The sequence below is a fragment of the Shinella sp. BE166 genome (assembly GCF_051201095.1).
In the GTDB taxonomy this organism is placed as follows: Bacteria; Pseudomonadota; Alphaproteobacteria; order Rhizobiales; family Rhizobiaceae; genus Shinella; species Shinella lacus.
Genome location: NZ_JBPEHL010000003.1, coordinates 512,798 through 567,607, shown reverse-complemented (window position 1 = coordinate 567,607; position 54,810 = coordinate 512,798). Strand labels below are relative to the sequence as shown.

Sequence of the window (54,810 nt, the reverse complement as noted above, 5' to 3'; positions counted from 1 at the left end):
CGTATCGGCGGTTTTGCAGCCTCTCCGGCCGTCGCGCCCTTTCCCCGGGGCGTTTCCAGCCGATTGATGCATTCCGGTCCCTGCCGGTCAACGGGATTTTTCCCGCGATTGACAGGCGTCAGACGTGTTGCCCTCCGTTGATGTGGATTTCCGCGCCGTTGATGTAGGAGGAGGGCTCGGTGCACAGGAAATAGATGGTCTCCGCGACTTCGCGCGGTTCGCCCAATCGCCCCATCGGCACTTCCGCCGCCACCAGCGCGTCCGTTCCGGGCGACAGGATCGAGGTTTCGATTTCACCCGGCGCGATGGCATTGGCCCGCACGCCGCGTTTGCCGAATTCATGCGCCATCTCGCGCGTGAGCGAGCCGAGGGCCGCCTTCGATGCCGCATAGGCGACCCCTGCGAAGGGATGCACGCGCGTTCCGGCGATCGAGGTGACGTTGACGATCGAGCCCTTCGCTGCTTCGAGCTCCGGCATCAGCGCGCGGGCGATCAGCGCCGTCGAGACGACATTGACATTCAGCACATGCGTCCAGACATCCGCGTCCGTGCCCATCACGCCGAGGCGGCTCTTTTCAGGGCCTTTCGGCGAAATGCCGGCATTGTTGACGAGCGCGTGCAGCCGGCCGTTCGGCAGGCGCTCGCGCACGGTCGCGGCGAGGCGATCGATCTGGCTGAGATCGGCAAGGTCGGCCTGGATATGGCTTTCGCGGGCTGACGGCCAGGCGCAGTCTTCGGAGAACGGCTGACGAGAGACGGTGAGGATGCGCCAGCCCTTCGACTGGAACAGCTTGACCGTCGCGTGGCCGATACCGCGGCTCGCCCCGGTCAGCAGCATGGTGCGGCGTTCTTCGGTCATGCGCCCAGTCTCCTTTGATGCTTGATGCATCGTAATTGGCGGTTTTCGAAATGCAAGCCTTCTTTTTACAGCGTCTTCAAGCCCGGCGAACCTTGCGCTCCGTGCCGCGCTCGATGCGTTCGAGGATCGGTTTGCCGCCGAGCAGGATGTCGTCGACGATCGCCATGGAAGCGGCGGCCGGATCATGCCGTTTCAGTGCCTCGACGACCGGATAGTGATGGTCGATCATTGCACGTCCGCCATCTATATAGGCATCGGAAATGTTCGGCCCCATCTGCAACCAGAGCCGCCGCAGGATGGTGTTCAGCACCGGAAGCCCGGCGATCTGCGGCAGCATGAAGTGAAAAGCCTGGTTGAGCTGCGTGCCTCGCAGACGGTCGCCGGCCGCGATTGCCTGCTCGTTTTCAAGCAAAATGCCTTCCAAGGCCCTGATATCCGCGCTGGTCGCCACTTGCGCGGCCGTCTCTGCCGCAAGCCCCTCCAACCGCACGCGAATCGCCCGGATTTCCCGGTAGCGGCTTTCGCTCATCTCGGGAATGCGGATGTCGCGCGGCGAGCGGAAGGTGATCGCCTCGTCATTGGCAAGGCGGAGGATGGCGTCGCGGATCGGGGTCACGCTGGTGCCGAACTGTTCCGCCAGCTCGCGGATCTTCAGCCGGTCGCCGGGCTGGAACCGTCCCTGCATGAGGGCATCGCACAGCGCGCCATAAACGACGCTGTTGAGGTTCTCATGGTCCAGTGTGGTGAATTCAGGCATGGAACTGGTCCGCAAAATCGACTAATAAGATACTTGATGCATCTTTTTCGGCGTGTTTCAAGGTGAACGTCGAGGAAATGCGGAAAACCGCGCCAACGGAGCCACTATGACGAAACCAGCGCCCGCCGCCAAGAAGGCCGATTCCATGTCGGCGACGTGGAGCCCGACATCGCTCGCAGATGCCGAGGCCGCGGTGCTGCGGGTCTATGGCACGAGCGGCGCAATCAAGCGGCTTTCCAGCGAGCGGGACGAGACCTTTCTCTTCACCCGCGCGGACGGAACGGATTTCATCCTGAAGATCGCCAATCCCGCCGAGGACCCGGCGGCGCTGGAATTCCAGGACGGCGCGCTGCTGCATCTCGCCCGTGCCGCACCCGCCGTGCCGGTGCCGCGGCTGGTGCTGACGACGGATGGCACACCGAGCCACACGCTTTCCACCGCCGACGGCCCGCGCATCATGCGCCTGCTCACCTTTCTCGGCGGCGAATTGCAGTACCGCACGCCGGCAACCGAGGCGCAGAGCCGCAATGTCGGCCGCGCGCTCGCCGAGCTGGGACGGGGCCTGGAGGACTATGACGGCCGCCCGCCGGCGGGAAAGCTGATGTGGGACATCTCCCACACGCTCGATCTCGCCGCCCTCGTCGATCACGTCGCGCCGGAACGCCGGGCGCAGGCGGAAGCCGTGCTTGTCGAATTCGAGCGCGCGCTTCCCACCATTGCCGGGCTCCGGCGCCGCCAGATCATCCACAACGACTTCAACCCGCACAATATCCTGCTCGATCCGGCAGCCCCCACCACGGTCGTCGGCATCATCGATTTCGGCGACATGGTGCACGCGCCGCTCATCAACGACCTCGGGGTCGCGCTCTCCTATCATCTCGCGACGGAAAACTGGGCGGCACGGATCGGGGCGTTCCTCGAAGGCTTCCTGTCCGCCCGCGCGCTGGAGCCGGCAGAGGTCGAGCTTCTGCCGCTCCTCACCCGGTCGCGGCTGGCGATGTCGATCATCATCGCCGAATGGCGCTCCGCACGGTTTCCGGAAAACCGCGACTACATCATGCGCAACCACGCCACCGCCTGGCGCGGTTTGCAAAACATATCCGATCTGACGCCGGCCGGGCTGAAGCAGCTCGTGCCCAATCTTTCCGAGGGCTGAATCATGTCGATGGTAAATGCATTTTCGCGAGACGATTTCGAACGGCTGGACGAGACCGAGCGGGCATTGATCGCCCGCCGGGAAAAGGTACTCGGCCCCGCCTACCGCCTGTTCTATGAGAAGCCGCTGCATCTGGTGCGCGGCGAAGGCGTCTTCCTTTACGACGCTGCGGGCGAAAAATACCTCGACGCCTATAACAACGTCGCCTCGCTCGGCCATTGCCATCCGCGCGTGGTGGAGGCGATCACGAAGCAGACCGCCGTGCTCAACACGCATACGCGCTACCTGCACGAAGGCATCATCGACTATGCCGAGACGCTGACCGCGACGTTCCCGGAAGCCCTCAGCCAGGCCATGTTCACCTGCACCGGCAGCGAGGCGAACGACCTTGCCGTGCGCATCGCCCGCCACGTCACCGGCGGCACCGGCATCATTGCGACGGAACTCGCCTATCACGGCCTGACGAGCGCGGTCGCCGAATTCTCGCCCTCGCTCGGCGAATCCGTGACGCTCGGCCCGCATGTGCGCACCGTGCCCGCGCCAGACAGCTATCGCCATTCGCCGGACGAGGTGATGGAAAAGTTCGGCCGCGATGTTGCGGCGGCCATCGCCGACCTGAAGCGCCACGGCATCAAGCCGGCCATGCTGATCACCGACACGATCTTTTCGAGCGACGGCATCTTCGCCGGTCCGAAAGGCTTCCTGAAGCCGGCGGTGGACGCGATCCATGCGGCCGGCGGCCTCTTCGTGGCGGATGAGGTGCAGCCCGGCTTCGGCCGCACCGGGGAAGCCATGTGGGGCTTTGAGCGCCACAGCGTCGCCCCCGACATGGTGACGATCGGCAAGCCGATGGGCAACGGCTATCCGATGGCCGGAATCGTGCTGCGCCCGGAAGTGATCGCCGATTTCGGCCCCCGCGCGCGCTATTTCAACACGTTCGGCGGCAACCCGATCGCCGCTGCCGCCGGCAAGGCGGTGCTCGATACGATCCGCATCGAAGGCCTGCAACAGAATGCGCTGGATGTCGGCCAGTATTTGATGGATGGGCTCAGAAACCTCTCCCATCCGGCGATCGGCGATGTGCGCGGCTCCGGCCTGTTCATCGGCGTCGAGATCGTCGCCGACCCGGCGGCGAAGAGCCCGGACGCGGCGCTGACGACCCGCATCGTCAACGGCCTGCGCGAGCGCCGCATCCTGATCAGCGCCTCCGGCCCCAACGCCAATGTGCTGAAAATCCGCCCGCCGCTGGTCTTCTCCCGCGAGAATGCTGACCTGCTGGTGGATGCGCTGGGCGACGTGCTGAAGACGCTGTGAACGCAAAAAAGCCGAGGCTGCGTTGGCAGCCTCGGCTTTCGATTGATGTCAAAAGGCTCAGACGAGCGCGGTGACCTGGATTTCGACCAGCAGTTCCGGGGCCGCGAGGCGGGCTTCCACGGTGGCGCGGACCGGCAGGTTGTCCTTGTCGACCCACTGGTCCCAGACTTCGTTCATCTGGCTGAAATGGGCGATGTCGCGCAGCCAGATATTGGCGCTGATCAGCTTGGCCTTGGACGAGCCGGCCTCGGCCAGCAGGCCGTCGATCGTCGCAAGAATGTCGCGGGTCTGGGCAACCGTGTCGGTGCCGTCGCCGGTGACGCCGGCGGTGGTGACGATGCCGTTGACGACGACGGCCTGGCAGAAGCGCGCGCCGGGCTTGATACGCTTGATCATGAAAGGTCTCCCATTGGTGTGATCAGAGAATGGTCTTGCCGAAAGCCGACAGGATGAAATTGGCGCATTCCGCACCGATCGGCGATGGCAGCGCGGCATCAATGCCGGAAATGCTGAGCGAGCGCAACTTGCCGCTGAGCGCTGCCATCTCCATTGCCGAATGGGTCTCGCGCACCGTGATGCCGCCAATGCCGCCGCTCCAGCCGGACATGTCGGTGGCCGTCGGCGAGTAACACAGATGGAAGCCGCGTGTGCCGGCGCACGCCAGGGCGATCGCCTCGCGCATCGCCTGGCGCAGCCCCACCGCATCGATTTCCGCCATGGTGAAGACGCGCATGCGGGATGCCTTCAGCGCCGCGACCTCTTCCGGTGCGGCATTGCGCAGGCCGATCAGCACGATGTTTTCCGGTGCGACATGCGGCGGCAGGCGGCTGAGCATGCGGCGGAGCACGGCGTTTTCAGCCGGCGCGTTGGCGCCTTCGTCCGGCATCATCGCGGCATCGGAATCGATCCAGATCATGCCCAGCGCATCGTGCCGGCGGCCTGCCGCCTCCACGAAACGAATGACATCGCGCCGGCGGGCGCAGACGGAGAGTGCCAGTGCATTTTTCGCCGATGCCCTTTTCAAAGCCCAGTTGTTCGATGCGTTCCGCGACATTCTGCACGACGACCAGCGCGCCGCCGATCGCGTCCGTCTCGATCGCGAAGGCCCTCGCTTCGCCCGCCTCCTGCACATCCCGCATCGGAACCTTCTCCACATATTCGGACGTCATCACCGTCAGCAGCGCGCCGTAATTCATGCGGAAACTGACATTCTCGCCGACAGCCAAGGGCGGGTCGGCCTCGGTGAGGTCGAGCACCAGATGGTCGCTGGAGGCGCCGAGCACGCGCACGCCCGGCCGCGTCGGGAGCAGCCCTTCGGCAATCACGTCCTCGCGGCCGATATTGGCGATGCCGCGCAGCCGGTCGCCCTCGTCGATGAAGACGGGCACATTGCCGAAGGCGTCGATGCCGGAGAGGCCGATCGGCATGGCGGGTTTCGTCTTGACCTCCAGCAGTTCGCCGGTGAGTTCGAAGGCATCGCGGTCGAGCGCGTCCCAGGGATCGGTCAGGAACGTATCGCGCCCGCCCTGCAGGATGGCCTCGCCGATGCGCAGGTTGTTCACGCCGTTCGGCATGCCGCCGGCGAGCAGCAGGGGGAGCGGCGTGATGCCGGCTTGACGGCAGAGGTCCACGACGGTCCGGGCATTCTTTTCGATGCGGGCGAGGTCGATCGAGATTTACGGGTCGGACATCGCGTCAGTTCCTTTAGAGCACGCCCGCCGTATCGATCTCCGGCTTGCGGCCAGATACCAGATCGGCGACCAGCCTTCCCGAACCGCAGGCCATGGTCCAGCCGACATGGCCGTGGCCCGTATCGAGGACGAGGTTTTCGTAGCGCGCGCGCCATGCACCGGCACGGAGCCCGAGATCATCGGCCGGAGGCCCGACCAGAACACGGCCTTTTTCTCATCGATCGCGCCGGGGAAGAGATCGTGCGCCGTGCGGAGGTGGTGAGGGCCGTGGGCGACGCCCAGGCGGTGGAATCGCCTGGCGAGACCAGGCCGGCATTGCTCTGGCTCGTGCCGCGCGCCACGTCCTCGTGCCGTTCCAGCACGGTCACATCATAGCCGTCCTTCGACAAATACCAGGCCGCGGCCGTGCCGACGACACCGCCCCCCAGAACGACCACTCTCACGTCTTCCCCTTAGCCTTAACTACAAACTGCGCCCTGCTTGAACGTCGGCGCGAAGCCGCCCGGATCCCGTCGTTGAAGCGGATGATGCGCACCTCCTCCTCGAATTTTTCACAGGACTGCCGCCACACGAACCGGGCCAAACCAGTTACGCCGAGGCATCGAGCGGTCGGTAGAGCGCCGTATAGAGCGTGCCGTAGCCGCGCCAGTAGGAGGTCTGGTAGACCGGCGGGCGCAGGAAACCGGCAAGCACGCGCTGCGTATCGGCGGCACCGGCCAACTACTTCTCCACCGCCGCGTCGCGCTCAACCGGCGAGCGCTATCGCCGTCCGTTTCCTATCCATAGGCGCCGGGCGGCCAAGGTAATATCCCTGCGCCTCCACACAGCCCTCGATGCGCAGGAATGCCAGCTGCTCTCCGGTCTCAACACCCTCTGCCAGAACGGGAATGCCGAGGCTCCGGCCCAACGCAAGCACGGAGCGGACGATCGCCCGCGCTTCCGAGCTGTGCTCCGCATCCCGCGTGAAGCAGCCGTCGATCTTGATCTTGTCGAAGGGAAAGCTGCGCAGCGTATCGAAGGAGGAATAGCCGACACCGAAATCGTCGATCGACAGGCTGACGCCGAGCGCTTTGATCTGGCGCAGGACATGCAGCGCCTTCGCCTTGTCGGCGATGAAGGTCGACTCGGTGATTTCGAGATCCAGTCGCTCTGGCGGAAGCCCTGTTTCCATGAGGACGTTCTGCAGCAGGCCCGGTATATCGGCATTGATGAATTGAACCGGCGAAAGATTTACGGCGATCCTGTGCGGCAGCTCCCACGTCGTTGCCTCCGCGCAAGCCGTGCGCAGCACCCATTCGCCGATCGCGATAATATGGCCGGTTTCCTCGGCGATCGGAATGAAGACCGCGGGCGAAATATAGCCTTCACGTGGATGGTGCCAGCGCAACAGCGCTTCGTAGCCGACGGCCTCGCCGGTAGCGACGCATTTCTGCACCTGATAGTGCAGCGCGAACTGCCCGAGGTCCAACGCCCGGCCGAGATCCTGCACGAGGGCATAGCGTTCCAGGATCGCACGCTCCATCTCTGCTTCGTAAAAGGAGATGCGATGCGTAAGGTCGGTCTTGGACTGGTACATCGCCACATCCGCATGACAGATCAGCCCTTCGCGATCGGCCGCGTCGTCTGGATAGATCGCGACCCCGATGCTTGCGGCACTCGCCAGATCCGTGCTGCCTATGCGCAGCGGAGCGGTTAGTGCCGCGTCGAGACGGGCGAGGAAAACCTCGAGCTGAGATCGCTCTTCGAAACGCTTCACAGCCATGAATTCATCACCACCGATCCTTGCGATGAATTCCCCCTCCTCCAGCAACGCGGCCAGCCGCCGGCCGATCGTGCCGAGGACGTCATCCCCTGCCTTGTGGCCATGCACGTCGTTGATCTCCTTGAAGCGGTCGAGATCGATGCCGATGACTGCGACTTTCAGGCCTGTCCGGGTTGCCGCCGCCAACTCGCTGTCGAGATGGTCGAGGGCGCTGGGGCGGTTCGGCAGGCCAGTCAGCGTATCGTGCAGAGCGAGTTGCCTGAGGCGCTTCAGCGTCTCTTGCGAAGTCTGCTCGTCGATGAGGTAGCTGATGGCGCCGGAACCCGCCACGAGCATGCCGACGCCCACGACGGCGAAAGCCGCAAGCGCCGAGGATGCCGCCGAATTTTCGGCGGCTGCGGCCGGCGTCACCGTGATTGCTGCCATTCCGGTAAAATGTAGGCTGACGACGGTGAGCACAAAAAGCCCGACGGGCAGCAGGCCGGCATTCTTCACGAGGGGTTTTACCGCCTGTCGAAACGTCAACGCCCCGAGCAAAACTGCGAAAATCAGCGAGAGCAGGATGTAACCGGCTTCCCATTCGATCGTGCCCTCGATGCGGAAGGCGAACATGCCGCTGTAATGCATTGCAGAGACTGCAAGGCCGACGATGGCGCCGCCCAGTTCCGGACATGCGCGCAGCGACGGGGAGAGTGCCAGCCACAGGCCGTAGGTCGACCCGGCCACTGCGACGAAGAGTGAGACCATCGTCCACGCCGGATCGAAGGTTATGGGCGCGCCTGCGTCATAGGCGACAACGGCGATGAAATGCATGCACCAGATCGAAGAGCCCGCCGCCTGCGAGGCCAACAGCACCCAGCCCGCGCGCTGCCTCCCCTCTCGCGCCTGTGCCTGCCGAAAGAGGCGGAACGTCACCCAGCTTCCGGCGATACCGACGAGGAGGGCAAGCAGGACGAGCCATAAATTGTGCTCGACCACCAGGCACGAAATGACACGCATTCAAATACCCCGGAGACGGGCGGCGCGAACGCATAACGCGTGTATTCGCATTAAATTCCGCACGCCTAGCGAGAACCAAGAATGTGCAAAACTCTCTAAAATTCGGCTAGCGGTTATGGTTAATACGAAGATGCACTTTTTGAGTGCAATCCCGAATTGGGTCAGGTCCAAGCGTAGCGCACGATATGGAAGAACACGGGGGCTGCGAAGACGAGGCTGTCGGCGCGGTCGAGCATGCCGCCGTGGCCCTCGATCATGTGGCCCCAGTCCTTCACGCCGCGGTCGCGCTTGATGGCCGAGGCGACGAGGCCGCCGAAGAAGCCCATGATACAGGCGAGACCAGCAAGGGCGCCCGCTTCGAGCGGCGAAAAGGGTGTCAGCCAGTAGAGGCCGGCGCCCAGCGCTGAGGCGCTCAAAATGCCGCCGATCAGGCCCTCCCAGGTTTTTGATGGCGAGACGTTGGGCGCGATCTTGTGGCGGCCGAAGAGTTTGCCGAAGATGTATTGCAGCACGTCGCTGCCCTGGACGGTGGCGATCAGGAAGGCGATCAGGAGGAGGCCGCGGCCCTCGTTGCCAGGAATGGGCAGCGTCACCAGCGCCGGCACATGGCTGATGCAATAGACCGACAACATGATGCCCCATTGCTGCTCGCTGACCCGTTCGAGGAAGAGGGACGTGTCGCCGCGAATGGCAGTCAGCGCGGGCATGGCGAGGAAGCAGTAGACCGGCACGAAGATCGAATAGAGCCCGTACCAGTCGATCCAGATCAGGTAATATTGCGTCGGGATGACGATCAGGAACATGCCGAGCAGCGTCCAGCGGTCGGCGTGGCGCGTGTTGGTGAGGGTGACGTATTCGCGAAGGGCTGCGAAAGAGACGAAGGCGAAGAGCATGATGACGCCGCCGGTGCTGAACAGGAAGGCGACGCTGATGCCCGCGACCATGATCCACCAGGCCTTGATGCGGGCGTTGAGATTGTCGAGCGTCGCCGGCAGCGGTTTTTCGCTGCGGTAGGAAAGTACGCCGGCGACGAGGCTTGCCGTTACGAGCACGGCGACGAGGCCCAGGAAGAGGCGGGTGGTGTCGTCGCTCATCGGTGAACATCCTTTTGCGGCGCGAGCAGGAGAAGGGACTGGCGGGCGCGGTCGAGAAAGACCTTGCGGTCCTCGCCTTCTTCCAAGGTGAGCGGCGCGCCAAAGACGACGCGGCAGAGGAGCGGCACCGGCAGCACGGCGCCCTTGGGCAGCACGCGGGACATGTTCTCGATCCAGCAGGGAACGAGCTCGACATCCGGCCGGGCGAGCGCGAGATTGTAGAGGCCGGAGCGGAAGCGCAGCAGCGGCTCCTCCGTCATGTTGCGTGTGCCCTCGGGGAAGAAGATCAGCGATTCGCCGGCCGCAAGCGCGTCGAACATCACCTGCATCGGATCGGCCGTGCGCTCCACCCAGTTGCGCTCGACGAGGACGGTGCGCAGCAGTTTTTTCGCGATGACACGGCGGATGGCGCCGGCATTCCAATAGTCCGCTCCGGCGACGGCGGCGGTGCGGGCACGCTCGCCCGGCGGCAGGCAGGTGGAGACCAGGATGAAATCGCCATGGCTTGCATGATTGGCGAAATAGATGCGCTGCCGGCCGGTCGGCGCCGATCCGGCCCAGATCGGCCGCACGCCGGTGACGATGCGGGCGAGGCCGGCAAGGGCCGCGCCGGACACGACTTGCAGCACGGAGGCGCCGCCGCCGCTCAGCATAGGCAGGCTCCATCCGTCGCGTCGATGAGCAGGATGGCGTAAAGCGCCACGGCGATGAGCAGCGATATGCGTTGCAGCCAGAGGAGCCGCCGGCAGCCTGCAAGGCGCGTGGCCAACGGTGCCGGTGTGCCGTCGCGGGCGCGAAGTCCCGTGCGCGCAAGCACGTCGTCAATGGCGGCGAGGCCCGTGTCCTCCCCGTCATGCGAGCCGGCGAGCCGGAACAGCGCGGCATCGAACAGAAGATGCACCGACAGCGCGAGGGGCAGAAGGCAGAAGGCGAGCAGCAGCCACCAGGCGAGCGGCGAGGCAAAGCCATGGGCACCGGCCGTCGGCGGAGCGATGGCGAGGATCAGCAGGGCCACCGCCCCGCCAATGAAGCCATTGCGCCGAAGGCGGCGGGTCGCATCGGCCGTCACCGCGGTCCATTCGGTCATCGTGTCGCCTCTTCGATGACGACATAGGTTTCGAGCGTGATATGCACCGGACGCCCCGCGGCCTTGATCTGGGCGACGGCCGCGGCGCCACCGGTCGCGAGGCCCGACCGGATCAGCCAGCAGGCCGCGACGACGACGCTGCGCTGGAAGCCGAGCGCGCAGCAGATGAGAACGGGGCCGTGCCGCCGGGCTTCCTCCACCGCAACGGCCGCGGATGCGCACGGCGGGGACGGGAAGCAGGTCGAGCGTCGGGAAGGCATGCCAGGCGAGGCCGGGGGCCACGACGCCCGGCAGTTCCGCCGCCATGTCGATGACGGCGGCATAGGTTGCGAGTTCCTCACGGTTCGGAACCCGGCCGAGGAAGACGCCGTCGGCGATCTCCACCGCCGCTGGCAGACGCCGCGTCCACCAGCGGACATTTGCGCGCGCGCCGAGCCGGTAGGGCAAGAGCAGCCAGCGGCTTGCAAGGCTGATGCGGCCATCCGCTGGCTTCTGGAAGACACCGACACCGGCGCCGGCATAACCGGCCGCGACGATGGCGAGTGCGAGCGACGGCCAGAGCAGCAGCAGGCCTGCCCCGGAATCGAGTGTCGCGAGTACGGTCAAAACGAGGAAGGCCGCAGCGCCGGCGGCATAGTAGGTCGCGAGCCGCCACGCCTTCGCATCCTCTGTTCGGTGGAAACCGGCGAGTGGCGAGGGTTTTTCTGCGGGGAAGAGCCAGAGTGCGAAGAGGCCGAGCAGCGCGCCGGTCGGGATGTCGATGGCGTGGTGTTGCCAGGTTGTCAGCACGGAAGCGCCGATCAGCAGGCTCCAGACATGCCACAGCGCGAGCGCCTTGCCGCGTAGCCGCCCGCGCCAGTGATCCCAGATGATGACGAGCAGCGCGATATGCAGCGACGGCGCCTGGTTGAACGGCTTGTCGAAGCCACCGAGCACATCGAACATGAAGCCGGGCAACCCATCCGTCTCCGGCCGCACGAAGATCGCCTGCAAGGGGAAGGCGATGAAGCAGAGGACGGCGATAACCTGCGCCGTCAGATAGCGCCGCGCCAGCCGGCCGACTTCCGCTGGCGTGTCGTTGACGAAGAGCGAGAGCGCGTAGAAGGCGTTGATCGACCAGTAGGGCAGGATCGTCCAGGCAATGAAGGGAATGTGTTTTTCCCAGCCGAAGGCGAGGTTTGGCACGTCGGTCCTGAGTGAGGCCAGCCAGTTCGCCGTGCCGTAGGTCAGGTAGAAGAACGGTGCCAGAAAGACGAGCCACAGGGTCGCAGCGCGGAAAACCGCGCGGCGGTCGACGGCTGGAACGGATGCGACGCCCTCCCCCATGCTCGCCTCAGACGCGCTCGGCCAGCGACACGGTGAAGATGCCCCATTTGTCGATGCGTTGCTCGATCTTGCGGAAGCCGGCGGCAGCGACAAGCTGGTCCATCTCCTGCTGGGTGCGCCGGCGCATGATCCAGGCCTCGCCGCCGCGATGCGAGGTGAGCGCCCGGGCGATCATTTCGAGCTGCGGGTGCCAGGGCTGGCCGGTATAGACGAGCAGCGATCCGGGCTCCAGCGCCCGCGCGAGGCCCGCAAGCGAGGCCTCGATCAGGGCATTATCCGGAAAAAGTTCATAGAGGCCGGAGACGATGGCGAGCGTCGGGCGCGGGTCGATGGCCGCCAGCCCCTCCCCGTCGAAGGCGTCCGCCCGGTGGAAGGCAGCGACGTCCTGCAGGCCGCGCTCGGCGATCAGCGCCGTGCCCTTCTCCACATTGATCGGCGAATAGTCCTGCAGGCGGATGTTTTCTGGCTTGGCCTCGGATGCCGCCACCGCATCGAGCACGTAACGCCCGTGGCCGGCGGCGATGTCGAGCACGCGCAGTGGCTTGCCCTCCGCCTTGTGGCGCGATAGCGCGGTGCCGATCAGCTCTTGCAGGTGCACCTTGCGCTGGCGGATGCCGCGCCAGCCGATCGCGTCGAGGAATTGCCGGTCGATCAGCCGGCCGCCCGGGCCGAGCCCGCGCGCCTCGTCCTCATAGACGTAGTCCAGCGTGGAGCCGGAATCGAAGCCGGTCTTCACGCCCGTCTCGATGCCCTTGGAAAAGAGGCCGCCAAAGCGGATCGAGGCGCGCGTCATCGCCCAATAGAGCCCGCGCGCGGAAAACAACGAAAGCGGCGTCGCCAGCCGGTCGGCCTCGTCGCGGGTATAGCCGGAAAGGTGCGCTTGCCGGATATCCGCCACCACCGGCGGCTCGGCAAAACGGGCGGTGAGGAAGGCGCGCACTTTCTCCAGCGCCTTGGCGCGGTCCTTTTCCCCGAGCGTGTCGTGGTAGAAGCCGGGCAGGACGTGGCGTTCCTTGATCGTGCTGCCAAGGTTTTCGAAGAACCGGTGCTGCGGCGCGTGGCGCACGACGAAGTCGCTGCCGGAGATGAGAAGCTGCGTCGGCACCGTGATGGCACGCGCATCGGCGACCACGCGGTCGGCGGCCTCGTACAGTTCCAGCAGGATATTGGAGGCGATGGGGCGGGTGATCAGCGGGTCGCTCTCGAAGGAGGCGATGCGCGCGGGATCATGCGTCAGGAAGCGCGCCTTGACGTAGGAATTGACGAAGAACGTGCCCTTGAGCTTCTGCCAGAGCGCGATGCCCTCCTTGGCGAAGGGAACGTAGAGCTTCACATCGAAGGCCGGCGAGGCGAGCACCAGCGCGCGGATATGCGGCGCATAATCATGCACCCAGGTCGAAGCCAGCACGGCGCCGACGCTCTGCGCCACAACGGCGATCTGATGCGTCGCGAAACCGCCGGTCTCGCTGATATGGCGCACGAAGCAGTCGAGATCGCGCACCGAATGGGCAAAGGACGGGGAATAGCCACGTTCGCCGGGCGACCGGCCGTGGCCGCGGGCATCCCAGGCGTAGAAGGCGAAATCGTCGAGCCCGAGTTCCTCCACGAGATGCGCCACCCGGCCGCCATGCTCGTGGCCGCGGTGCAAAAGCACGATCGCGCCCTTCGCGGTGCCGGAACGGGCGGGCCAGGCGCGGTAGAAAAGTTCCACGCCATCATGGCTCGCAAACGCCTTCTCGATCATTCTGTCCCTCTCCCATGCAATGCTCACCCCACCTATACGGATGAGACGCCATGTTTGCAGTTGATTTCATGGCGTTGCGTCTGCATTTGTTGAGCGCAATCGAGCGGATTCGAGCTTTCATGTCGATCTATAAACTGAAATCGTCCTTCCAGAATATGCTTCGCCCGCTTGTCGGCCGGCTGGCGGCCATGGGCGTCACCGCCAACCAGGTGACCCTGATCGCCGCGGTCGTCTCGGTGGCGATCGGCGCACTCCTCGTCGTGAACCCCGCGCCCGCGCTCTTCGCGCTCGTGCCGGTCTGGATGTTCCTGCGCATGGCCTTCAATGCGGTGGACGGCATGCTGGCGCGCGAACACGGTCAAAAGAGCCCGCTCGGCGGTTATCTCAACGAGATTACCGATGTGGTTTCCGATGCCGTGCTCTACATCCCCTTCGCGCTGGTGGCGCCATTTTCCCTGCCATGGTTCATGGCCATCGTCTTTCTCGCGACGCTGACGGAATTTGCCGGCGTGCTCGGCGTCGCCCATGGCAACGGGCGCAGCTACGAGGGGCCGATGGGCAAGAGCGACCGGGCGCTGCTTTTTGGCGCGCTCGGGGCGCTCGTCGCGGGCTTCGGCACGCTGCCGCCCTGGACCTGGCATATCCAGCCGATGGCCTGCGTGCTGCTCGTCTGGACGGTCGTCAATCGCGTGCGGGCGGGCCTTACCGAGGCTTAGCGTCCGAACCGGCGCGGCGTCGGCCGGCCGGTCACCTGGTCCCAATGTTCGTCGGCGCGCCGCTCGAAGGTCGCCGCATCGCGGGCGTCGCTCTGGTAGAAGCTGCCGCGCGACACATCCGGCGCATAGGTTTGCTCGCTCCAGCCACGCCCGTCATCATGCGGAAAGGCGTAGCCGACATGGCCGAGGGCGGCCGCGCCCTTGTAATGCGCATCGCGCAGATGCATCGGCACGGACGACGGCGCTTCCTTCGCCACATGGGCGAGCGCCAACGAGATGCCGCGGCAGGCGGAGTTCGATTTTGGTGCCCGCGCGACGTGCAGTGCAGCATGGGCAAGAATAATCTGCGCCTCGGGATAACCGATCTTCTCCACCGCATGCAGCGCCGCGACAGCGGTCTGGAGCGCCGTGTTGTCGGCAAGGCCAACATCCTCCGAAGCGTGGATCATGATGCGGCGCGCGATGTAACGCGGGTCCTCGCCGCCATGGATCAGCCGGGCGAGCCAGTAGAGCGTCGCATCGGGATCGGAGCCGCGCATCGATTTCACGAAGGCCGAGACGACGTCGTAATGCGCGTCGCCCGACCGGTCGTGATTGACGGGCGCTGCCGCATAGGCCTCCTCGATCATCGCCTCGGTAATGACGACCGGCTTGCCCGGCGCGTGCCCGACCGCGAGGCTTTCCAGCACCGTCAGCGCCCGGCGCGCATCACCGCCGGAGCGCCCGGCTATACGGCGCAGCATGGCGGGCTCCAGCACAACCTCGATGCCGCGCTCCGCCAGATGGCTGAGGCCGCGGCGCACCACCTCCTCCATCTCCTCGATGGCGAGCGGTTCCAGCTTAAGGATGATCGAACGCGAGATGAGCGCGGGCGTCAGCGTGTGATAGGGATTGCCGGTCGTCGCCCCGATGAAATCGGCGACACCCTCCTCGCAGAGCGCCAGGAGATGATCCTGCTGCGTCGCGCTGAAGCGGTGCACCTCGTCGGCAAACAGCAGCGTCGGGCGCATGCGCGCCTCGTCGGCGATCTTGCGGATGTCGGCGACGTTGTTGTGCGCGGCATGCAGCGGGCGGAAACTCTTGCCCAGCATATTGCCGATGGCGCGCGCGATCGACGTCTTGCCGAGGCCGGGCGGGCCGTAGAGGATAATGCTGCCGAGCCGGCCGGCCGCGATGCGCCGCCGCAGCATCGATCCCTCGCCGATGATCTTCTCCTGCCCGATCACGTCGTCCAGCGTTGCCGGGCGCAGTTCGGCGGCAAGCGGCATGGAGCCGGTGCGCGGTGCGGCGTCGAAAAGATCGGTCATGGGATCCCCCGTCGAAAGGTTGTCCGTCAACCGGGCGCAAAAAAGCCCGCTCCGGCCGGATGACGTTCGTCTATCGGCCGGAGCGGGCAGGGTCAAATGCCACCTTCAATGCAGCCCGAAGAGGTGGAGCAATTCCTCGCGGTGGCGCACGAATTCCGGCGAACTGCGGTCGCGCGGGCGCGGCAAGTCGATCTCGATCAGCCGCGGCTCGGCGTTCTTCTCGCGTGGGAGAATGAGAATGCGGTCGGCAAGGTAGATCGCCTCCTCCAGGTCGTGGGTGACGAGGATGGTCGTCACGTCCTCGTCCCGCCAGATGCGGGTCAGTTCCTGCTGCATGCTGATCTTCGTCATGGCGTCGAGCGCGCCGAGCGGCTCGTCGAGCAGCAGGATTTCCGGCTGGACGGCAAGTGCGCGGGCAATGCCGACGCGCTGCGCCATGCCGCCGGAAAGCTGGCGCGGATAGGCGTTCTCGAAGGATTGCAGCCCGACAAGCTGGACATAGCGCTGCGCGCGGCTTCTCGCCTCCTGCCGGCTCACGCCGCGGGTATCGAGGCCGAAGGCGACGTTTTCGAGCACGGTCAGCCAGGGCAGCAGGCGTGGCTCCTGGAAGATGACGGCCCGTTCCGACCCGACGCCCTTGACGGCCCGACCGTCGATCAGCACCTCGCCGCTATCGGCATCGTCCAGCCCGGCGAGGATGCGCAGCAGCGTCGTCTTGCCGGAGCCGCTGGCGCCGACGATGGCGAGGCTTTCGCCCGAGCGGACCTGCAGGTTGACGTCGGCGAGCACCGGCAGCGGCCGGCCGTCGAGGGTGAAGGACTTGGAGAGGTGACGGATCGTCACCTCTCCGCGGAGCGTTGCGGGTGCGAGGCTCATGGTCGCGCCTCAGTTCGTGGCTGTGTCGGGCGAATAGAGCACGTCCTTGGCTGCGAGCTGGCCCTCCTTCAGCTTGCCCTCGCGCACCAGCACGTCGATCCAGAACTGCACGTCGCGCTCGACCGGAAGACCGCCGGCACGCACGCCGTAACCGCGGAAATATTGTGCGATGTCCGGGTTTTCACCGCGTTCCTTCAAGGCTTTTGCAAAGACCTGGCGGGTTTCTTCCGGGTGTTCGCGGGCATAGTCGAGCGCGCGGGCGGACTGTTCCACGAAGGTCTTTGCCGCTTCCGGATGCGCCTTGACGAAATCGCGGCTCAGCACGACGAAGCCGCCGGCGATCTCGCCGAGCACATCCGTATCGTCGAAGATCGCGCGCAGGCCGCCGGTCTTCCGGGCTGCGCCCTCGAACGTCGTCTGCCAGTAGCCGAAGGCGGAGATGTCGACCTGGCCGGAGCGCAGGACCTGTTCCAGCTGCGGACCTGGCACGACGACCTGGTTGGCGCCGTCCGTCGGCAGCCCGACGGAATGCAGCGCCTCGCGGATCGTGTAGTCGAGATGGGCGCCGAGCGTGTTGACCGCAATGCTCTTGCCGGCAATATCCTTGATATCCTTGATCGGGCTGTCTTCCAGCACGTAGAAGATCGACTGCACCTCGTCGTTGATGCCGTTCGACGGGTAGGCCGCGACGAAGTCGTTGCCGCTGATGATCGCGTTGAGCACGGCGGAGGTCGCCGCGCTGCCGATCTCCACGTCGCCGGAGGCGAGCGCGATCAGCGAAGCGGGGCCACCTGCCGCATAACCGACGTTCTCGATGGTGATGCCGGTTCCCTCGAAGTAGCCGAGTTCGGCGGCGAGTTCATGGGCGGTCAGCCCGCCCTGGCTGGCGAGGTAGCGCAGGTTGACGTCTTCCGCCGAAGCGGCGCCGGCAAAGCCGAGAAGGAAGGCTGCGGAGAGGAGAAGTTTTCGCGAATGGAAGGTCATGGCGGTGTCCTTTGACAAAGAGGGTAAGGGATCAGGCGTTCGGCTGCGCCCAGCGGCAGAGTCTGCGCTGGAGGAGAACGAGCACCGCATTGGCAACGAGGCCGAGAAGCGCGAGCAGCAGGATCGCGGCAAACATCAGCGGGATCTGGAAGTTGTATTGGGCGTTCATCACCTGGAAGCCGATGCCCTTGTTGGCGCCGATCATCTCGGCGGCGATCAGCAGCAGCAGCGCCGTGGTGGCAGAGAGACGCAGGCCCACGAAGATCGCCGGAACCGAGGCCGGCAGCACGACGCGGCGGAAGATCGTCAGGCGGCCGGCGCCATAAGTGCGGGCCATTTCGACGAGCTTTGTATCGACCTCCTTCACGCCGCCGATCGTTGCCAGCAGGATCGGGAAGAGCGTCGCCCAGAAGATCACGAAGACTTTTGAGGTTTCGCCCAGCCCAAGCAGCAGGATGAAGACTGGATAGAGTGCCAGCGCCGATGTCTGACGGAAGAACTGCAGCAGCGGATCGAGCGCCTGTTCGACGATGCGCGCCTGGCCCATGACGAGGCCGAGCGGGATGCCGATCACCGCCGCGGCGGCAAAGGCGATGCCGGATCGCTGGAGGCTGATGGCGATATCATCGAGCAGCGCGCCGCTCGCAAGACTGTCCCACAGGGCGGAGAGGATGAGGTCGAGCGGCGGGAAGACGGAAGGATTGACCCAGCCTTGCGTGCTCGCAATCTGCCAGAGCGCCAGAAAGCCCAGCACGATGCCGTAGCGGGCGAGGAGCGGCGACACAAACGCTTGCACCTGGCTGGCGAACCGCGGCGTGGCGCTGGGCCGCAGGCGGAAATCGGCGCCGAGCGTGGAGTTGACGTTTTCGTAGGACATCGACGCCTCCCTATTCGGCAGCCTGAGCGGCTGAACGCGCGCCGGCCCAGCGGTTGACGGGGAACGGTAGGCCGAGGTTTTCGCGCAGCGTCGTGCCCACATATTCCGTGCGGAACAGGCCGCGGCGCTGAAGCTCGGGGATGACCAGGTCGACGAAATCGTCGAGCGCGGTCGGCAGCCATGGCGGCAGGATGTTGAAGCCGTCGGCGGCCTCGTTCTCGAACCACTCCTGGAGCGTGTCGACGATCGTCTCGGGCGTGCCGACGATCGTGTAGTGGCCGCGGGCCGAGGCGATCCACTGGTAGAGCTGGCGGATGGTGAAGTCGTTCTCGTCGGCGATCTGGCGGATCAGCGCCTGCCGGCTTTTCATGCCTTCCGTCGGCGGTGCGGGCGGCAGCGGGCCGTCGAGATCGTAGCCACGCAGGTCGAGCGTGCCACCGGTGAGGCCGTTGAGCAGGCCGACGCCGTCCTCCTCGACGATCAGCGCGGTCAGGCGATCGTATTTTTCGCGCGCCTCTTCCAGCGTGCGGCCGACGAAGGCGGAGACGCCGGGCATGATGAGGATATGATCCGGGTTGCGGCCGAGGCCGCGGGCGCGCGCCTTGATGTCACGGTAGAATTCCTGCGCCGTCCCGATGTGCTGGTGGGCGGTGAAGATCACTTCCGCCGTGGCGGCGGCAAGCCCGCGGCCGTCGTCCGACTGGCCGGCCTGCACGATGACAGGGTGGCCTTGCGGCGAGCGGGCGACGTTGAGCGGCCCGCGCACTTGGAAATGTTCGCCGCGGTGTTCGCTCTCGTGCAGCTTCTCCTGGTCGTAGAAGACGCCGCTTTCCTTGTCGCGGAGGAAGGCGTCGTCCTCAAAGCTATCCCAGAGCTTCTTGACCACGTCGACATGCTCGGCGGCGCGGCGATAGCGCGCAGCATGGGGAAGCTGGGTCTCGCGGTTGAAATTCTGCGCGGTCGGATCGCCCGTCGTGGTGACGACGTTCCAGCCGGCGCGGCCGCCCGAGATCAGGTCCAGCGAGGCGAATTTGCGCGCGGTGTTGTAGGGCTCCTCGTAGGTCGTGGAGGCCGTGGCGATGAAGCCGAGATTCTTGGTGAAGGGTGCTAGCGCGGAAAACAGCGTCACCGGCTCGAAGCCCGCGATGCGAGCGTTGCCGCCTTCGCGGGCGCCGCCGAAGCCGATGGCGAGATTGTCGGCGAGGAAATAGGCGTCGAACAGGCCGCGTTCGGCGATGAGCGCCAGCCGCTTGTGGAATTCGAAGCTGGTTGCCCCGTCGGCCGGCTGGTCGGGATGCCGCCAGGAGGCGACGTGCTGGCCGCCGCCGGGAAGAAATGCGCCAAGCCTGATCTTGCGTGTCATCTCGTTTCCTTTCGCTTCATCTCGAAGGGCCTTTTCAGGCCACAGGTTCGCTGTCCCGCCCGCGGCGGGTCATGGCAGTCGCAGATTGCTGGTTGGGTTGGCCTGCTTAGCCTTTAGCGGGACACGGCATGATAGCGTCCGTCCTGGTAGAGCAGCGAATGGCCGTTGCCGATGCGGATCGCCAGTACCTTGCCGATGACGATGATATGGCTGTGCCGCTCGATCGCTTCTTCCACGACGCAGTCGATCGCCGCCACCGCATCGACGAGCAGCGGCGCGCCGCTGACGGCGGTGGTCCATTCACCGCCGCGGTAGCGCTCGGCGCCGCGCAGGCCGCCGCGGCCGGCGAACTGGTTGGCCAGCGCCTCGTGCTCGGCGCCGACGATGTTGATGCCGAGATGGCCGAAGCGTTCGACGACGGGCCAGGTGGAGGAGGAGCGGTTGAGCGAGACGAGCATGCGGGCTGGCTCGACGGAAAGTGCCGTCGCCGAGGTGACGGTGGCGCCCGTGCGGGCCTCGCCCTCGCCCGCCGTGATGATGCTGACGCCGCCGCCCAGCGTGCGCAGCGCTGCCTTCAGGTGGTCGGCATCGGCCGGATGATCGATCACCGGCGTATCGCGTGTGGTGAAAAGAGTGTTTTCGGCATGCGCATTCATCGTGTCCGCTCCGCTTGAGACCCCGGATGTCCATAGGGATAACAAAGGTCAACGCGGCAGTGCAGGCACGGCTTTCTGAAATATACTAATTTTATAGAAAATATGAACGCGCTGAAACGCGCCGGGATATTGGCTTGCCACGCTCGGGGTTACCTGCGCCGGGCCGCGAGCGCCGTCACCTCCACCCGCATCTCCGGATCGGCAAGTGCCGCGACGCCGACGGCGCAGCGGAAGGGATAGGGCTTCTTGAAATAGGCGCAGTAGACCTCGTTGAAGGCTGGACGCTCCGTGATGTCCGTCAGATAGATCGTCAGGTGGATCACGTCGGCAAGGCTGCTACCAGCCTTTTCCAGCGAGCTTTTCAGGCTCTCCAGCGTGGCGATGCTCTGCGTGCGGATATCGCCCGTCTCAAGCGAGCCATCGGCGCGCAAGGGGATATGCGTGGTGGCGAGCAGGTTGCCGATGCCTGCGACATCGGAGGAAATCTCGTCCTCGTCGGTATCCTCGATGAAAAAGGGGGCGTCGTTTTCAGCCATGGGCGTTTCTCCTTTGATGCTTCTTGTCGTTGAACTCACCACACCGTTCCGCGCGCGGCGACATCCTCCACGCGAGTAACGACGCCGTTGCGGTGGAAGACCATGCGGTCGAAAAGATTGCTGACGACGCAAGTATGGTTGGGCACGATATGCACCACGCTGCCGATGGCGGGAAAGGCCTTCCGGCAATCGCCGATATCAACCACGGCATGTTCTTCCGAGAGCGAGACGATGCGCGCACCCTCGTAGCCTTCGATTTCGCCGAAATCGCTGAAGCCGAGCAGGTCGGAGGTCAGCGCCTTGGAGCCGGCATCGAGCACCGCCCGGTCTTCCGCCGGGCGCGAAACGACGGTTGCGAGGATGTGCATGGCGAGATCGCCGCGCGTGCAATGGCCGGCGCGCACCATGCTGCGGTCGTTATAGACATAGGTTCCCGCGCGGTGCTCGGTGGCGGAGGGCACGAGATGGGCCTTCCACAGGTCCGGCGAGCCGCCGCTGGAGCGCACCGGGCAATCGATGCCCTTGGCGGCGAGGAGGGCCATGGTCCCGGCCATGAAGGCCTCCACTGCCGTTGCACCGCCTGGTGCTGGATAGGTGAGGATGCCGCTGAAGCGGAGACCGGGAGCGGCTGCGATGCGCACTGCCAGTTCCGTCGCCGCCTCGGGCGTCTGCACGCCGCAGCGCCGGCCGCCCGTATCGCATTCGACGAGCACGGTCAGCGGGCGGGCGGCATCGAAGGCACCGGCGAGACCATCGACGGTCGTCGCGCTGTCGGCCACCACGCTGAGGTGGGCCACTCGCTCATGCAGGGCGCGCAGCCGCGCCAGTTTCGCTGCGCCGAGAATGTTGTAGGTGATCAGGATGTCCTCGAAGCCGGCATCGGCGAAAACCGCCGCCTCGCTGATCTTCTGGCAATTGATCCCGATGGCGCCTGCCGCGCGCTGCGCCTCGGCCACCGCGACGATCTTGTGCGTCTTGATATGCGGGCGGAATGTCTTGCCGTGTTGGTCGAAGTAAGCCTGCGCGCGGCGGATGTTGGCGGCGAGCCGGTCCTCGTCGATCACCGGCATGGGGGTGAGGATACGGTCGAGCGGTGTGCCGATGTCGGGCCAGGGAGACGTCATGGAAAACCTTCCGGTCTTGGCGCCTGCGGCGCGTGTTGTTGTGGGTCTGGCAGCTTAGGCCTTGCGTTCCTGGAGGATGTTTCCGCCGTCCACCACGAGCACGGCGCCGTTGATATAGCTCGCCTTCGGCGAGGCTAGGAAGGCGACGGCCGCAGCCACCTCGTCCGGCCGCCCGGCGCGCCCGCAGGGGGTGGCTTGAGCGGCGCGGCGTTCGTCCTCGGTCGAGGCGCTGGTCTCGATCCAGCCGGGCGCCACGGCATTGATGGTGACGCCCTGCGGACCTGCCTCAAGCGCCAGCGCGTGGGTCAAGCCCACCATGCCGGCCTTCGCGGCGGAATAGGCCGTCTCGCCCGGATTGGCGACATAGGGTCCGGTGACCGACGCGACGTTGACGATGCGGCCGTAACCATCGGCCAGCATATCCGGCAGGTAGAGGCGGGTCGCGAGAAAGGTGGTCTTGAGGCTGACGGAAATCCCGCGGTCCCAATCCGCCTCCTCCAGTTCGACGAAGGTCCGCTGGAGCGCCGGCTCAGAAACGCTGCCCATGCCGGCATTGTTGACGAGCACCCCGGCGGGCCCCGTGACTTGGCGGAGTTTTTCGACCGCGGACTTCACCGTGAGGTCGCAGATATGGCCGGTCGCCGAAAAACCTTCTCCGCGCAACGCCTCCGCGCGGGCAAAAATGCGCTCGCTCGTCGCGACGAGGTGCACGGCAAAGCCCTCTTCCGCGAGGCTTCGGGCGCAGGCGAAGCCGATGCCGTCTTCGGCGCCCGCGCCCGTGATGATCGCCGTCCTGCGCTGCATCCGTCCCTCCTCAGTAACCGGCCGTCACGCCGAAATCGATGGACAGCGCCGCGCCGGTGATCGGGGCCGCGTCCGGCTCGCAGAGATAGGCGACCATGCGGGCGATCTCTTCCGGCCGTATGAACCGCGCCGCTGCCCCTTGCGGATAGTTGGAAAGCAATTTCGCCTTGTAGCCATCCGGATCGCCGCCGCCGTAGCGCTCCGCCTGGAACTCGATCATCGGTGTTGCGACGTCGCCCGGACAGACGGCGTTGACGCGGATCTGGCGGGGCGCGAGTTCGAGCGCCAGAGCCTTGGTGAGCAGCACGAGCCCGCCCTTGGAGGCGCAGTAGATCGATGCGCCATTGTTGCCGACCAGGCCGGCATCGGACGCGATGTTGACGATCGAGGCGCCGGGGCCGAGATGGGGAATGGCGGCCTGGATCAGGAAGAACGCGCCCTTGAGATTGACGTCCATGACGATGTCCCAGTCGTCTTCCGTCATCGTCCCGGCCTCGCCTTCCCGCCAAACGCCTGCGGCGTTGACGACCACGTCGAGACGGTCCCGCCAGCCCAGCACCGCCTCGACGGCGGCGGCACAGGAGGCGATCTTGCGCATGTCGAGCGGCACGGGAAGCACGTCACGTCCCTCGGCTTGCAGCTTTTCCGCCGCTGCCGTCAGGCGTTCGCCGGAGAGATCCGCGATGGCGACCGCGTAGCCGGCGGCCGAAAGCCGCGCGGCGATCGCCGCCCCCATGCCGCCGGCCCCGCCGGCAATAAGCGCTGTTCGGGTCTGGTCGGTCATGCCTGCCTCTGCGTCAATGGAACGCCGAGCAAGATGAACGGGCCGGGGTGATAGTCAACAGCAGAAGTCTAGAGTTGGTGCAGCACGAAGGGTTTTCCCTCGATCGTCTCGACGCGCATGGGGAAGCCGAAGACGGTTTCCAGCCGGTTCGGCGTCAGGATGGCGGTCGGCGCTCCGTCCGCGACGATGCGGCCCGCCTTCATGGCGATGATCCGGTCCGCGTGCGCGCTCGCCTGGTTGATGTCGTGCAGCACGATGACGATGGTCTTGCCCTTCTCGTCGGCGACCTTGCGCAGCGAACGCATCAGCTCGCGGGCATAATACATGTCGAGATTGTTCAGGGGTTCGTCGAGCAGCAGGTAATCCGTCCCCTGCGCGAAAACCATGGCGACGAGCGCGCGCTGGCGCTGGCCGCCGGAGAGCGTCTCGATGAAACGGTCGGCCAGATCGGCGAGGTCGAACTGGGCGATGGCCGCGTCGATGATGGCATGGTCCGCTTCGGTCAGGCGCCCGCGGCCATGCGGGAAGCGGCCGAAGCCGACGAGTTCACGCACCTTGAGGCGGCTTGCGACCGCCGTGTCCTGCCGCAGGATGGCGATCACCTTGGCGAGCTCGCGGCCGGGCGTCGTGTTCACCGGCAGGCCGTCGATCTCGATTGCGCCCGTCTGGAGCGGATGCAGCCGGGCCACGAGCGAGAGCAGCGTGGATTTGCCGGCGCCGTTCGGGCCGATCAGCGCCACGACGCCGCCCTTCGGGATCGTCAGGTCGATATCGGTGAGGATCGGCGTCGCCCGGTGCTTGAAGGAGACGTTTTCGATGCGGATCATTTGCGGCTCCCCAGGACCAGCAGCAGGAGGAAGACGAGCCCTCCGACGAACTCGATGACGACGCCGAGCGCCGTCGCATTGCCAAGCACATGCTGGAACAGCGTCTGTCCGCCGACGAGCACGATGATGCCGGCAAAGGCGGCGGCCGGCAGCAGCAGGCCGTGGCGGCGGCTGTCGACGATGCGTTCGGCAAGGGCGGCGACCAGCAGGCCGAAGAATGCGACCGGGCCGACGAGCGCGGTTGAGACGGCGACGAGGGCGGCGACGACGAGCAGCAGCCCGGTCACCGTTCCGGCCCAGCCGACGCCGAGGCCGGTCGCGGTATCCGGCCCGAGCGAGATCACGTCGAGTATATGGCGCGCGCGCCAGGCGATGATGGCGGCGATGACGGTCACGATGGCGGCGAAGACGAGCAGGTCGGTGCGCACGGCATTGAAATTGGCAAAGCTTGCCGATTGCGCCACGGCGAATTCGTTGGGGTCGATGAGGCGGGCGAGCAGGGAATAGAGGCTGCGGAACAGCACGCCGAAGACGACGCCGGCGAGCAGCATCAGGCCCATGTCGAGGCGACTCTTCAGCATGGGCAGCAACAGTGCCGCGGCGAGCGCCATCAGCAGAAGAACCTCCATGCCGAACTTCAATTGCGGATCGAGCGCCACATAACCGACGCCGCCGAGCAGGAAGACCATCAGCATCTGGCCGAAGAGGTAGAGCGCATCGAGCCCCATGATCGAGGGCGTCAGGATGCGGTTGCCGGTGACGGTCTGGAAGATCACCGTCGAAATGGCGATCGCCACACCGACCTGCACGAGCGCCGCGAGCTTCAGCAGGCGCAGCTCCAGCACGAAGGCGATGTTGCCCCTGATGCCGATCGCCAGGAATGCGACTGCGGCGAGGATAGCCGCGATGGCAAGGCCGAGAAGACGACGCTCAGCCATGCGCGCGTCCCCGGAAGATGAGCCAGAGGAAAACCGCGCCGCCGACCACCCCCATCACCGTGCCGACGGGGATTTCGTAGGGGTAGCGGATGAGGCGCCCGGCAATGTCGCAGGCGAGCACCAGCCCCGCACCCCCGGCCGCGACCCAGCCCAGCGTGCCGCGCACATTGTCGCCCATCAGCCGCGAAACGATGTTGGGCACGGCCAGCCCCACGAAGGGAATCATGCCAACGACGGTGACGGCGAGTGCGGTGATGACGGAGACGATGACGAGGCCGATCTGCATCATGCGGGCATAATCGATGCCGAGCCCGATGCTCGCCTCGCGCCCGAGCGCCATGATCGTCAGCCGGTCGGCGACGAACCAGGCGACGGCGACCATCAGCGCGGCGATCCAGAGCAGCTCGTAGCGCCCGCGCAGCACGCCGGAAAAATCGCCATTGGTCCAGACGGAGAGGAATTGCAGGAGGTCGGCCTGCCAGGCGGCGAAGGTGACCACGGCCCCGATGACGCCGCCATAGACGATGCCGAACAGCGGCACGAGATAGGGCTGCGCCGGCGGCAGGCGATGGGCGGTGGCGAGGAAGACCGACGTGCCGACAAGCGCCGCGCCGCTGGCGACGAGCGTCTTTTCCCAGAGGGCGGCGGCGGGGAAAAGAAGCGTGACGAGGAGGATGCCGAGCTCCGCGCTTTGGGCCGTTCCGGCGGTCGCCGGCTCGACGAAGCGGTTGCGCGACAGCGTCTGCATGATCAGCCCGGCAATCGCCAGCCCGGCGCCGCAGAGCACGGCGGCGAGCGTGCGTGGCAGGCGGCTGACGACGAGAAGCTGGAGCGCTTCCGGATCGCTCAGCACCCTGTTCAGCGGCATGGGGCTGACGCCGACGGCAAGGCTCAGCACAAAAAGCACCGCGAGCCCGAGGCCCGCGATCGTTTCGGTTCGTAGAAGTGGTCTTGCGGCGGCAGCAGTCATGTCGCGGTTTGAGACGCGGCCTGCCGCCGCCAGTCGAGCGGCTGAAGTTCTTCGCGGAAAGCGAAACGCAGGAGATGCGATTCGATGACGTGCTGCGTCTGGGCAAGCCCCTCCTCGTCCTCGGACGTCGCGACCAGGCGCAGGCCCTTTTCATCCGCATCGAGAAGGCTGGTGCCGCAGGAAAACTGGCATTCTCCATGGGTTTCCGAATAGGAAACCGTGATCTTGTGCGCAAAATGTTTGCAGAGCTGCACCAGGTATTTGGAGCCGCTGGCGGTTTCCAGATAGGCGGCGGATTCGAGCATGGCCTTCCCTTTCATCCCTGGACGGCGGCCGGACCCTGCGCCCCGCCCCGTCAAAAACATAACGTCTTTACTCATGTTTTCCCGGCGAGGGAAGCCAGCCATTTTTCATGGAGGTAAACTTGACTATGTAAATCAAGTTAAGCTATTTCTCATGCAGAAGCAGTCGCCGGCATGAGCACGGCCGATGGAATTTGAAAGGGTGGCAATGGCGGCGGCGCTTGGCGATGCCGAAGATCGTGGGTGTTTCGTGCGCCGGTCTCCGCGCCGCGGCGGCGTTTTGCTTTTCTGTAGAAGGACCGCGCCGTGACGGAGGGAGATGCCACCTCGCTGCTCTATGCGACCCACCGCCCTGCCCTCGTTCGCTACGCGACGCGCATCCTCGGCTCGCGCGAGGCGGCAGAGGACATCGTGCAGGACGCCTTCCTGCGATTCTCGCCGGCCAATGCCTACGGCGCCTCGGCCAGCCAGACGCTCGCCTATCTCTACCGCATCGTGCGCAACCTGTGCCTCGACCTCATCAAGCGGCGCAAGATAGAGATGCGGGAGCGTGACACGGAGCCGCCGTTCTGGTCCATGCCGCGCGCCATCGAGACGCCGGAGGAAACGGTGCTGCTGTCCGACGAGGTGCGCATGATCACCGAGGTGCTCGACGGCTTTCCGCTCGATGTGCGCGTCGCGGTCGAAATGCACCGGTTCGGCGGTTACACGCTGGAGGAGGTCGCAGCCCATCTCGGCATCTCGGTCGCCACAGCCCACCGCCATGTGCGTGCCGCACTGGTGGAGATCACGCTCAAGCTCGGCAGCGCCTCGTGACGGGCAGGCGCCTGCCGTGAAAAAAAATCGTGCGCAAATCGTCCCTACGCAGCAATTCGATATTCGGCTAGAACCGTGCACGGCACGGAGCGCCGGGGCATAGGGTATATCTTGATTCAGGACGACAGCGAAAAGCGCCGCGCGGTGGAAGAGGCCATGGACTGGCTGCTGCGGCTGAAGGCCGACCCCGATTGTCCGCAAACCCTGCGCGAACACGGGGAATGGCTGGCGCGCACCGAGGCCAACCGCTCCGCCTGGCGCGCCGCGCTCACGACCTGGGAGGCGCTCGGCGAGGTGAAGCCGCGCCATGCCGACCTGTGGCCCGCCCGCCCGGCACCCGCCCTGCCCCGCCGCAGCCGGCGTATGTGGGCCACCGGCGGGGTGTTTGCGCTCGCCGCCGCTCTCCTGCTGGTGCTGGCCGCACCTGCCCTGATGATCTGGCTGCAGGCCGATTTCCGCACCGGCACCGGCGAAAGCCGGGTGGTGACGCTCGCCGATGGCAGCGCGGTCAACCTTTCCGCCGACAGCGCCATCGATGTCGACCTGACGCCGCAGGGACGCCATGTGCGCCTTCTCTCCGGCCAGGCCTTCTTCGACGTGGCGCATGACGGCAAGCGCCCGTTCACCGTCGATGCCGGCAATGCCAAGGTCGTCGTGCTCGGCACGGCCTTCGACGTCGCGCTCGACGATGCGGCGACGACGGTGCAGCTCGCCCGCGGCGTGGTCGGCATTTCCGGAGAGGGCGCGGCACGCGGCGTTGCCGAAATGGCGCCCGGCGACATGGCGACCGTCGATGGCGAGACCGGCCTGATCACCCACGCCACCGTGCCGCTCGAAGAAATCGGCGCCTGGCGCAACGGCCTGCTCTTCGTCAACGACGTCACCGTCGACAGCGTCGTCGCAAGGCTGCGGCGCTATCATCCGGCCTGGATCAGCGTGCCGGACCGCGCGCTCGGCCGCCAGCGCGTCACCGGGCTTTATGACCTGCGCGACCCGGATCGCGCGCTCGTCGCCCTCGTCCAGCCGCTTGGCGGCAAGGTGCGCTCGGTCTCCGCCTATGCCCGCATCGTCACGCGTTTCTGATGATCCCTAAAACTTTTCGGAAAAAATCAGGAAAATTGCAGAGGGCGTGAAAAATATCCCCGAGGCGGTCGTCTCTGCACCGGGAATGCGCGCCTGGGGCAGCGCATTCCGAGGTATGACACCGGGGGTAAAATGCGTTTGCATAGCGATCGATCGACCACGACGCGCGCCAAGGGGCGTGTGCGCACCGTCTTCTTCACCAGACTGATGGTTTCCACCGCGGCGGCACTTCTGTTCAGCCTGCCGCAGGCGGCCGTGCAGCCGGCGGCAGCCCAGGCGAAAACCGCCCGCATCGGCGCCATGGCCTTCGATATCCCGGCGCAGTCGCTGGCGGCCGCCCTCAATGCCTTCGGCCGGCAGTCCGGCCTCCAGGTGTCGCTTGCCGCCGCCACCTCGCGCGGCGTGACCTCGAAGGCGGTGAAGGGCACGTTCACGCCGAAGGAGGCGCTTGCAGCACTTCTGCAAGGCACCGAGACGCAGCATTCGATCACCCCGGACGGCACGGCGATCGTCACGTCCAAGCATCTTTCGCCGCTCGTCACCGGCTCCGTCGAAAACGGCTCGACGACGCTCGACCGCATCACGGTGGAAGGCGAGCAGGTCGGCGAGGGCGACGTGAGCGAGCTCAACATCACCTCCGAGGATTTGGAGCGCAAGAACCCCGCCACCATCCAGGATGTTTTCCGCGAGGAGCCGAGCGTCAAGGTCGGCAGCTCGCTGCCCATGTCGCAGAAGGTCTATGTCAACGGCATCGAGGAAACCAACCTCGCCATCTCCATCGACGGCAGCCGCCAGAACAACAAGGTCTTCCACCACAATGCGACGACCCTGATCGACCCGACGCTCTTGAAGGCCGTCAGTGTCGATGAAGGCGTGGCGCCGGCCGATGCCGGCCCGGGTGCGCTTGCCGGCTCCATCGTCTACGAGACCAAGGATGTCGGCGATTTCCTCGACGGCAACGGCTATGGCGGTTTCGTCAATTCGAGCTTCAACACCAATGGCAACATCTTCACCACCGGCCTCTCCACTTTCGGTAAGCAGGACGGTTTCGAATATCTCGGTTACTTCAACATCGGCCGCGGCCAGGAATTTTCCGCCGGCAATGGCGACGAGGTGCTCGGCACGCGCACGCATTTCTTGAGTGGCATCGGCAAGGTCGCCTATGAATTCGAGAGCGGCGATCGCATCGAGATCAGCCATGAGGCGATCAAGGACGAGGCGCCGCGCCCGTTCCGCGCCAATATGGGCTCGACGACCGGTGCAAAGCCCTGGGAGCCTCTCGTCCGCGATTACAGCCTCGCCCGCCAGAACACGGTCTTCACCTATACGGACACCACGCCGGAAGGCTGGTGGGACCCGAAGCTGGTGCTCGCTTATGGGGAGACGGATGTCACCACCAAGGTTTATCTCAAGCCCGGAACGGTGCCGGAGACATATGACGTCACCGGCACGACGGGCACGTTCAACGGCAAGTTCGAAAACCGCTTCCACACCGCCATCGGCACGGTGACCGCCGGCGTCGACTTCTATGACGACAAGGCGGAGCTCGACGACCTGTTCGAGCCGGCGACGGAAAAGGCGAAGAACCTCGGCGCCTATGTGCAAGCGCGGCTGGAGCCCTTCGAGCGCACACGGATCTCCTTCGGCGGCCGTGCCGACCATCAGTGGTTCACCGGCACGGGCGGCCAGGAATTCAACAATTCCGGCCTCAGCGGCAACATCTCTGGCGAATACGACATCATTCCGGAATACCTGACTGCCAAAGCCGGCTATTCCCACGTCTGGGCCGGCATTCCGCTTGCGGAAAACTTCATCATGAACCCTGCCTGGGCCTATGATATCGAGCCGGACCCGACGACATCGGACAATTACACCGTCGGCCTCGTCGCCAAATACAACGGCTTCACGCTCGAAGGCTCGGTGTTCCGCACCGAAATGGACAATGCGCGCGCTGCCCGCTACGCCTATGCCTATGCGGCGCGCCAGGTCGAATCCGAAGGCTTTTCGATCGGTGCCGGCTATGACTGGGCGGATGGCTATGTCCGCGTGAAATACGCCAATATCGACACGCTGATCGACGGCAAGCCGGCCGATTCCGATACAGGCACCTATCTGACGACGCCGGTCGGCGAGATCATCACGGTCTCCGCCGCCCACACCTTCGCCGATTGGGGCCTGACCGTCGGCGGCGACGTGGAGCTTGCGCCGAAATACGACAAGGTTCCGGACGGCAGCCCCGCCTTCAAGGCCTACCAGGTCGTCAACAGCTTCGTCGAATACAAGCCGCCGACGCACCAGAACCTGACGCTGCGCGCCGAGGTGAAGAACATCTTCAATGAGACCTATTCCGACCGCGCCACCTACGGCCAGGAATTCGGCGAGGTGACGCCGCTCTACCAGCCCGGACGCGCGTTCATCGTGAGCCTGCGCGCCACGTTCTGACGGATACGGTCCCGGCTTGCCGCCGGGACCGCCCTACCGGAGACCAAGATGAAGGCCTGCTTGAAATTTTTTGCGCTGACGGTTGCGCTTCTTGCCGCCGGCACTGCGCTTGCCGCCGAACTCGAAGTCGGCACGGCAGCCGGACCGAAGACCGTGAAGACGCCGGTCGAAACGGTCGCCGTCTTCGACATCGCGGCCGTCGATACGCTGGACAAGCTCGGCATCAAGCCGGCAGGCCTGCCGTCCAATCTCTACCTCCAGGAGCTTTCCCACCTGAAGGACGGCGCGACGGTCGTCGGCGACATCTTCGAGCCGGACCTCGAAGCGCTGAGCGCGCTCGCGCCCGATCTCATCATCCTCGGCGGTCGTTCCTCGACGAAGGTGGACGCGACCACGCAGGTGGCCCCGACGATCGACATGACGATGGACGGTGACGACCTGCTGGAACAGGCGCGCGAGCGGCTTTCGACCTACGGCCGCCTGTTCGGCAAGGAAACGGAGGCGGAGGCCGCGGTCAAGGAACTGAATGCCGCCGTCGAAAAGGCCCGCGCGGCAGTTGCCGGCAAGGGCAAGGCGCTGATTGTCATGACCAATGGGCCGAAGATCACGGCCTATGGCCCCGGCTCGCGCTTCGGCTGGCTGCACCGCTCGCTCGACCTGCCGGCGGCGATCTCCGACGTTCAGGCGGCGACCCATGGCGAGGCGGTGTCCTTCGAGTTCATCCGCGAGGCGAACCCGGACTGGTTGATCGTGCTCGACCGCGCCGCCGCGATCGGCTCCAACGACCAGAACGCAAAAATCACGCTCGACAACGAACTCGTCGCGCAGACCGTTGCGTGGCAGAAGGGCCAGGTCGTCTACCTGCCCTCCGGCGATTTCTACATCGCCGCCGGCGGCGCGCAGGCGATGATGCGTGTCTATGCCGCGATCAGCGAGGCCTTTGCTGCCGCGAAATAGGCCGGATCAGTTCAGGCGCTGTTCTGTTTCCGCGTCGAAGACGTGGAACAGGGCGGGGTCGGCGCTAAGCGCTATTTCGTCGCCCGGCTTGATTTTTGTCGAGGCCGGCAGGGTCGCGACGAGGCGCTGGCTGCCGATGGTGGCCGTGACGACAAGCTCCGGCCCGGTCAATTCTGCCACCTCGCAACGCGCCGCAAGCGGCAGCCCCTGCCCGGACGCCCCGATCGCCTCCGGCCGGATGCCGAGCACCAGGCGGCGGCCCGCCGGAACGTTTTCGAGGCCCGGTACGGCGATATCCGTACCGTCGATCCGCACACCACCCTTGTCCGCCGCTCCCGCCAGCAGGTTCATCGGCGGCGCGCCGACGAAAGTCGCCACATAGAGCGTCGCCGGACGATTGTAGATGGTTTCCGGCGTGTCGAGCTGTTCGATGCGGCCATTGCGCATAACGGCGATGCGGGTGGCGAGCGTCATCGCCTCGATCTGGTCATGCGTCACGTAGACGACGGTCGTCTTCGTCAACTGGTGCAGGCGCTTCAGCTCGGTGCGCATCTCCATGCGCAGCTTCGCGTCGAGGTTCGACAGCGGCTCGTCGAACAGGAAGATTTTCGGATTGCGCACGAGCGCGCGGCCGATGGCAACGCGCTGGCGCTGCCCGCCGGAAAGCTGGCCGGGCTTGCGGTCCAAGAGGTTCTCGATCTGCAGCAGCTTTGCCGTTTCATGCACCGCCCGGTCGCGCGTGGCCTTGTCGACTTTGCGCATTTCCAGGCCGAAGCCGATGTTCCGGTGCACGGTGAGATTGGGATAGAGCGCATAGGACTGGAACACCATGGCGATGTCGCGGTCCTTCGGATGCACGCCGATGATCGAGTGCTCGTCGATGCGGATGTCGCCGCTCGTCGGCTCGGCGAGGCCGGCGATGATGTTGAGCAACGTGGACTTGCCGCAGCCGGACGCCCCGAGCAGCACGAGGAACTCGCCGCTTTCGAGCGCGACGTCGATGCCCTTCAGCGTCTCGACGGTGCCGTAGCTCTTGCGGATGGCGCTGATCGTCAGGGTGCTCATGCCACGGCTTCCTGCAAGGTGGGTGCGTAGGTTCTGGGGTGGGTGGAAATGGCGCGCGAGGCGACGCTGATGCCGGCGGTTAGGCTCGCTTCCAGCCCCTCGCCCGCCGCAAAGGACGCGAGAAACGCGGCATTGAAGACGTCGCCCGCGCCGATCGTGTCAACGACGGTGACGCGCGGCGCATCGGCGCGGAAGACCGTGCCGTTCGCATCCACGGCGATCGCGCCGTTCGGCCCGCATTTCACCACGACGATCGCGTCCGCCGGCATGCCCTGCCGCAAAACATGTGCCGCCTCTTCGGGATCGGAGACGCCCGCAAGGCTCGTCGTCTCCACCTCGTTGAACAGTGAGATCCGGCAGCGTGACAGCCATCTCCTTGCCGCCGCCTTGTTCCGCTCGGTCCAGCCATCCAGCGGCCAGCCGGTGTCGAGCGCCACCGCGATATCATGGCGATCCGCCCAGTCGAAGAAACGGTCGTAGTCTTCCACTAGCTTCTCCGTCAGGAACGAGCCGCAAAGGAGCACAATGCCGCCCTTGAGCCGCGGGCCGTCGAGCACGGCAAGGACATCCTCCAGGCTGAACAGCGGCAGGTGTCCACGCGTCGTGAAGAAGGTGCGCTCGCCATCCGGATGGGTAATGCCGACGGAGAGCGTCGTGCTGTCACCATGCACCGGCCAATGCCGTGCGTGATCGCCGAAACCGTTCGCCAACCAGGCGCCGAACTGGTCGGCGCCGATGCTGGCGGCGATTTCGAAGGGCGTGCCGAGCGCCATCCAGGCGAGCGCCGAATTGCCTGCCGAGCCGCCGACGCGCAGCTCGTCATGGTCGACGATGGTCTCCGTGCCCGGCTGCGGCCAGGGAGCGGCCGGCCCCATGATCAGGTCGACATTGACGTTTCCGACGACGGCAAGCGGTCTCACTCATTCACTCCGGGTAATCTTCGTCGAGCGCACCGGCGTGCCGGCATTGTCAACGCGCGCGGCGGCGAAGGCGATCATCAGCCGCTGGGCGGTCGGCAGCATGGCGAAGACAGCGGCAAGACCATTGAGGGCTGGGAAGGTGATCGTCGCAGCGCCCGCGACCGGCGGCCGGCCAGAAGCGTCGAACAGTACCAGCTTCGCCCCGGCCTCGACCACCGAGGTCGCCATCGCCGTCACCAAGTCGGCCGTCGCATCGTCGCCGCGGAAGAGGATGACGCCCATCTGCGGCGACAGCATCTCCATCGGCCCATGCCGCAACTGCCCGCCCTCCAGCGAGAAGCACGGCACGCGCGAAAGTTCCGTCAGGCCAAGCGCGATGGCCTCGGCGAGACCTTGCAGATGCCGCCCGGATGTCACCACCGAGCGCACGCCGGAGAGCGTTGCAAGCGCGTGATCGATTGCCGGCTCCTGCGGGTTTTCCAGTGCGTTGATCGCCTGTGCCGGGTCTTCGCCCAAAGCGGCGAGGATGGCGAGGTGCAGCGCAAAACTCACCGTCAGGCTGCGGGTTGCCGCAAAGGCCTGCTCGGTGCCTCCGGCGCCGACGAGGCAGGGCGCCGTGCGGGCGAGGAAGGAGCTGCCTTCCAGCGAAAAGCCAAAGGTCTCGGCATTACCGCCTGTCTCCTCGAACCAGCGCAGCACCTCGGCGCTTTCGCCGGATTGCGAGGTAATGAAGACCGTGCGGCCGTCAAGCGTGAGCGGTGCGCCGAGCTGTTCGGAGAGAGGCAGGGCGATCGCGTCGATGCCAAGACGCCGGTAGAGCGGCTCGACGGCGCGGCCGACGGCGTGCGAACCGCCCATGCCAAGCAGCAAAAGCTTGCCGGTGCGCTTCAGGCTGGCGGCGGCCTTCTCCGCCATCTCGCGATTGCTGTGGAAGGAGGTGAGCGCATCGGCATGCTGCCGGGCCATTTCCCGGTCGATTGCCTGAAGGCCTTCCGGTCGTGTCGTCGTGTTCATCGTCATCCTTTCACACCACCGCTGGTGAGGCCCGAAATCAGGGCACGTTGCATGATGAGGCCGACCAGCACCGGCGGCAGTGCGGCAAGCACCCCGGCCGTGGCGATCAGCCCGTAGTCGGAAACCCGCCCGCCCGCGAGATCGGCTATAGCGACCGTCAGAGTCCGCGCGCCCTGGTCGGAGGTGAAGAGCAGCGCATAGAAGAATTCGTCCCAGCCGAGCAGGAAGGCGAAGAGCGCCGAGGTCGCGACGATCGGCATGGCGAGCGGCAGGGTGACGATGCGCAGCGTGGCAAACAGGCTCGCGCCATCCATCATCGCCGCCTGCTCGATTTCGCGCGGGATGCCGTCGAAGCCGGATTTCATCAGCCAGGTGGTGAAGGGCGCCAGAATGCTGAGATAGACGAGCGCCAGGCCAAACACCGAGTTCAGAAACCCGACGGTCGCGAGCGCCATATAGAGCGGCACGGCAAGCGCCACCGGCGGCAGCATATAGGTGGCGATCACCAGCGACAGCGACCAGCCGATCGACGGCGTGCGCGACACGGCCCAGCCGGCCGGAACCGCGAGCACGATCGCCGCGATGGTCGCCATGCCGGCGACGAAGATGCTGTTGACAAGCGAGGCGACGAAGGCCGCACCCGCACTGTTCGGAATGGTCGAGAGCAGCGTGGCGTAGCGCGAAAAATCCATCGCGCTCGGCCACCACTTCAAGGGTCGCGCGACGAGATCGGCGGCCGGCGAAATGCTCATCACGAAGAGCCAGAAGATCGGCGCCAGGATGACGGCGGCGAGCAGCAGGGCCGCGCCGTGGATGAGTATCGATGCGAGAAGGCTGCGGCGTTCCATCAGGTGGCGCTCCCCGCGGTGCGGCGCACGAGCATGCCGTAGCCGACCGCCAGCACTGTCACAATCAGCGTGACGACCAGCGCCAGCGATGCGCCGGAGCCGGCGCGCTGGAAGGAGAAGGCTTCCTGATAGACGAGGATCGACAGCGTGCGCGTCGAATTGGCCGGGCCGCCGCGCGTCATCACCCAGATGATGTCGAACACCTTGAAGGCCTCGATGGTGCGCAGCACCAGCGCCACCATCAGGGGGCCGGCGAGATAGGGCAGGATGACGAAACGGAAGCGGTTGAAGGGGCCAGCGCCGTCGACGAGCGAGGCGGCGGTGATATCGCGCGGCACGGCCTGCAGGGCGGCCAGCGCGATGAGGGCGACGAGCGGAAAGTTCTTCCAGCAGTCGGCGACGATCAGCGCCGTCATGGCGGTGCCCGGCTCGCCGAGCCAGGAGCGATAGCTGTCGAGCAGGCCGATCTGGGTCAGCGCGGAATTCAGCGCGCCGTATTCCGGATTGTAGATGAGCCGCCACAGCGTCGCGTTGACGACGGTCGGCAAGGCCCAGGGGAGGATCAGCAGGGCACGCAGCACGGCGCGGCCATAGAATTGCTGGTTCAGCAGGAGGGCCGCGAGCACGCCGATCACCATCTCCGCGGTCACGGAGACCACGGCAAACCAGGTGGTGGCGTAGAGCGCGCGCTGGAAATTGCTGCTCGACAGCATCTTCACATAATTGTCGATGCCGACGAAATTGCCGCCCGTGCCGACCAGCTTGGCATCGGTGAAGGACAGCCGGACCGTATCGATCATCGGCCAGCCGATCACGGCGATCATGATCACCAGAAGCGGCAGCATGAGCAGCCATGCCCGGGTCGTCATCCAGGTGCTGGACATAGCGTCCTCTTCATATCGTCTGGGTGGTCAGTGTGCGGGCGGCCGGAGCCGCCCGCAAGTCCGGGTGATCAGAGGCCGCTGTTTTCCGCAGCCGACTTCAGGGCATCCTCAGGCGAAGCCTGATCGAGCAGGGCTTCCTGGATGGCCTGCTGCAGGGCCGTGGAAAGCTCCTGGTATTTCGGCGTGGTCGGGCGCGGATACATGGCAGCAAGGCCGAGCTTGGCGGCGGCGATCAGCTCTTCCTGGCCGGCGGTGACGGCCGGGTCCTCGTAGGACGAGGCCCAGATCGGCAGGCTTAGCTTCGCATAGGCGTTCTGCGTTTCCTGCGAGGTCATGTGCACGATGTATTTCCAGGCTTCTTCCGGGCTCTTGCTCGTCGCGGTGATGCCGAGGCCCATCGAGCCGTTGACGGCCGAAACCTCGCTCTTGCCCTCGACGCCCGGTGCCGGCACGACGCCGACCTTGCCCTTGACCTTGCTGTCTTCGCCGCCATTGGCCATGTTGTACATGTAGGTCCAGTTGAGCGCGAAGGCCGCCTCGCCGTTCTGGAAGACGTTGCGCACGTCCTCTTCGAGGAATTCCTTGGAGTTCGGGTTGGTGAGGCCGGACTTGTAGCTGTCGACCATGTAGGTCAGTGCTTCGAGACTGCCGCCCTCGGTGAAGGCCGGCTTGCCGTCCTTCAGGAACGCGCCGCCATAGGCGCTGACCAGCGTGGTGTAATCGCAGATCGCGGCTTCGGCCTGCGACCAGCTCCAGGCGATGGGCGTGGCGAGCAGGCCCTTGTCTTTGATGACCTTCGCCTGTTCGCTGAGTTCGGCCCAGGTCTTCGGCGGTGCCTTGATGCCGGCCTTTTCGAGGATTTCCTTGTTGTAGAACAGGTATTTGGTGTCGAGGATCCACGGCATGCCATAGGACTTGCCGTCATAATCGACGGTCGTCCAGGCGCCCGGCAGAACACCCTTCTTCATGTCGTCGGTGATGCGGGCAGAAACATCCACCAGCACGTTGTTCGTCGCATATTCGGCCGGCCAGATCACGTCGAACAGCACGACGTCGTAGCCGCTGCCGGACCCTTGCGCGAGCACGGCCTTGTCGTGCAGACCCTCGTAAGGCACGAATTCCAGGTTCACCTTGATGTCCGGGTTCGCCTTCGTGAAGGCGTCGGTCATGGCGCGCACATCGGCTTCGCTATAGGCGGCCTGCGCCATGAAGAGTGCGTTGAGCGTCGTCTCCGCGAAGGCGTGCGGGGCGGACACGGCCGCAATCAGCGCTGCACCGAGCAAGGTCTTCTTTATGGATTTGAACATGATCGCGTCCTCCTGTTTGTGAAGTCGTTTCGGCGCGGCACCAGGCCCCACCGTTCCCTGAAACTCTCTGGTCTCTTATTAAGTCAAATGGCTTGACTTAAATGTTCTGTATTATTCAAATGGTGTCAAGAGGGAAGTGCCGATGAACGAACTGCGGACGATCCGGGCCAAGAGCGGGACCAATCAGGAAGGCACCAGCGCCCACAACCGGCGCGTCCTCATCGAGGCCATCCGCTTGAATGGGCCGCTTTCCCGTGCCGATCTCGCCCGCGCCACGCGGCTCACCAAGCAGACTGTCTCGAACCTCATCGAAAGCCTGGAGGCGGACGGTCTCGTCGCCTCGGAGGATGTGGTGCGCGGCGCGCGCGGCCAGCCCTCGACGCCCTACCGGCTGGTGCCCGAGGGGGCCTTCGCGCTCGGCGTGCAGATCGACCGGCACCTGACGCGCGTCGTCGCCGTGGACCTGCTCGGGCGCGAGGTTGCTCGGGCCATGGCGAACCTGCCGCCTGGCGGCCCTGCGGAAGGCAGCAAGCTTATCCTGCGCCTCATCGAGGCCGTGCGCCAGGATCTTGCCGGCCGTATTCCGGAATCGGCGCACCGGCTCGCGGGGCTCGGCGTGGCGATGCCCGGGCCATTCGGGCTGGAACCGTCGGACGATGATACCTGGATGATGGCGCAGTGGCAGGATTTCCCGCTGGTGGAAACGCTCGCCGCTGGCACCGGTCTTGCCACCAGCCTCCAGAACGATGCGAGCGCCTGCGCGACGGCAGAGCGGATGAACGGTTCGGCCGACGGCCTCGACCATGTCGTCTGCATCTATTTCGGCTACGGCATCGGCGCCGGCCTCATCCTCGGGGGAGAGCTCTATACCGGTAGCAACCGCAATGCCGGCGAGATCGGTATGGTGCTGTTTTCGCGCGGTGGGGTGCAGTCGCCGCTGGAGCACCGTGCCTCGCTCGCCTCGCTCTTCCAGCATCTCGGCCTCGATTCGGCGACCACCGAAGCCTATGCCGAAGTCGAGCGGCTGACGCTGGCAGACGATCCGCGCGTGCTGGAATGGCTGGCGGGCGCCGCCGCCGACACGCGCCATGCGGTGCACATGGTCGAGACGATCTTCGACCCCGAGACCGTCATCCTCTCCGGCAGCGCGCCCGAACCGCTGGCCAAGCGCCTCTTCGCCGAAATGTTCCCCCTCATCCCGTCGAATGCCGATCGCCAGGGCCGCGCGCTGCCGCGCCTGCAACTCGGCATGATCGGCCCCTGGGCCGTTGCACTCGGCGCCGCCGCCGAGCCCATCCGCCGCGCCTTCGATCCGCTCTTCTCGGCGATCCTGAAGGAAGCCTCCTGATCTGCCCATTGCGTAGGCATTTTTTGCTCAAGGGGCGGGCAAAAGTGTACGGGGATGCAATTTATTTGCACAGGCGTACCGGAATCGCCGAATCAGACCTTCCCTGCGCGGGGGCAAGACCTTATCCGGATACCACTCGCGTAACCCGCGAGCTTCCCCGCGTCATTGGGAGCCAAACCGTGGCGCTCGCTGCCCCGCTTCGTGCGGGGCTTCTTTTTTTCTGACACCTGCTCAGGCCGTCTGGAAATTCCGCTTGTAGGTCGAGGCGATCAGGGTCCCGGCGGTGCTGGCGGCCCTCTCCTCGTCGCGCGCTTCGATGGCAATGAGGATCGCTTCGTGCTGGGCCAGCGACTGGCCGAACCCGCCGGATGCCGCCATCGTCTTGGGAATGCTGATCGACAGGGCGGCGCGGATGACCGAGGCGACGGGCAGCAGGAAACGATTGTGCGCCGCCTGGAATATTTGGAGATGGAAGTCGATATCCGCCTCGATCGCCTCGTCGAGGCCGGCCCGTTCTTCCGCCATGCGCAGAAAGGCGGCGCGGATCTGCGCATGTTCGCGCGCCGAGCCCCGCCGGGCGGCCAGCCGCGCGGCCAGCGGCTCGATCGACAGGCGGATCTCGAAGAGTTCTTCGGCAAGCGCCTCCTGGTCGTCGGCGTCGCCCTGCCAGGAGAGTACGACCGGATCGAGCGTGTTCCAGTGCTCCGCCGCCCGCACGCGTGTGCCCAGGCGGGGTTTCGCTTCGATAAAGCCCTTGGTCGAGAGGATTTTCAGCGCTTCGCGCAGCGTTGTGCGGCTGACCCCGAGGCCGGCCAGCATGTCGGCTTCCTTCGGCAGGGTGTCGCCGACCTTCAACTCGCCAAGCGTGATGCGCCGGCCGATATCGCCTGCGATGCGGGCCGGCAGGCCGCGATCCTCCCGAGCGATGACCTTCATGCGCGCCCTCTCCCCTGCTTTTCTCCCTCGTTCATAGACCGTCGCCTTTATTCGGGAAAGCCACCCATCGAGGCGGCGTAGCGCCGGGTCATGTCGAGGCCGATCGATGTCGGCCGCATGGCTGGTGCGCGGTCGTGGATGGCGATGCCCGCGCGCTCGCCGAACAGGCGCTTGCCGTAGCAGATGAGGTTCTCGATGCCCTGCATGGTGAAGACCACGCCGGGCAGCATGCGGCGGTATTCCTCCTCCGCGTGTTCGTCCCAGCCATCGCAGAAGAACTCGTAGGCGCGCACGGCAAGATCGATGGAATCGGGCGCCAGGATCAGGCCGCGGCAGCCGATGCGCAGGTTCTCCAGCAGTTCCAGCCCCGCGCGGCCGTTGAAGACCGGCAGTTGCCCTTCTGTCACTTCGATAAGGTGGGCGATGTCGACGACCGGCCCTTCGCCCTTTACCAGGCGGATGTTCGGGTGCTGGCGCACCAGTTCGCGGATGTCGGCGGCCGTCAGCCCGCGGCCCATCAAGGCCGGCGCGTTCTGGATGGCAAGCGGCAGGTCGGTGCGGTCGGCGACGCGGCCGAAGAAGCGGATATATTCGGCGGCGGAATATTGGCCGACCATCGGCGGCTGGAGGATCAGCCAGTCGGCGCCGGCGGCGGTGGCATGTCGTACCTGCCGCACCTGCTCCTCGACGGAGGCGCCGAAGATCGTCAGCGCGACGGGCACGCGGCCGGCCGTATCCTCCACCACCCAGTCCATGACCGCCATGCGTTCGCGCTCATCCAGTTTGGCGGCTTCCGTCGCGAGGCCGAGCGCTGCCATCCCATGCACGCCGCTCGCCAGGCATATTTCCGTCTGCCGGCGCATCGCCGCGCGGTCGAGCCTCTCCTCGCCGTCGAAAAGCGCATAGAGAATGGCATGGATGCCGTGGAGGTCTTCGACACGAAAATCGTTCATACACACCTCCTCAATGGCTTTCGCGCGGGACCGCGTGGCCGCGACTGCCGACGAGGAAATCGAGGTCGGCGCCCGTATCCGCCTGCATGACGCGCTCGACATAAAGGCCCTGGTAGCCGCCGGTCATCGCGGGAACCGGCGCCCTCCAAGCGGCCCGCCGCCGCCCGAGTTCGGCCTCATCGACATCGAGATGAAGCCTGCGGCCCGCGACGTCGAGTTCGATCCAGTCGCCATCCTCGACCAGCGCAAGCGTGCCGCCGACGGCGGCTTCCGGCGCCGTGTGCAGGACCACGGTGCCGAAGGCCGTGCCGGACATGCGGGCATCGGAAATGCGCACCATGTCGCGCACGCCCTGCTTCAGCAGCTTCTGCGGCAGCGCCATGTTGCCCACCTCGGCCATGCCGGGATAACCCTTGGGGCCACAGTTCTTCAGCACCATGATCGAGGTCTCGTCGATCTCCAGCGCCGGATCATCGATGCACGCCTTGTAGTGGTCGATCGTCTCGAAGACGACGGCGCGGCCGCGGTGCTGCATCAGCGCCGGTGTCGCGGCGGAGGGTTTTATGATGGCGCCGCCGGGCGCGAGATTGCCGCGCAGCACGGCGATGCCGCCGCTCGCGGTCAGCGCCTTGTCGCGCGGCAGGATGACGTCGTCATCGTAGTTCTCGACGCCCTCAATATTGGCGCCGACGCTTTGCCCCGTCACCGTCAGGGCGTCGAGGTGGAGAAGGTCGGCGATCTCCTTCATGACGACGGGAAGGCCGCCGGCATAGCAGAAATCCTCCATCAGATACGCGCCCGATGGCATCAGGTTGAGGATCGTCGGAACGTCGCGACCAAAATTGTCCCAGTCGTCGAGCGTCAGTTCGGTGCCGATCCGACCGGCGATCGCCAGCAGATGCACGACGGCATTCGTCGAGCCGCCGATCGCGCCATTGATGCGGATGGCATTGGCAAAGGCCTCCCGCGTCAGGATCTGGGACAGGCGCAGGTCCTCGGCGACCATTTCCACGATCCGGCGTCCGGTAAGCCGCGCCAGCCGCGCCCGGTGGGCATCGACGGCGGGATAGGCGGCATTGCCGGGCAGCGCCAGGCCGAGGGCTTCCACCATCGAGGCCATGGTGGAGGCCGTGCCCATGGTCATGCAATGGCCGGGTGAACGCGACATGGCGCTTTCGGCGGCCTGGAAATCCTTCTGCGACATGACGCCGGCACGCACGTCCTCGGAGAATTTCCAGACATCGGTGCCGGAGCCAATCGTGCGGCCCTTCAGCCGACCATTCAGCATCGGCCCGCCGGAAATGACGATGGACGGCAGGTCGCAGGAGGCGGCGCCCATGACCAGCGACGGCGTGGTCTTGTCGCAGCCCGCCATCAGCACGACGCCGTCCATCGGATTGCCGCGGATCGCCTCTTCGACATCCATCGAGGCGAGGTTGCGGAAGAGCATGGCGGTCGGGCGCAGGTTCGATTCGCCGCAGGAGAAGACCGGGAATTCCAAGGGCAGGCCGCCCGCTTCCAGCACGCCCGCCTTGATATGCTCGACCAGCCCGCGGAAATGCGCGTTGCAGGGTGTCAGCTCGGAGAAGGTGTTGCAGATGCCGATGACCGGCCGCCCGTCGAAGGCGTCGTCCGGCAAACCGTTGTTCTTCATCCAGCTCCGGTGAATGAACGCATCCTTGTCCATTCCGCCGAACCAGTGCTGCGACCGCAATTTCCGGGACATGTCCCCTCCTCGTCTCAATGGCGTGCCGATTTCATTATTCTCATATAATCGGAGTTATTATTGGTCAAGCGAGGAACGAGCAAAGAAAAACCTCCGGCGAAGGGTGCGCCGGAGGTTTAGGTGGTTTGACGGTGTGGGTGTTCAGGGGTGATGCAGGACGCTCAGGCCGCCATCCACCGTCAGGCAGGTGGCGTTCATGAAGGGGCACTCATCGGATGTCATGAAGAGAGCGGCCTTGGCGATCTCTTCCGGCGTCGCGATGCGCCCGCCCGGATGGAGCTTCATCGTCGCCGCTTCTGCTGCGATGGGATCGGGAAAACTGTTCCAGTATTCGACGGCCTTCTGGGTGCGCACGTAACCGGGCGCCAGCGCATTTACGCGAACCCCCTGCCCGGCATATTCGAGGCCGAGGGCCTTGGTCATGCCGAGCAGCGCATGTTTGGCGACGGGATAGGGGAAGGTGTGCGGGATGATGGTGAAGGCATGCGTCGAGGCGATGTTGAGGATGACGCCGCCGCCGCCCTCGATCATGCCCGGCAGCACGGCTTTACTGCAATTCCAGGCACCCTTGAGGTTGATGTCGAAGCAGCGCTGCCAGTCGGTATCGGAGAGCTTTAGAGGCTCGAAGAACACGTTGACGCCGGCATTGTTGACGAGCGCATTCGGTCGGCCGATCTCGCTGGTCGCAACGGCGACGGCGCGCTCGATGGCGTCCGCATCCGTGATGTCCGCCGGTGCATGGGCAACTCGGTCACCGGCGGTGCGAAGCCGATCTGCTTCCGCCGCAAGCAGGTCGCCATCGCGATCGATCAGGAAGAGGCTCGCGCCTTCGCCAAGAAAGGCCTCGGCAATGGCAAGGCCGATGCCCTGCGCCGCACCCGTGACGACGACACGTTTTCCGTCAAGACGTCCAGCCATATCCGTTCTCCTTACCACTCGGCCACGCTGCCATCCTCATGACGCCAGACGGGATTGCGCCAGCGATGGCCTTCCTTGGCCCGCTCGATGACATAGGCCTCGTCCACCTCGATGCCGAGGCCCGGTCCCTGCGGGATCGACACGAAGCCGTCGGCGTAGTGGAACACCTCCTTGTTGGAGATGTAGTCGAGGATGTCATTGCCCTTGTTATAGTGGATGCCGAGGCTCTGTTCCTGGATGAACGCGTTGTAGCTGACGGCATCGACCTGGAGGCAGGCGGCAAGCGCAATCGGTCCCAGCGGGCAATGCGGCGCCAGCGCCACGTCATAGGCCTCCGCCATCGCCGCGATCTTGCGGCATTCCGTAATGCCGCCGGCATGCGACAGGTCTGGTTGCAGGATATCGACATAGCCGTCCGCCAGCACCGACTTGAAGTCCCAACGCGAATAGAGCCGTTCGCCCAAGGCAATCGGCGTCGAACAATGATTGGCGATCTCCTTCAGCGCCTCGCGGTTTTCCGACAGCACCGGCTCCTCGATGAACATCAGCTTGAACTGTTCGAGTTCCTTGGCCAGCACCTTGGCCATCGGCCGGTGCACCCGGCCATGGAAATCCACACCGATGCCGATATAGGGGCCGACCGCCTCGCGGATCGTCGCGATGGTTTCGACCGCCTTCTCCACCTTGTCCCAGGTATCGACGATCTGCATTTCCTCACAACCGTTGAGCTTGATCGCCTTGAAGCCGCGGGCGACGACCTCGCGGGCATTGTTGGCGACGTCCGCGGGGCGATCGCCGCCGATCCACGAATAGACCTTGATCTTGTCGCGCACCTGGCCGCCGAGCAGGGCATGGATCGGCTGGCCATAGGCCTTGCCCTTGATGTCCCACAGCGCATGGTCGATGCCGGCGAGTGCCGACATATGCACGGCCCCGCCGCGATAGAAGCCACCGCGATACATCACCTGCCAATGATCCTCGATCAGCAGCGGATCCTTGCCGATGAGGTAGTCCGACAGTTCCTCCACAGCCGCCTGCACGGTCAGCGCACGGCCTTCCACCACCGGCTCACCCCAGCCGACGATGCCCTCGTCCGTCTCCACCTTCAGGAACAGCCACCGCGGCGGCACGATATAGGTCGTCAGCTTCGTGATCTTCATGATGATACTCGTCTTAGAAGGATAAAGGGCGCGGTCATTCGCCGGCGGGCGGATGTTTCCGGATGGCGAGCGCCAGGTCGCGCGCGGCAAGGTCGAGCATGCGGTGCGAGCAGTCGCGCGCCGCCGCCTTGTCGCGCATGCGCAGCGCCTCGACGAGCTGCTTGTGGATCTCGACGGCTTCGCCGCGTGCATCCACCGCCTCGTTGGAGGCGTAGAGCGAGAATTCCAGCGCCGCCCGGATGATGCTTGCAAGCTGCATGAACACCTGGTTGTGGCTGGCCTTCAGCAGGCCGGCATGGAAGGCGACGTCGGCCTCGGTGAAGCGCGCGACATCACCCTCGGCGTCGCGCATCTGCTCCCAGGCCCGCTCGATTTCGGCCACTTCCTGCACCGTCGCGCGTTCGGCGGCGAATTCGGCGGCGAAGGGTTCGATGGCGCGGCGCGCGTCGAGCACGCATTTCAACAGGTCGAGTTCGAAGATGCGCGGCCCGATCCATTCCAGCACCTGCTGGTCGAGGATGTTCCACTCCTCCTTGGCGCAGACAACGGTGCCGACGCGCGAACGACCGCGCACAAGGCCCTTGGATTCGAGGATCTTCAGCGATTCGCGGATGACCGTGCGGCTGACGCCGTAGCGCAGGCACAGTTCGTTTTCCGTCTGCAGGAAGCCGCCGACCGGAAAGACGTCGGCGCAGATATCCGAGGCGATCGCCCGCGTAATGTTTTTCTGTACGCGCGGGCGGCGCACCGGCGCCTCGCCTTCGGGCGCGCTCACGCGCTCATCCTGTTCCTGCACAGCCATTCTCCACCCCATTCCGTCCGCGATGCATATCCCGTTTCCCGCCCGAAGGCGACGACCGGATTCGCGTCATCCCGACATTACTATCATACACTGATATTTAATTCATCATACAAACGCAATTGACGAATATGATGAAAGACATTACACCAAAGCCCACTGCAAGCGCAGTTAATTTGGGAGAGAGACAATGGGCTTTATCAAAGCAGCCATCCTGGCTGGCACCGTCGCCGTGTTCACCGCGACCTCCGCCTTCGCCGCCGACGTGAAGATCGGCTTCATCGTGAAGCAGCCGGAAGAGCCGTGGTTCCAGGACGAATGGAAGTTCGCCGACGAGGCCGCCAAGGAGAAGGGTTTCACCCTCGTCAAGATCGGCGCTGAGGACGGCGAGAAGGTTCAGTCGGCGATCGACAATCTCGGCGCACAGGGCGCGCAGGGCTTCATCGTCTGCACGCCGGATGTGAAGCTCGGCCCCGGCATCGTCGCCAAGGCAGCCGCCAACGAGCTCAAGCTGATGACCGTCGACGACCGCCTGGTCAATGCCGATGGCAGCCCGATCGAGGACGTGCCGCATATGGGCATCTCCGCCACCAAGATCGGCGAGGCCGTCGGCCAGACGATCGTCGAGGAAATCAAGAAGCGCGGCTGGGACATGAAGGACGTCGGCGCGATCCGCGTTTCCTACGATCAGCTGCCGACCGCCGTCGACCGCGTCGACGGTGCGCTCTCCGTGCTGAAGGCCGCCGGTTTCCCCGAAGCCAACATCTTCGACGCCCCGCAGGCCAAGACAGACACGGAAGCGGCGCTCAACGCCTCGACCGTCGTTCTCAACAAGAATGCCGGCGTCAAGCATTGGGTCGCCGTCGGCCTCAATGACGAGGCCGTGCTCGGCGCGGTGCGCGCGACTGAAAGCGTCGGCATTGCCGCCGACAGCATGATCGGCGTGGGCATCGGCGGTGCGGATTCGGCGATCAACGAGTTCAAGAAACCCTCTGCCACCGGCTTCTTCGGCACCGTGATCATCTCGCCTAAGCGTCACGGCTATGAGACCGCGCTCAACATGTATGAGTGGATCGCCAACGGCAAGGAGCCGGAAAAGCTGATCCTGACCGCCGGCCAGGTCGCGCTGCGCGACAATTACGAGACGGTTCGCAAGGACCTCGGCATCGAATAATCATCCTCCCAAGGTGATGTCATCCCGGCGGCGTGCTGCCGCCGGGCCTCTTTGCGGGGTGGAGAGATGCAGGACTTTCTTGAATTCAAGGCGATATCCAAGGGATATCCCGGCGTGCAGGCGCTCGCCGACGTTTCCTTCTCGGTGAAGAAGGGCGCGGTGCACGGCCTTATGGGCGAAAACGGCGCGGGCAAATCGACCCTCATCCGCGTGCTCTCGGGCGATCAATCCGCCGATACCGGCGAGATCCGGATCGACGGCCAGTTGCAGCACTACCGCTCGGTGCGTGATGCCTTCGACGCCGGCGTCATCGTCATTCACCAGGAACTCCAGCTCGTGCCCGAGCTGACGGTCGCCGAAAATCTCTGGCTCGGCCGCTTCCCCGGCAAGGCCGGCGTGATCGACCGCTCGCGCCTCGTTGGCGTGGTGAAGCAGAAGCTTGCGGACATCGGCATCAACATCGATCCGACCGCCAAGGTGGCTTCCCTCTCGATCGGCGAGCGCCAGATGGTCGAGATCGCCAAGGCCGTCATGGCGGATGCGCGCGTCATCGCGCTCGACGAGCCGACTTCTTCGCTCTCGTCCCGCGAAAGCGAAATCCTCTTCACGCTGATCGATCGCCTGCGTGCGCAGGGCAAGGTCATTCTCTACGTCTCCCACCGCCTCGACGAGATTTTTCGCCTTTGCGACAGCCTCACCGTGCTGCGCGACGGCAAGCTTGCCGCGCACCATCCGGAAATCGCACAGATCACGCGCGAGCAGATCATCGCCGAAATGGTCGGCCGCGAGATTTCCAACATCTGGGGTTTTCGCCCGCGCGAGCGCGGCGCCGTGCGGCTGGAGGTCAAGGACCTCGCCGGCCGCAAGCTGCGCACGCCGATCAATTTTTCCGTCCGCCAGGGCGAAATCCTGGGCTTTTTCGGCCTGATCGGCGCCGGCCGCAGCGAGATGGCGCGCCTGGTCTATGGCGCCGACAGCCGTTCGCAGGGCACCGTCAGCGTCGATGGCGTCACGGTCGCGCCCGACAGCCCGCCGCAGTCGATCCGCTCCGGCATCGTGCTTTGCCCAGAAGACCGCAAATTCGACGGCATCGTGCAGGGACGCAATATCGAGGAGAACATGGCGATCTCCTCGCGCCGGCATTTCTCGCCCTTCGGCATCTTGCAGCCGAAGAAGGAGGCGGAGCTTGCCGAGCGCTTCATCGCGAAACTGCGCGTGCGCACGCCCTCCCGGAAACAGGAGATCGTCAACCTCTCTGGCGGCAACCAGCAGAAGGTCATCCTCGGCCGCTGGCTTTCCGAGCAGGGTGTCAAAGTCCTCATCATCGACGAGCCGACGCGCGGCATCGATGTCGGTGCCAAGTCGGAAATCTACGAGATTCTTTACGAACTCGCCGGCCAGGGCATGGCGATCGTCGTCATCTCCAGCGAACTGCCGGAGGTGATGGGCATCACCGACCGCATCATGGTCATGTGCCAGGGCCGGGTGGCGGCCGATATCGAGCGCGCCGATTTCGACGAGCGCCGCATCCTCGCCGCCGCCCTTCCCGACGTGGCGAGCGCCAGCGAACTTCCCAACCAGCAGGTCCAGTCACGATGACGTCTCTGAAAAAACTCCTCCTCGGCGAACAGGGTCTGGTCGTCATCTTCGCCATTGCCTTCGCCATCGTGGCCCTGACGGTCCCGAATTTTTTGACCGAGCGCAACATGCTCGGCCTCTTACAATCGGTCGTCACCATCGGCATCGTCGCCTGCACGATGATGTTCTGCCTCGCCTCGCGCGATTTCGACCTCTCGGTCGGCTCCACCGTCGCCTTTTCCGGCATGGTCGCCGTCATGGCCTCGAACGCCTCGGGGTCGATCATCATCGGCCTCCTCGCGGCGCTGCTCTGCGGCGGCGCTGTCGGCCTCGTCAATGGCGTGGTGATCGCCCGCTTCCGCATCAACGCGCTCATCACGACGCTCGCCACCATGCAGATCGTGCGCGGCCTGGCGCTGATCGCGTCCGACGGCCGCGCCGTCGGCATCAACGATCCGGGTTTTTATCAGCTCGCCTTGTCAAAGTTCCTCGGCATCCCGACACCGATCTGGGTCATGGCCGTATTCTTCATCATCTTCGGCTTCGTGCTCAACCGCACGGTCTTCGGCAAGAACACGCTGGCGATCGGCGGCAATCCGGAAGCCTCGCGCCTGGCCGGCGTCAACGTCTCCAATATGCGCATCTGGATCTTCGCGCTTCAGGGCCTCGTCTGCGCCGTTGCCGGCGTGCTGCTCGCCTCGCGCATCACCTCGGGCCAGCCGAACGCCGCGACGGGCCTCGAACTCTCGGTCATCTCCGCCTGCGTGCTCGGCGGCGTGTCGCTGGCCGGCGGGCGGGCGGCGATGACGGGCGTCATCGTCGGCGTGCTCATCATGGGCATTGCCGAAAACGTCATGAATCTGCTCAACATCCAGGCCTTCTACCAATATGTCGTGCGCGGCCTGATCCTGCTGCTCGCCGTGCTGCTCGACAACCTGCGCTCTGCCGCCGCGGGCCGCCGAACCTAGTTCGGGGGCGGAAAGCTGCCGGGAAAGGCCTCGCGTAGCAGCGTCATGGCTGTCTTTTGCAGGGCGTCGGAGCGGACCTGGTCGGGATTGAACGTGTCCCAGTACCAGGCGCCCTGCACGAGATAGTTGAGGCCTTCGGCGAGTGTCTCCGTATCCACGCCCACGTGGCCGCCGTCGCGGGCGACCTCGGCAAGCAGCGCGCGGGTTTCGGCGAGATAGGCGCGGTCGTTGGGCAGGCTGATCTGGCGATCAAGCTGGAGGGTCTGGCGGTCGCTGCCGAACAGCACCCAGACGGAAACCCAGTCCGGATGCCGGCTGCGAAAATGCCGCGCGCAATCGAGTGCTGCGACGATGCGCCCCGCCGCCGAAAGGTCCGGCCGGCGCACGGTCTCCTGCCAGAGGCGCGCGAACTGGTCGTTGAGATATTCCAGCGCCGCGCGAAAAAGCTTCTCCTTCGTGCCGAAATGGAAGACGACCAGCGCATTGGACGAGCCGATCTCGCCGGCGATGCGCTGCATGGTGACCGCGGCCATGCCGTCCTCCGCGATCAGGCGGATGGTGGTGTCGATGATGCGCTGGGCACTCGCCTGCCCGCGCAGGTGACGGCGATCGGCCTTGCCGGCCTTGGTGATCGGCGCATCGTCGCTGGTGGCGGCTTTGGGTTTCTTCACTGCAAGGGTCTCGGATTGCCGGACGGTCCGTCGCCTTATCGGACGACGGACAGCCTGGGTCAACGTTACAAGGCCGGACGGCCCGCCGCATCGCGATACCAGCCGCCCTGCGCTTCCTCGAAGGCGATCCCGGCGCGGAAAACATCGGCGTCGCAATAGGTGCGGCCGACGATCTGGATACCGGTCGGCACGCCGTTGCCGGCATGGCCCGTGGGCACGGACAGAACGGGGCAGCGGCTCATCATGTTGAAGGGCGTCGTCATCGCCCAGCCGAGCATGGGATGCACCACCTTGCCATTGATCTCGACCGTGTCCTTGGACTGGTCGAAATCGGCCGGTACGGCGGGCAGCGCATTGGTCGGGCAGACGAGCACGTCATAGCGCTCCAGCAGCGGCCCCAGCGTCTGGTACATCTCGCCGATTACCTCCAGGGTCGCGACGAAATCCGTCGATCTGGAAACCCTGCCCCGCTCGGCGAACTGCCGTGCATAGGTCGTCATCTCGTCGGCATGCGCGTCGAGCAGTTTCGAGACGTAGCCTCCAAAGAGATGTTGCAGGTAGCCGATGCCGGCATCGAGCACGTTCTGCTTCCAGCCGAGATCGACCTCCTCGACCGTCGCGCCGAGCGAACGGAAGACGTCGAGGGCGGCGAGCGTGTTCTTCTGCACATCCGGATCGACCTCGAAGAAACCGAGATCCATAGAAAAGGCGATCTTCCAGCCCTTGATCGGCTTGTATTCCAGCGGCAGGCGCAGTTTCGGCCGAAGCGTCGTGATATCGTGCGGGCTCGGGCCGGTCATGACGTTCTGCAGCAGGATCGCGTCCTTGACCGTGCGGGCCATCGGGCCGGTATGGCAGAAGAAATCCAGGTTGAACGGCGGGTCGTCCGGGTTGCGGCCATAGGGCGGCTTGTAGCCGACGACGCCGCAGGCGGCGGCCGGAATGCGGATCGAGCCGCCAATATCGGAGCCGGTCGCCAGCGAAGACGTGCCCGCCGCAAGCGAAGCCCCGGCACCGCCGGAGGAGCCGCCGCAGGTGAATTCCGGGTTCCAGGGATTGCGCGTGACGCCCCACAGCCGCGACCAAGTGGCGCCGGAGCAGCAGAATTCCGGCGTCGCCGTGCGCGCATGCACGATGCCGCCCGCCGCCAGGATGCGCGCATTCATTGTCGAGGTGCGCGTGCTGACATGGTCCTTGTGGATGAGCGAGCCCATGGAGCTGGGCTTGCCCTCGATCTCGCTCTCGTCCTTGATGCCGACCGGCAGCCCCTCCAGCGCGCCGGTGCGCACACCCCGCGCATATTTCGCCTCCGCCTTTCGGGCGAGAGCCATCGCTTCGTCGAAATGGATGTAGGTCAGCGCATTGATCGGCGCCTTCACCGCTTCTGCCCGGCGGATCGTCGCCGCCATCAGGTCGACGGGAGAAAGCTCCCGGCTTTTGAAGCGGCGAAGCGCTTCGTGGGCGGGCAGGTAGCAGAGATCGAGATCGCTCATGGGTCCTCCGGTGTGAAATCCTGTCGGCCACGCAGCTCCTCCCCGCTGGCCGATGAAGCAAAATAGAAAACAAACTGAATACTCAGTCAAATAGTTTTTGCGCGACGACCGACCTTTCTCCAACCTCAAAATCCCGCGCAAGCGCCCTGGCCATGTCGGCCATATGAAACTTCAGAGAAAACAAGGACCCCACCCCGTTTTGGGCAATCCGGATATTGACTTTACTTGGCAGGTCGCATTCCATGAAGATCAGCTAAACCTGAGTGGGGCAGGGTCATGACCAAATTTGTTGCCGCAAAATGGACTTCACTCGCGGCCATGTTGTCAGCGTCTCTCTTCTTGAGCGGCTGCGAAACAACCGCTGGCAAGCCGACGGTCACGACCGTCAAGTGCAAGCAAGGCCCCTGTAAAGTCGTGAAGAAGAAGACTGCCCGCGAAGTGGCAACGACGACCCGCGGCCGTAGCAATTATTGATCCTTTCTCTCGATCCGGCGCGAATCCGGCTATCGGCGCGGTCTTCCAGTACCGGTAGACGATACGCTGCGGCTGTTCTACAGGCTGCCAGCGATATCCAGACTGCTCCTTTACTTGAGCTTGAACGGGAAGACGGGCGGGACGTCATCCTGCCGACCAGCCGCAAGCTGATCGACCGTGTCGCGACGCTGGCCATCGCCGATTGCCTCACCGGCGGCAGCACCCATCGCAGACGGGCGATCCGCGAAATTCTGAACGCCGCGGCGTTTCCGAGCTGGAATCCCGTCCATTTCCTCGATACTGCCGAAATGACGACGGGCGTGGCGCTCGGTCTTCTCTGGACCCGCCCCCTCCTCTCGCGCACCGAGCGCGACACGCTGGCGACGGCAATCGTCGAAAAAGGGCTTTCCCCCGGCCTTGCGGCTGCTGCGGCCGGTGCGCCCTGGATGGCAGCGAAAAACAACTGGAACATCGTCTGTTGTGCCGGGATGATCGCCGGTGCAGCCGCGCTGGAGGGCGACGAGAAGGAAGTCCGAGACGCCGCGCTCGGCTGCTTCGTGCCGGCCATCAACCACGGCTTGCGTGCTTTCGAGGCGGATGGCGGTTATCTGGAAGGCCCGGACTATTGGGAATATGCCGTGCGCTACGCCGTGCTCGCGCAGGCATTTATGAAGGACCTGGGCATCGGCCCCGATACACCCAGAGCACTCCTCAGCACTTGGCGCTACGGGCGCGATCTCACCGGTCCCAGCGGACGGGTATTCAATTTCGGCGATGCGACGGAAGAGCCGCGCCGTTCGCCGGTGCTCGGCTGGCTCGCCAACCGCACGGGCGATCGGGAAGCCATGGCCTGGCAGCATGCCGCTCCCGGCGACCCGCATCCCTTTGATCTTCTCTGGTGCGCGCCGGACATCGAAACGACGACCGCGGGCGACGGACCCGTTGCCTATGAACCGGCGGGCATCGCGGTGCTGCGCAAGGGCACAACCTGGCTGGCCCTCAAGGGTGGCCGCAACGATGTCAACCACGCCCATCTGGACCTCGGCACCTTCGTGCTGGAAATGGCCGGCCAGCGTTTTGCCGGCGAACTCGGCCGGGAGAACTATGCCCTGCCCGGCTATTTCGATCGGGCGCGGCGGTTCGGCTATTTTCGCACGCAGACCGCCGCCCATAACACGCTGCTTATCGATGGCACAGGGCAATCGATCGACGCCTACGCAACTCTCCTCGGCACCGGAGAGGAGGGCGAAAACCGCTTTGCGGCCTACGAGATTTTTGACGAGCGGCCATCGGTCTGGCGTCGGGGCGTCGCGCTGGCGGATGGCGGCGCAGTCTTCATCGTCGACGAACTGGAGTCGGGCGACGGTCCGCCGCTCCGCGCGACATGGCAGATCTATACACAAGCGACGGTGACCCTCGATGGCGCACGCGCCAAACTCGCCTTGGGGGATGTGATGGCGGAGGCGGAAATCCTGGAACCGGCAGGGCTCGTCTGGTCGTTTGAAACGGCTCCTTCCCCCGCGGGCGAGAGCAGCAACGCCGCCTTCGGACGCTTGTTCTTTGACGTGCCGGCGTCAAGGGAGGCGCAATCCATTACCGTCAGGTTCTCCCTCGCCGGTGACGCCGGAGGATGGAAACCAGCGGCGATCGCCGGCTGGCCGCTTAGCATCTGAATGTCGTCTCACCCCGCTATTTCCACCCGCATCGTGCAGACTTCGTTTGACTCCGCCAAATCCCGGCAATAGCCTTGATTCATCGGCGCTTTCCGGCCTGTCCGGGGGATCGAGGAGGAGGCGGAATGGGGATTTTCGGCTGGTTGCCGCGGCGCGGCCCAAAGCCTGCAACACCGGAGGCCGAGCCGGAGCCGACCCTCGCAATCTATGCCTCGCAGCCCTCGCTCAGCGCGATCATCGTCACCCTCATCGGTGTCGATGCCGCGCAGGTCGACGAGATCATCGACGTGACGAACCAACGCTTCGGCGGCCGGCACAAGATCGTTTATCTCACCGACAGCCTCGACTTCATGCATTTCCGCAACCGCGGTGCGATCTTCGAATATCTGCCCTCGGCGCTCGAACAGAAGCTGCATGCCGCCGAGATTTCGTGGAATGCCTATCTCGCCAAGCGCTGGCAACTGCTCGTTTCGAAATGGCAGCCGGTGCATGTCGTCAGCTATGGGCAGAACATCGATGCCTTCCTCGCCGCCGCTCCGCGCATGACGGCCCGGAACGAGCGATGAGTGCGACGCTTGACATCCTCTTCGTCGCCGACGTGCGCTTCGAGGGAGGGACATCGACCGCGCTCGCCGTCGAGATCCGGGCGGCCGCCCGGTCGGGTCTACGGACGGGGCTTCTCGCCATCAAAGGCCCCCTGCTCGGCCTGCCCTTTCCCATGCATCCCGATTTGCGAAAACTGATCGACGA

General features: G+C 65.2%; 55 protein-coding genes and 2 pseudogenes (1 of these 57 running past the window's edge). 15 read left to right on the top strand and 42 right to left on the bottom strand.

The genetic code is table 11. The features are described from left to right. Positions 1-118: 118 nt before the first annotated feature. Both J2Y63_RS10015 and J2Y63_RS10010 read right to left on the bottom strand, forming a co-directional pair. The gene (locus J2Y63_RS10015) at positions 119-859 is read right to left on the bottom strand and encodes an SDR family NAD(P)-dependent oxidoreductase (protein ID WP_256116904.1); all 741 of its coding nucleotides are present in this window, start codon (positions 857-859) and stop codon (positions 119-121) included. Between the two features lie 76 nt (positions 860-935). Further along, on the bottom strand, positions 936-1,616 hold the full coding sequence (locus J2Y63_RS10010) for a GntR family transcriptional regulator (protein WP_435265962.1): 681 nt from the start codon (positions 1,614-1,616) through the stop codon (positions 936-938). A gap of 106 nt (positions 1,617-1,722) precedes the next feature. Between J2Y63_RS10010 and J2Y63_RS10005 the strand changes: the two genes are divergently transcribed. Both J2Y63_RS10005 and J2Y63_RS10000 read left to right on the top strand, forming a co-directional pair. Next, the gene (locus J2Y63_RS10005) at positions 1,723-2,772 is read left to right on the top strand and encodes a phosphotransferase (protein WP_435265961.1); all 1,050 of its coding nucleotides are present in this window, start codon (positions 1,723-1,725) and stop codon (positions 2,770-2,772) included. Between the two features lie 3 nt (positions 2,773-2,775). Continuing rightward, positions 2,776-4,086, top strand: a complete 1,311-nt coding sequence (locus J2Y63_RS10000; RefSeq protein ID WP_435265960.1) for an aspartate aminotransferase family protein — start codon at positions 2,776-2,778, stop codon at positions 4,084-4,086. A 57-nt stretch (positions 4,087-4,143) separates the two neighbouring features. Here J2Y63_RS10000 and J2Y63_RS09995 read toward each other — a convergent pair whose 3' ends face one another. The 12 genes and pseudogenes from J2Y63_RS09995 to J2Y63_RS09940 form a co-directional block, all read right to left on the bottom strand. Then, entirely contained in the window at positions 4,144-4,482 is a 339-nt protein-coding gene (locus J2Y63_RS09995; protein WP_435265959.1) for a RidA family protein, read from the bottom strand. Between the two features lie 22 nt (positions 4,483-4,504). Beyond that, positions 4,505-5,002 (bottom strand): arginase family protein, encoded by a 498-nt coding sequence (locus J2Y63_RS09990; RefSeq protein WP_435265958.1) that lies wholly within the window; start codon positions 5,000-5,002, stop codon positions 4,505-4,507. Further along, positions 4,941-5,717 carry a hypothetical protein gene (locus J2Y63_RS09985; protein ID WP_435265957.1) on the bottom strand — a complete coding sequence of 259 codons (777 nt, stop codon included), beginning with the start codon at positions 5,715-5,717 and terminating at the stop codon, positions 4,941-4,943. Before J2Y63_RS09985 ends, J2Y63_RS09990 begins: the two co-directional genes overlap by 62 nt. Positions 5,718-5,790: 73 nt before the next feature. Then, a pseudogene (locus J2Y63_RS09980) lies at positions 5,791-6,026 on the bottom strand (FAD-dependent oxidoreductase); the annotation flags it as partial. Further along, positions 5,954-6,214, bottom strand: a complete 261-nt coding sequence (locus J2Y63_RS09975) for an FAD-dependent oxidoreductase (protein ID WP_435266077.1) — start codon at positions 6,212-6,214, stop codon at positions 5,954-5,956. The gene J2Y63_RS09975 and the pseudogene J2Y63_RS09980, both read right to left, overlap by 73 nt. A 151-nt stretch (positions 6,215-6,365) precedes the next feature. Further along, complete coding sequence (locus J2Y63_RS09970) at positions 6,366-6,497, bottom strand: hypothetical protein (RefSeq protein WP_435265956.1); 132 nt, start codon at positions 6,495-6,497, stop codon at positions 6,366-6,368. A gap of 25 nt (positions 6,498-6,522) precedes the next feature. Next, positions 6,523-8,538: a putative bifunctional diguanylate cyclase/phosphodiesterase gene (locus J2Y63_RS09965; RefSeq protein WP_435265955.1), complete on the bottom strand. Its 2,016-nt coding sequence runs from the start codon at positions 8,536-8,538 to the stop codon at positions 6,523-6,525. A gap of 161 nt (positions 8,539-8,699) precedes the next feature. Continuing rightward, a complete protein-coding gene (locus J2Y63_RS09960; RefSeq protein WP_435265954.1) occupies positions 8,700-9,632 on the bottom strand; it encodes a phosphatidate cytidylyltransferase in 933 nt (310 codons plus the stop codon). Next, a complete protein-coding gene (locus J2Y63_RS09955; protein WP_435265953.1) occupies positions 9,629-10,285 on the bottom strand; it encodes a lysophospholipid acyltransferase family protein in 657 nt (218 codons plus the stop codon). Before J2Y63_RS09955 ends, J2Y63_RS09960 begins: the two co-directional genes overlap by 4 nt. Continuing rightward, positions 10,279-10,719 carry a hypothetical protein gene (locus tag J2Y63_RS09950; RefSeq protein WP_435265952.1) on the bottom strand — a complete coding sequence of 147 codons (441 nt, stop codon included), beginning with the start codon at positions 10,717-10,719 and terminating at the stop codon, positions 10,279-10,281. The genes J2Y63_RS09955 and J2Y63_RS09950 overlap by 7 nt, the downstream gene beginning before the upstream one ends. Then, positions 10,716-12,045, bottom strand: a pseudogene (locus J2Y63_RS09945) (phosphatase PAP2/dual specificity phosphatase family protein). The gene J2Y63_RS09950 and the pseudogene J2Y63_RS09945 overlap by 4 nt, the downstream one beginning before the upstream one ends. Before the next feature lie 7 nt (positions 12,046-12,052). Then, on the bottom strand, positions 12,053-13,789 hold the full coding sequence (locus J2Y63_RS09940; RefSeq protein WP_435265951.1) for a bifunctional alpha/beta hydrolase/class I SAM-dependent methyltransferase: 1,737 nt from the start codon (positions 13,787-13,789) through the stop codon (positions 12,053-12,055). A 119-nt stretch (positions 13,790-13,908) separates the two neighbouring features. Between J2Y63_RS09940 and J2Y63_RS09935 the strand changes: the two genes are divergently transcribed. Then, positions 13,909-14,505 (top strand): CDP-alcohol phosphatidyltransferase family protein, encoded by a 597-nt coding sequence (locus J2Y63_RS09935; RefSeq protein ID WP_435265950.1) that lies wholly within the window; start codon positions 13,909-13,911, stop codon positions 14,503-14,505. Here the strand turns inward: J2Y63_RS09935 and J2Y63_RS09930 are convergent. The 14 genes from J2Y63_RS09930 to J2Y63_RS09865 form a co-directional block, all read right to left on the bottom strand. Then, positions 14,502-15,812, bottom strand: a complete 1,311-nt coding sequence (locus tag J2Y63_RS09930) for a replication-associated recombination protein A (protein ID WP_435265949.1) — start codon at positions 15,810-15,812, stop codon at positions 14,502-14,504. The two genes, J2Y63_RS09935 and J2Y63_RS09930, sit on opposite strands and share 4 nt — an antisense overlap. A gap of 105 nt (positions 15,813-15,917) precedes the next feature. Then, a complete protein-coding gene (locus J2Y63_RS09925; protein ID WP_435265948.1) occupies positions 15,918-16,688 on the bottom strand; it encodes an ABC transporter ATP-binding protein in 771 nt (256 codons plus the stop codon). A 9-nt stretch (positions 16,689-16,697) separates the two neighbouring features. Next, a complete protein-coding gene (locus J2Y63_RS09920; RefSeq protein WP_256116923.1) occupies positions 16,698-17,672 on the bottom strand; it encodes an ABC transporter substrate-binding protein in 975 nt (324 codons plus the stop codon). Positions 17,673-17,703: 31 nt separating this feature from the next. Continuing rightward, positions 17,704-18,549, bottom strand: coding sequence for an ABC transporter permease (locus tag J2Y63_RS09915; protein ID WP_435265947.1), 846 nt, complete (start codon positions 18,547-18,549; stop codon positions 17,704-17,706). 10 nt (positions 18,550-18,559) lie between these two features. After that, the gene (locus J2Y63_RS09910; protein ID WP_435265946.1) at positions 18,560-19,912 is read right to left on the bottom strand and encodes an LLM class flavin-dependent oxidoreductase; all 1,353 of its coding nucleotides are present in this window, start codon (positions 19,910-19,912) and stop codon (positions 18,560-18,562) included. Between the two features lie 113 nt (positions 19,913-20,025). Beyond that, positions 20,026-20,568, bottom strand: coding sequence for a flavin reductase family protein (locus J2Y63_RS09905; protein WP_256116927.1), 543 nt, complete (start codon positions 20,566-20,568; stop codon positions 20,026-20,028). A 149-nt stretch (positions 20,569-20,717) separates the two neighbouring features. Beyond that, positions 20,718-21,104 (bottom strand): RidA family protein, encoded by a 387-nt coding sequence (locus J2Y63_RS09900; RefSeq protein WP_435265945.1) that lies wholly within the window; start codon positions 21,102-21,104, stop codon positions 20,718-20,720. Between the two features lie 35 nt (positions 21,105-21,139). After that, positions 21,140-22,228 (bottom strand): D-TA family PLP-dependent enzyme, encoded by a 1,089-nt coding sequence (locus tag J2Y63_RS09895; protein WP_435265944.1) that lies wholly within the window; start codon positions 22,226-22,228, stop codon positions 21,140-21,142. A gap of 54 nt (positions 22,229-22,282) precedes the next feature. Beyond that, positions 22,283-23,032 (bottom strand): SDR family NAD(P)-dependent oxidoreductase, encoded by a 750-nt coding sequence (locus J2Y63_RS09890; RefSeq protein WP_435265943.1) that lies wholly within the window; start codon positions 23,030-23,032, stop codon positions 22,283-22,285. 10 nt (positions 23,033-23,042) lie between these two features. Continuing rightward, complete coding sequence (locus tag J2Y63_RS09885; protein WP_435265942.1) at positions 23,043-23,816, bottom strand: SDR family NAD(P)-dependent oxidoreductase; 774 nt, start codon at positions 23,814-23,816, stop codon at positions 23,043-23,045. A gap of 68 nt (positions 23,817-23,884) precedes the next feature. Then, a complete protein-coding gene (locus tag J2Y63_RS09880) occupies positions 23,885-24,643 on the bottom strand; it encodes an iron ABC transporter ATP-binding protein (protein WP_435265941.1) in 759 nt (252 codons plus the stop codon). Further along, on the bottom strand, positions 24,640-25,581 hold the full coding sequence (locus J2Y63_RS09875) for an iron chelate uptake ABC transporter family permease subunit (RefSeq protein WP_435265940.1): 942 nt from the start codon (positions 25,579-25,581) through the stop codon (positions 24,640-24,642). Before J2Y63_RS09875 ends, J2Y63_RS09880 begins: the two co-directional genes overlap by 4 nt. Continuing rightward, the gene (locus J2Y63_RS09870) at positions 25,574-26,551 is read right to left on the bottom strand and encodes an ABC transporter permease (RefSeq protein WP_435265939.1); all 978 of its coding nucleotides are present in this window, start codon (positions 26,549-26,551) and stop codon (positions 25,574-25,576) included. Before J2Y63_RS09870 ends, J2Y63_RS09875 begins: the two co-directional genes overlap by 8 nt. Further along, on the bottom strand, positions 26,548-26,856 hold the full coding sequence (locus J2Y63_RS09865) for a DUF2218 domain-containing protein (RefSeq protein ID WP_435265938.1): 309 nt from the start codon (positions 26,854-26,856) through the stop codon (positions 26,548-26,550). Before J2Y63_RS09865 ends, J2Y63_RS09870 begins: the two co-directional genes overlap by 4 nt. A 303-nt stretch (positions 26,857-27,159) precedes the next feature. On the opposite strand from J2Y63_RS09865, the gene J2Y63_RS09860 reads away from it, so the two are divergent. From J2Y63_RS09860 to J2Y63_RS09845, 4 genes are all read left to right on the top strand, one after another. Then, a complete protein-coding gene (locus tag J2Y63_RS09860; protein WP_256116943.1) occupies positions 27,160-27,669 on the top strand; it encodes an RNA polymerase sigma factor in 510 nt (169 codons plus the stop codon). Positions 27,670-27,780: 111 nt separating this feature from the next. Next, positions 27,781-28,752, top strand: coding sequence for a FecR family protein (locus tag J2Y63_RS09855; protein ID WP_435265937.1), 972 nt, complete (start codon positions 27,781-27,783; stop codon positions 28,750-28,752). Positions 28,753-28,884: 132 nt separating this feature from the next. Further along, complete coding sequence (locus J2Y63_RS09850; protein ID WP_435265936.1) at positions 28,885-31,194, top strand: TonB-dependent receptor domain-containing protein; 2,310 nt, start codon at positions 28,885-28,887, stop codon at positions 31,192-31,194. A gap of 48 nt (positions 31,195-31,242) precedes the next feature. Next, positions 31,243-32,151: a siderophore ABC transporter substrate-binding protein gene (locus J2Y63_RS09845; protein WP_435265935.1), complete on the top strand. Its 909-nt coding sequence runs from the start codon at positions 31,243-31,245 to the stop codon at positions 32,149-32,151. Positions 32,152-32,157: 6 nt separating this feature from the next. On the opposite strand, the gene J2Y63_RS09840 is transcribed toward J2Y63_RS09845, so the two are convergent. The 6 genes from J2Y63_RS09840 to J2Y63_RS09815 all read right to left on the bottom strand — a co-directional run bounded on the left by J2Y63_RS09840 (position 32,158) and on the right by J2Y63_RS09815 (position 38,189). Further along, a complete protein-coding gene (locus tag J2Y63_RS09840; RefSeq protein WP_435265934.1) occupies positions 32,158-33,216 on the bottom strand; it encodes an ABC transporter ATP-binding protein in 1,059 nt (352 codons plus the stop codon). After that, positions 33,213-34,136 (bottom strand): PfkB family carbohydrate kinase, encoded by a 924-nt coding sequence (locus tag J2Y63_RS09835; RefSeq protein WP_435265933.1) that lies wholly within the window; start codon positions 34,134-34,136, stop codon positions 33,213-33,215. The genes J2Y63_RS09840 and J2Y63_RS09835 overlap by 4 nt, the downstream gene beginning before the upstream one ends. Further along, positions 34,137-35,156 carry an SIS domain-containing protein gene (locus tag J2Y63_RS09830; protein ID WP_435265932.1) on the bottom strand — a complete coding sequence of 340 codons (1,020 nt, stop codon included), beginning with the start codon at positions 35,154-35,156 and terminating at the stop codon, positions 34,137-34,139. Continuing rightward, positions 35,153-35,998, bottom strand: a complete 846-nt coding sequence (locus J2Y63_RS09825; RefSeq protein WP_435265931.1) for a carbohydrate ABC transporter permease — start codon at positions 35,996-35,998, stop codon at positions 35,153-35,155. The genes J2Y63_RS09830 and J2Y63_RS09825 overlap by 4 nt, the downstream gene beginning before the upstream one ends. Next, positions 35,998-36,882, bottom strand: coding sequence for a carbohydrate ABC transporter permease (locus J2Y63_RS09820; RefSeq protein ID WP_435265930.1), 885 nt, complete (start codon positions 36,880-36,882; stop codon positions 35,998-36,000). The genes J2Y63_RS09825 and J2Y63_RS09820 overlap by 1 nt, the downstream gene beginning before the upstream one ends. Positions 36,883-36,950: 68 nt before the next feature. Continuing rightward, on the bottom strand, positions 36,951-38,189 hold the full coding sequence (locus tag J2Y63_RS09815) for an extracellular solute-binding protein (RefSeq protein WP_435265929.1): 1,239 nt from the start codon (positions 38,187-38,189) through the stop codon (positions 36,951-36,953). A gap of 142 nt (positions 38,190-38,331) precedes the next feature. Between J2Y63_RS09815 and J2Y63_RS09810 the strand changes: the two genes are divergently transcribed. Beyond that, complete coding sequence (locus J2Y63_RS09810; RefSeq protein ID WP_435265928.1) at positions 38,332-39,537, top strand: ROK family protein; 1,206 nt, start codon at positions 38,332-38,334, stop codon at positions 39,535-39,537. A gap of 231 nt (positions 39,538-39,768) precedes the next feature. Here the strand turns inward: J2Y63_RS09810 and J2Y63_RS09805 are convergent, their stop codons facing one another. The 6 genes from J2Y63_RS09805 to J2Y63_RS09780 form a co-directional block, all read right to left on the bottom strand. After that, the gene (locus tag J2Y63_RS09805; protein ID WP_435265927.1) at positions 39,769-40,473 is read right to left on the bottom strand and encodes a FadR/GntR family transcriptional regulator; all 705 of its coding nucleotides are present in this window, start codon (positions 40,471-40,473) and stop codon (positions 39,769-39,771) included. A 47-nt stretch (positions 40,474-40,520) separates the two neighbouring features. Continuing rightward, a complete protein-coding gene (locus J2Y63_RS09800) occupies positions 40,521-41,426 on the bottom strand; it encodes a dihydrodipicolinate synthase family protein (RefSeq protein WP_435265926.1) in 906 nt (301 codons plus the stop codon). A 10-nt stretch (positions 41,427-41,436) separates the two neighbouring features. Then, the gene (locus J2Y63_RS09795) at positions 41,437-43,152 is read right to left on the bottom strand and encodes an IlvD/Edd family dehydratase (protein ID WP_435265925.1); all 1,716 of its coding nucleotides are present in this window, start codon (positions 43,150-43,152) and stop codon (positions 41,437-41,439) included. Positions 43,153-43,293: 141 nt separating this feature from the next. Next, a complete protein-coding gene (locus J2Y63_RS09790; RefSeq protein ID WP_435265924.1) occupies positions 43,294-44,070 on the bottom strand; it encodes an SDR family oxidoreductase in 777 nt (258 codons plus the stop codon). An 11-nt stretch (positions 44,071-44,081) separates the two neighbouring features. Then, the gene (dgoD, locus tag J2Y63_RS09785; RefSeq protein ID WP_435265923.1) at positions 44,082-45,230 is read right to left on the bottom strand and encodes a galactonate dehydratase; all 1,149 of its coding nucleotides are present in this window, start codon (positions 45,228-45,230) and stop codon (positions 44,082-44,084) included. A 34-nt stretch (positions 45,231-45,264) separates the two neighbouring features. Next, positions 45,265-46,032 carry a FadR/GntR family transcriptional regulator gene (locus tag J2Y63_RS09780; RefSeq protein ID WP_435265922.1) on the bottom strand — a complete coding sequence of 256 codons (768 nt, stop codon included), beginning with the start codon at positions 46,030-46,032 and terminating at the stop codon, positions 45,265-45,267. Positions 46,033-46,219: 187 nt separating this feature from the next. Between J2Y63_RS09780 and J2Y63_RS09775 the strand changes: the two genes are divergently transcribed. The 3 genes from J2Y63_RS09775 (at position 46,220) to araH (ending at position 49,749) form a co-directional block, all read left to right on the top strand. Then, positions 46,220-47,203, top strand: a complete 984-nt coding sequence (locus J2Y63_RS09775; RefSeq protein WP_435265921.1) for an arabinose ABC transporter substrate-binding protein — start codon at positions 46,220-46,222, stop codon at positions 47,201-47,203. Between the two features lie 66 nt (positions 47,204-47,269). Continuing rightward, positions 47,270-48,802 carry an L-arabinose ABC transporter ATP-binding protein AraG gene (araG, locus tag J2Y63_RS09770; protein ID WP_435265920.1) on the top strand — a complete coding sequence of 511 codons (1,533 nt, stop codon included), beginning with the start codon at positions 47,270-47,272 and terminating at the stop codon, positions 48,800-48,802. Then, on the top strand, positions 48,799-49,749 hold the full coding sequence (gene araH, locus J2Y63_RS09765; RefSeq protein ID WP_435265919.1) for an L-arabinose ABC transporter permease AraH: 951 nt from the start codon (positions 48,799-48,801) through the stop codon (positions 49,747-49,749). The genes araG and araH overlap by 4 nt, the downstream gene beginning before the upstream one ends. On the opposite strand, the gene J2Y63_RS09760 is transcribed toward araH, so the two are convergent. Both J2Y63_RS09760 and J2Y63_RS09755 read right to left on the bottom strand, forming a co-directional pair. After that, positions 49,746-50,420, bottom strand: a complete 675-nt coding sequence (locus J2Y63_RS09760; RefSeq protein WP_435265918.1) for a TetR/AcrR family transcriptional regulator — start codon at positions 50,418-50,420, stop codon at positions 49,746-49,748. The two genes, araH and J2Y63_RS09760, sit on opposite strands and share 4 nt — an antisense overlap. Positions 50,421-50,485: 65 nt before the next feature. Next, complete coding sequence (locus tag J2Y63_RS09755; protein ID WP_435265917.1) at positions 50,486-51,913, bottom strand: amidase; 1,428 nt, start codon at positions 51,911-51,913, stop codon at positions 50,486-50,488. Between the two features lie 276 nt (positions 51,914-52,189). Between J2Y63_RS09755 and J2Y63_RS09750 the strand changes: the two genes are divergently transcribed. The 4 genes from J2Y63_RS09750 to J2Y63_RS09735 form a co-directional block, all read left to right on the top strand. After that, positions 52,190-52,387 carry a hypothetical protein gene (locus J2Y63_RS09750; protein WP_435265916.1) on the top strand — a complete coding sequence of 66 codons (198 nt, stop codon included), beginning with the start codon at positions 52,190-52,192 and terminating at the stop codon, positions 52,385-52,387. Next, entirely contained in the window at positions 52,384-54,060 is a 1,677-nt protein-coding gene (locus J2Y63_RS09745) for a heparinase II/III domain-containing protein (RefSeq protein ID WP_435265915.1), read from the top strand. The genes J2Y63_RS09750 and J2Y63_RS09745 overlap by 4 nt, the downstream gene beginning before the upstream one ends. A 125-nt stretch (positions 54,061-54,185) precedes the next feature. Next, positions 54,186-54,626, top strand: a complete 441-nt coding sequence (locus tag J2Y63_RS09740) for a hypothetical protein (protein ID WP_435265914.1) — start codon at positions 54,186-54,188, stop codon at positions 54,624-54,626. Beyond that, positions 54,623-54,810 carry the 5' end (the start) of a glycosyltransferase gene (locus tag J2Y63_RS09735; RefSeq protein ID WP_435265913.1) on the top strand. 2,029 nt of this gene lie beyond the right edge of the window, so the window shows 188 of its 2,217 coding nt (coding positions 1-188); its start codon is at positions 54,623-54,625; its stop codon lies off the right edge, out of view. The genes J2Y63_RS09740 and J2Y63_RS09735 overlap by 4 nt, the downstream gene beginning before the upstream one ends.

What these genes read in the sequence shown, in the direction of transcription:
- J2Y63_RS10015 (WP_256116904.1), bottom strand. Translation starts at nt 859, where the DNA reads ATGACCGAAGAACGCCGCACCATGCTGCTGACCGGGGCGAGCCGCGGT.
- J2Y63_RS10010 (WP_435265962.1), bottom strand. Translation starts at nt 1,616, where the DNA reads ATGCCTGAATTCACCACACTGGACCATGAGAACCTCAACAGCGTCGTT.
- J2Y63_RS10005 (WP_435265961.1), top strand. Translation starts at nt 1,723, where the DNA reads ATGACGAAACCAGCGCCCGCCGCCAAGAAGGCCGATTCCATGTCGGCG.
- J2Y63_RS10000 (WP_435265960.1), top strand. Translation starts at nt 2,776, where the DNA reads ATGTCGATGGTAAATGCATTTTCGCGAGACGATTTCGAACGGCTGGAC.
- J2Y63_RS09995 (WP_435265959.1), bottom strand. Translation starts at nt 4,482, where the DNA reads ATGATCAAGCGTATCAAGCCCGGCGCGCGCTTCTGCCAGGCCGTCGTC.
- J2Y63_RS09990 (WP_435265958.1), bottom strand. Translation starts at nt 5,002, where the DNA reads ATGATCTGGATCGATTCCGATGCCGCGATGATGCCGGACGAAGGCGCC.
- J2Y63_RS09965 (WP_435265955.1), bottom strand. Translation starts at nt 8,538, where the DNA reads ATGCGTGTCATTTCGTGCCTGGTGGTCGAGCACAATTTATGGCTCGTC.
- J2Y63_RS09960 (WP_435265954.1), bottom strand. Translation starts at nt 9,632, where the DNA reads ATGAGCGACGACACCACCCGCCTCTTCCTGGGCCTCGTCGCCGTGCTC.
- J2Y63_RS09955 (WP_435265953.1), bottom strand. Translation starts at nt 10,285, where the DNA reads ATGCTGAGCGGCGGCGGCGCCTCCGTGCTGCAAGTCGTGTCCGGCGCG.
- J2Y63_RS09950 (WP_435265952.1), bottom strand. Translation starts at nt 10,719, where the DNA reads ATGACCGAATGGACCGCGGTGACGGCCGATGCGACCCGCCGCCTTCGG.
- J2Y63_RS09940 (WP_435265951.1), bottom strand. Translation starts at nt 13,789, where the DNA reads ATGATCGAGAAGGCGTTTGCGAGCCATGATGGCGTGGAACTTTTCTAC.
- J2Y63_RS09935 (WP_435265950.1), top strand. Translation starts at nt 13,909, where the DNA reads ATGTCGATCTATAAACTGAAATCGTCCTTCCAGAATATGCTTCGCCCG.
- J2Y63_RS09930 (WP_435265949.1), bottom strand. Translation starts at nt 15,812, where the DNA reads ATGACCGATCTTTTCGACGCCGCACCGCGCACCGGCTCCATGCCGCTT.
- J2Y63_RS09925 (WP_435265948.1), bottom strand. Translation starts at nt 16,688, where the DNA reads ATGAGCCTCGCACCCGCAACGCTCCGCGGAGAGGTGACGATCCGTCAC.
- J2Y63_RS09920 (WP_256116923.1), bottom strand. Translation starts at nt 17,672, where the DNA reads ATGACCTTCCATTCGCGAAAACTTCTCCTCTCCGCAGCCTTCCTTCTC.
- J2Y63_RS09915 (WP_435265947.1), bottom strand. Translation starts at nt 18,549, where the DNA reads ATGTCCTACGAAAACGTCAACTCCACGCTCGGCGCCGATTTCCGCCTG.
- J2Y63_RS09910 (WP_435265946.1), bottom strand. Translation starts at nt 19,912, where the DNA reads ATGACACGCAAGATCAGGCTTGGCGCATTTCTTCCCGGCGGCGGCCAG.
- J2Y63_RS09905 (WP_256116927.1), bottom strand. Translation starts at nt 20,568, where the DNA reads ATGAATGCGCATGCCGAAAACACTCTTTTCACCACACGCGATACGCCG.
- J2Y63_RS09900 (WP_435265945.1), bottom strand. Translation starts at nt 21,104, where the DNA reads ATGGCTGAAAACGACGCCCCCTTTTTCATCGAGGATACCGACGAGGAC.
- J2Y63_RS09895 (WP_435265944.1), bottom strand. Translation starts at nt 22,228, where the DNA reads ATGACGTCTCCCTGGCCCGACATCGGCACACCGCTCGACCGTATCCTC.
- J2Y63_RS09890 (WP_435265943.1), bottom strand. Translation starts at nt 23,032, where the DNA reads ATGCAGCGCAGGACGGCGATCATCACGGGCGCGGGCGCCGAAGACGGC.
- J2Y63_RS09885 (WP_435265942.1), bottom strand. Translation starts at nt 23,816, where the DNA reads ATGACCGACCAGACCCGAACAGCGCTTATTGCCGGCGGGGCCGGCGGC.
- J2Y63_RS09880 (WP_435265941.1), bottom strand. Translation starts at nt 24,643, where the DNA reads ATGATCCGCATCGAAAACGTCTCCTTCAAGCACCGGGCGACGCCGATC.
- J2Y63_RS09875 (WP_435265940.1), bottom strand. Translation starts at nt 25,581, where the DNA reads ATGGCTGAGCGTCGTCTTCTCGGCCTTGCCATCGCGGCTATCCTCGCC.
- J2Y63_RS09870 (WP_435265939.1), bottom strand. Translation starts at nt 26,551, where the DNA reads ATGACTGCTGCCGCCGCAAGACCACTTCTACGAACCGAAACGATCGCG.
- J2Y63_RS09865 (WP_435265938.1), bottom strand. Translation starts at nt 26,856, where the DNA reads ATGCTCGAATCCGCCGCCTATCTGGAAACCGCCAGCGGCTCCAAATAC.
- J2Y63_RS09850 (WP_435265936.1), top strand. Translation starts at nt 28,885, where the DNA reads ATGCGTTTGCATAGCGATCGATCGACCACGACGCGCGCCAAGGGGCGT.
- J2Y63_RS09845 (WP_435265935.1), top strand. Translation starts at nt 31,243, where the DNA reads ATGAAGGCCTGCTTGAAATTTTTTGCGCTGACGGTTGCGCTTCTTGCC.
- J2Y63_RS09840 (WP_435265934.1), bottom strand. Translation starts at nt 33,216, where the DNA reads ATGAGCACCCTGACGATCAGCGCCATCCGCAAGAGCTACGGCACCGTC.
- J2Y63_RS09830 (WP_435265932.1), bottom strand. Translation starts at nt 35,156, where the DNA reads ATGACGATGAACACGACGACACGACCGGAAGGCCTTCAGGCAATCGAC.
- J2Y63_RS09825 (WP_435265931.1), bottom strand. Translation starts at nt 35,998, where the DNA reads ATGGAACGCCGCAGCCTTCTCGCATCGATACTCATCCACGGCGCGGCC.
- J2Y63_RS09820 (WP_435265930.1), bottom strand. Translation starts at nt 36,882, where the DNA reads ATGTCCAGCACCTGGATGACGACCCGGGCATGGCTGCTCATGCTGCCG.
- J2Y63_RS09815 (WP_435265929.1), bottom strand. Translation starts at nt 38,189, where the DNA reads ATGTTCAAATCCATAAAGAAGACCTTGCTCGGTGCAGCGCTGATTGCG.
- J2Y63_RS09810 (WP_435265928.1), top strand. Translation starts at nt 38,332, where the DNA reads ATGAACGAACTGCGGACGATCCGGGCCAAGAGCGGGACCAATCAGGAA.
- J2Y63_RS09805 (WP_435265927.1), bottom strand. Translation starts at nt 40,473, where the DNA reads ATGAAGGTCATCGCTCGGGAGGATCGCGGCCTGCCGGCCCGCATCGCA.
- J2Y63_RS09800 (WP_435265926.1), bottom strand. Translation starts at nt 41,426, where the DNA reads ATGAACGATTTTCGTGTCGAAGACCTCCACGGCATCCATGCCATTCTC.
- J2Y63_RS09795 (WP_435265925.1), bottom strand. Translation starts at nt 43,152, where the DNA reads ATGTCCCGGAAATTGCGGTCGCAGCACTGGTTCGGCGGAATGGACAAG.
- J2Y63_RS09790 (WP_435265924.1), bottom strand. Translation starts at nt 44,070, where the DNA reads ATGGCTGGACGTCTTGACGGAAAACGTGTCGTCGTCACGGGTGCGGCG.
- dgoD (WP_435265923.1), bottom strand. Translation starts at nt 45,230, where the DNA reads ATGAAGATCACGAAGCTGACGACCTATATCGTGCCGCCGCGGTGGCTG.
- J2Y63_RS09780 (WP_435265922.1), bottom strand. Translation starts at nt 46,032, where the DNA reads ATGGCTGTGCAGGAACAGGATGAGCGCGTGAGCGCGCCCGAAGGCGAG.
- J2Y63_RS09775 (WP_435265921.1), top strand. Translation starts at nt 46,220, where the DNA reads ATGGGCTTTATCAAAGCAGCCATCCTGGCTGGCACCGTCGCCGTGTTC.
- araG (WP_435265920.1), top strand. Translation starts at nt 47,270, where the DNA reads ATGCAGGACTTTCTTGAATTCAAGGCGATATCCAAGGGATATCCCGGC.
- araH (WP_435265919.1), top strand. Translation starts at nt 48,799, where the DNA reads ATGACGTCTCTGAAAAAACTCCTCCTCGGCGAACAGGGTCTGGTCGTC.
- J2Y63_RS09755 (WP_435265917.1), bottom strand. Translation starts at nt 51,913, where the DNA reads ATGAGCGATCTCGATCTCTGCTACCTGCCCGCCCACGAAGCGCTTCGC.
- J2Y63_RS09750 (WP_435265916.1), top strand. Translation starts at nt 52,190, where the DNA reads ATGACCAAATTTGTTGCCGCAAAATGGACTTCACTCGCGGCCATGTTG.
- J2Y63_RS09740 (WP_435265914.1), top strand. Translation starts at nt 54,186, where the DNA reads ATGGGGATTTTCGGCTGGTTGCCGCGGCGCGGCCCAAAGCCTGCAACA.